Consider the following 55538-nt stretch of genomic DNA (forward strand, 5'->3'; position numbering starts at 1 on the left):
AAGCCCTCCTGCGCGTCGGCCTCGGAGAGACGGTCGCGGACCATGGCGATGGTGACCTCGTCGGGTACGAGGTCGCCACGGTCCATGTACTCCTTGGCAAGCTTGCCGAGTTCCGTACCGCCCGAGACATTGGCACGGAAAATGTCCCCTGTCGAGATCTTCGGGATGGACAGGTTCGATGCGATGTACTGGGCCTGTGTCCCCTTGCCCGCTCCGGGGGGCCCGACCAGGACGACGCGCACTACTTGAGGAAGCCCTCGTAGTTCCGCTGCTGCAGCTGGCTCTCGATCTGCTTCACGGTGTCCAGCCCAACACCAACCATGATCAGAATGCTCGTGCCTCCGAACGGGAAGTTCTGGCTCGCACCTGCCACCGCCAGCGCGATGATCGGCACCATGGAGATCAGGCCCAGATACAACGAGCCGGGGGCGGTCAACCGCGTGAGCACGTAGTTGAGGTACTCAGCGGTAGGCCGGCCCGGGCGGATGCCCGGGATGAATCCACCGTACTTCTTCATGTTGTCGGCGACTTCAACGGGGTTGAAGGTGATGGACACGTAGAAGTAGGTGAAGAAGATGATCAGCACGAAGAACGTGATCATGTAGACCGGGTGGTCACCCCGGACGAAGTTCTGCGCGAGCCACTGGACGATCGGGCCGGGGTTCTCCTTGTTGCCGAACAGCGACACGAACAGCTGCGGCAGGTACAGCAGCGAGGAGGCGAAGATGACCGGGATGATGCCGGCCTGGTTCACCTTCAGAGGAATGTAGGTGGAGGTTCCGCCGTACATGCGGCGGCCCACCATGCGCTTGGCGTACTGCACGGGGATGCGGCGCTGGGCCTGCTCGACGAACACCACCGCAGCGATCATGAACACCCCGACGACCATCACCACGACGAAGGTGAAGGCGTTCTGGCGGAAGATGTTCATCAGCTCGGCGGGGAAGACCGCGATGACCTGGGTGAAGATCAGGATCGACATGCCGTTGCCGACCCCGCGGTCGGTGACGAGCTCGCCGAGCCACATGATCACCGAGGTGCCGGCCGTCATGCAGATCACCATCGTGACGATGGTGAAGGCGTCGTTGTTGATGAGGAGCGGCTGACGGCAGTTCGGGAACAGCTGCCCGGTGCGCGCCAGCGCCACGAAGGCGGTCGACTGCAGGACGCCGAGGCCGATGGTCAGATATCGCGTGTACTGCGTGATCTTCGCATTACCCGCCTGGCCTTCCTTCTTCAAGGCCTCGAGGCGAGGAATGACCACCGTGAGCAGCTGAAGGATGATGCTCGAGGTGATGTACGGCATGATGCCGAGTGCGAAGACGGACAGCTTGAGCAGCGCGCCACCACTGAACAGCTGCACCATGCCATAGATGTTGGCGGCGTCGCCCGCCTGTGCCTCGTCCAGACACCGCTGGACGTTGGCCGTGTTCACACCCGGGGTCGGCAGCACCGATCCGAGCCGGAACAGCACGATGATGCCCAGCGTGAACAGCAGCTTCTTGCGCAGGTCGGGCGCACGGAACGCCCGGGTAATCGCGGTCAGCACGGTCCCTCCTGCGCGCCTGTTAGGCGGTATCGGTCAGCGAAGGTCTGGGAGTGGTCCATCGGCACATCTCTGATCAACGAGCCCTGGACAGCCTTCTGTCCAGCGCACTCTAACGCACTACGGGCGCGGAGGCTCCATGTGAGCCCCCGCGCCTCGTATTGCCTGTCTACAGCTCGGTGACGGAGCCACCCGCCGCAGCGATCTTCTCCTTCGCGGAGGCGGAGAAGGCGTGCGCCTGCACGTTCAACGCCACCGAGATCTCGCCGGTTCCCAGGATCTTCACCGGCTGGTTCTTGCGGACCGCGCCCCGCTCGACCAGCGTCTCCACGGAGACGTCGCCGCCCTCCGGGAAGAGCTCGCCGAGCCTGTCCAGGTTGACGACCTGGTAGGTCGTCTTGAACAGGGCGTTGGAGAAGCCCTTGCGCTTCGGGAGCCGCCGCTGGAGCGGCACCTGGCCACCCTCGAAGCCGAGGGGGACGTTGGTGCGGGAGTGCGTGCCCTTGGTACCACGACCGGCGGTCTTGCCCTTGGACGCCTCACCACGACCCTTGCGGATCTTGGCCTTGTTGGCGCCGGGGGCCGGACGCAGGTGGTGGACGCGCAGCGGCGCGCCGTTGTTCTCGTTAGCCATGACTAGTCGACCTCTTCCACCTCGACGAGGTGCGTCACCACGGCGACCATGCCCCGGATCTCCGGGCGGTCCTCCTTGACGACGACGTCGCCGATTCGCTTCAGGCCCAGCGAGCGCAGCGAGTCACGCTGGTTCTGCTTGCCACCGATCTTCGATCGGACCTGAGTGATCTTGAGACGAGCCATCGGCTAGCTCACCGCCTTCGCCGCCGCGGCGGCCTCGGCGATGCCCTCGGCGCGAGCCTTGAGCATGCGAACCGGAGCGACGTGCTCGATCGGGAGCCCACGGCGGGCGGCGATCTCCTCGGGCCGGCTGAGGCCCTTCAGTGCCGCGACGGTCGCGTGGACGATGTTGATCGGGTTGTCCGAGCCGAGCGACTTGGACAGCACGTCGTGGATGCCGGCGCACTCCAGGACGGCGCGCACCGGACCACCCGCGATGACACCGGTACCGGGCGAGGCCGGACGCAGGAGGACGACGCCGGCGGCGTCCTCACCCTGCACGGTGTGCGGGATGGTCCCCTGGATGCGCGGCACCTTGAAGAAGTGCTTCTTGGCCTCCTCGACACCCTTGGCGATCGCCGCGGGCACCTCCTTGGCCTTGCCGTAACCCACACCGACCAGGCCGTTGCCGTCACCGACGACAACCAGGGCGGTGAAGCTGAAGCGCCGACCACCCTTGACGACCTTGGCCACTCGATTGATCTTCACGACGCGCTCGATGTACGAGACGCCCTTCTCGGCAGCGCCGCCGCGGCGATCGTCGCGACGGTCTCGCCGCTCACCACCGCCGCCGGCACCGCGACGCGGAGCTGCAGCCATCAGTGGTTCCTCTCCTCGTTGCTCTTGATTGCGATCCTGGCCGGAGACATCAGAACTCCAGCCCGCCTTCACGGGCGCTGTCCGCCAGAGCCGCGATGCGGCCCGCGTAGCGGTTGCCACCGCGGTCGAACACGACAGCGGTGATCCCGGCGGCCTTGGCCCGCTGAGCGACGAGCTCGCCGACCTTCTTCGCCTTGTCCGTCTTGGTGCCCTCGGCGTCCCGCAGCGAGACGTCCAGCGTGGACGCGCTCACCAGGGTGTGGCCGGCGATGTCGTCCACGACCTGCACGAAGATGTGACGCGCCGACCGGTTGACGACGAGACGCGGGCGGGCCGGAGAGCCGACGACCTTCTTGCGGACACGACGGTGACGACGCGAGCGCGACAGGGCGCGCGCGGCCGTGTGCTTTGCAACCTTGGTGAAGGCCATGACTACTTACCAGCCTTTCCGACCTTGCGGCGGATGACTTCGCCCTGGTACCGCACACCCTTGCCCTTGTAGGGGTCGGGCTTGCGCAGCTTGCGGATGTTCGCGGCGACCTCTCCGACCTTCTGCTTGTCGATGCCGTCCACGTGGAACAGGGTCGGCTTCTCGACGCGGAAGGAGACGCCCTCAGGAGCGTCGACGATCACCGGGTGGCTGAAGCCCAGCGAGAACTCCAGCTGCGTCGGGCCCTTGGCCTGGACGCGGTAACCGACGCCGACGATCTCCAGCGTCTTGCTGTAGCCCTTGGTCACGCCGTCGACCATGTTCGAGATCAGCGTGCGGGACAGCCCGTGCAGGGCGCGAACCCTGTTTTCGTCGTTCGGACGGGTGACGGTGATGGTGCCGTCCTCCCCGCGCGCGACGTCGATCGGCTCAGCGACCGTGTGAGAAAGCGTGCCCTTGGGGCCCTTGACCGTGACATCCCGGCCGTCGATGGTGATGTCGACACCACTCGGTACGGGGATGGGCAGCCGTCCAATTCGCGACATGCTGTATTTCCTCCCCTCGTTACCAGACGTAGGCGAGGACTTCCCCGCCCACACCACGCTTGCCGGCCTGCTTGTCCGTCATGAGGCCACCGGACGTCGAGATGATCGCGACGCCCAGGCCGCCCAGGACCTTGGGCAGGTTGTCCTTCTTTGCATAGACCCGCAGACCGGGCTTGGAAACCCGGCGCAGGCCCGCGATAGACCGTTCACGCGTGGGCCCGAACTTGAGCTCCACCACGAGGTTCTTTCCAACCTTGGCGTCCTCGACGGACCAGGACTGGATGTAGCCCTCCTGCTGGAGGATCTCGGCGATGTGCGCCTTGATCTTCGAGTACGGCATCGACACAGTGTCGTGGTATGCCGAGTTCGCGTTACGCAGACGTGTCAACATGTCTGCGATCGGGTCGGTCATCGTCATGGCCGGTGGCCCTCCTCACCGCGGTTTCCCTTGCGTCAGGGACCTACGGTGTGGTCGTGGGCGCCTTTATCTCAGGCACCCGGTTGATATGACTTGTCTGTACGGGCGGCGCCGAGCGGGCCTCGCTACGGCGAACGTCGCGGAGGCCCGCCTGCGGCTACCAGCTCGACTTGGTGATGCCGGGCAGCTCGCCGCGGTGCGCCATCTCGCGGAAGCACACACGGCAGAGGCCGAACTTGCGGTAGACGGCGCGGGGCCGGCCACAGCGCGAGCATCGAGTGTACGCCCGCACGCCGAACTTCGGCTTCCGCGCGGCCTTGGCGATCAAAGACTTCTTGGCCATCACGCCTCCTTGAAGGGGAAGCCGAGAAGCTTGAGCAGCGCCCGGCCCTGGTCGTCGTTCGTGGCGGTGGTCACGACCGTGATGTCCATGCCCCGCTGACGGTCGACCTTGTCGGGGTCCACCTCGTGGAACATGACCTGCTCGGTCAGACCGAAGGTGTAGTTCCCGTTGCCGTCGAACTGCTTCGGCGACAGGCCGCGGAAGTCCCGGATACGCGGAAGCGCGAGGGAGAGCAGCCGGTCGAGGAACTCCCACATGCGGTCGCCACGCAGGGTCACGTGCGCGCCGATCGGCATGCCCTCACGCAGCTTGAACTGCGCGATGGACTTGCGTGCGTGGGCGACGGCCGGCTTCTGGCCGGTGATGGCGGTGAGATCGCGCACCGCGCCCTCGATGAGCTTGCTGTCACGAGCGGCCTCGCCGACACCCATGTTCACCTTGATCTTGGTGAGCTTCGGGATCTGCATGGCGTTCTCGATGCCGAACTGCTCACGCAGCTTGTCCGCGATCTCCTCGCGGTACCGCTGCTTGAGGCGCGGCACGGGGCGCTCGGTCTCAGTTGTGGTGGCGGTCATCAGTTGTCCTCACCCGATTCGTCGGCCTTCTCGGCCTTCTTGGCGGGCTTGTCGTCCTTCTTCGCCTCATCCTTGAGCTTCTTCACGTTGCTCACGTGGATGGGGGCCTCCATGGTCTGCACGCCGCCTTCCTTGGCGCCACGCGGACCCTGGTGGGTGACCTTGGAGTGCTTCTTGATCAGGTTGACACCCTCGACGACCACGCGCTCCTCGCGCGGGATGGCGAGGATGACACGGCCCTTGGCACCCTTGTCCTTACCGGCGATGACCTGGACGAGGTCACCCTTCTTCACATGCAGCTTCGGCATTACAACACCTCCGGCGCGAGCGAGATGATGCGCATGAACTTCTTCTCGCGCAGCTCGCGACCCACCGGACCGAAGATACGCGTGCCCCGAGGGTCACCGCTGTCCTTGATGATGACCGCGGCGTTCTCGTCGAAGCGGATGTAGGAGCCGTCGGGGCGGCGGCGCTCCTTAGTGGTGCGCACCACGACAGCCTTGACCACATCACCCTTTTTGACACCCGCGCCGGGAAGGGCGTCCTTCACCGTCGCGACGATGATGTCGCCGATACCCGCGTAGCGCCGACCCGAGCCGCCGAGCACACGGATGCAAAGGATCTCCTTGGCACCCGTGTTGTCGGCGACCTTGAGCCGCGACTCCTGCTGGATCACGTCAACTCCCGTGTGTCACGCCGGTTCTCATTCTCTGAGCCTGGCGGAACTAGATTTGGTCAAATGCGCCCTGGGCGGCAGCAGTTGGACCACCCAGGGGGGACGCCTGCGCGGGAGACCCCTTCAGGGGCCTCCCGCCGGGCGACTTACTTGGCCCGCTCGAGGATCTCCACGACCCGCCACCGCTTGGTGGCGGACAGCGGCCGGGTCTCCATCAGGAGGACACGGTCGCCGACGCCGCAGGAGTTCTGCTCGTCGTGAGCCTTGTACTTGGTCGTACGGCGGATGACCTTGCCGTACAGCGGGTGCTTGACGCGGTCCTCGACGGCGACGACGACGGTCTTGTCCATCTTGTCGCTGACGACCAGACCCTCACGGGTCTTGCGGTAGTTCCGCGCCTGCTTCTCGGTGCTCTCAGTTGTCTCAGCCATCGCTCGGCTCCTTCTCGACCGTGATGATGCCAAGCTCACGCTCGCGCATCACGGTGTAGATACGGGCGATCTCGCGGCGGACGGCGCGCAGCCGCCCGTGGCTTTCCAACTGACCGGTCGCCGCCTGGAAGCGGAGGTTGAACAGCTCCTCCTTGGCTTCCTTCAGCTTCTGGACCAGCTCTTCCTGGTCCGAAGTCCGCAGCTCACCGGCGGTCAGGCCCTTAGCCATCACGCCTCACCCACTTCACGCTTAACAAACCGGCACTTCATCGGGAGCTTGTGCATCGCTCGCCTGAGGGCCTCGCGGGCCACGGGCTCGGCGACACCGGACAGCTCGAACATGACGCGACCGGGCTTGACGTTGGCGATCCACCACTCCGGCGAACCCTTACCGGAACCCATGCGGGTCTCGGCCGGCTTCTTCGTCAGGGGACGGTCGGGGTAGATGTTGATCCACACCTTGCCGCCACGGCGGATGTGCCGGGTCATGGCGATACGAGCGGCCTCGATCTGGCGGTTGGTCACATAGTGGTGCTCAAGCGCCTGGATGCCGTACTCGCCGAACACGACCTTGGTGCCGCCCTTGGCGGCTCCGCTGCGGTCAGGCCGGTGCTGCTTGCGGTGCTTGACCCTGCGCGGGATCAGCATGGTCAGCTCCCTTCAGCACCCGGCTGCTCCGCCGGGCCGGACTCGGGCGCCCCAGCGGGCGCGGTGGATTCGGTCTTGGGGCCACGGCCACCGCCACGGGGGCCGCCGTCACGGCCACGACCGCCGCCCGCGCCGCGGCCGCGCTGCGGCCGGTCGGTGCGGTCACGACGCTGGCCGGCACGAGCACCGGCGGCGGCCGCCTCGCGCTCGGCGCGGCTGGTCGGGGCCTCGCCCTTGTAGATCCAGACCTTCACGCCGATGCGGCCGAAGGTGGTGCGGGCCTCGTAGAAGCCGTAGTCGATGTCCGCGCGGAGGGTGTGCAGCGGCACGCGACCCTCGCGGTAGAACTCCGACCGCGACATCTCGGCGCCGCCGAGACGGCCGGCGCACTGGACACGGATGCCCTTGGCGCCGCTCTTCATCGCCGACTGCATGGCCTTGCGCATGGCCCGCCGGAACGAAACCCGGCTGGACAGCTGCTCGGCCACGCCCTGGGCGACGAGCTGAGCGTCGACCTCGGGGTTCTTGACCTCGAGGATGTTCAGCTGGACCTGCTTCTTGGTCAGCTTCTCGAGGTCGCCACGGATGCGGTCCGCCTCGGCGCCACGGCGGCCGATGACGATGCCCGGCCGGGCCGTGTGGATGTCGACCTGGACGCGGTCGGTGGTGCGCTCGATCTCGACCTTGGAGATGCCCGCCCGCTCCATGCCCTTCTGCAGCATGCGGCGGATCGCGACGTCCTCGGCGACGTACGACTTGTACAGCTTGTCGGCGTACCACCGGCTCTTGAAGTCGGTCGTGATGCCGAGGCGGAACCCGTGCGGGTTAACCTTCTGGCCCACTAGCGGGTCCTTCCCTTCGGCCTGCCCTGGCCCTCAGGCCGGGACTCGACGATCACAGTGATGTGGCTCGTCCGCTTGTTGATCCGATAGGCACGGCCCTGCGCACGGGGACGGAACCTCTTCAGCGTCGGGCCCTCGTCGACCCACGCCCGGCTCACGACCAGCGTCTCGCGGTCGAGCTTGAAGTTGTGCTCCGCGTTCGCCATGGCGCTCGACAGCACCTTGAAGATCGGCTCGCTCGCCGCCTGAGGGGCGAACTGCAGCACGGCCTGCGCCTCCGAAGCGGGCAGCCCGCGAATGAGGTCCACCACGCGGCGGGCCTTCTGGGGCGTGACGCGGACGAACCGCGCCTGAGCCCTGGCTTCCATCGCTTACTCCTCGTTTCCTAAGGCGCTTACCGCCGGCTACGCCGGTCTTCCTTGACGTGGCTGCGGAAGGTCCGCGTCGGCGCGAACTCACCCAGCTTGTGACCGATCATCGACTCGGTGACGAACACCGGGACGTGCTTGCGCCCGTCGTGGACGGCGATCGTGTGGCCGAGCATGTCGGGCACGATCATGGAGCGCCGCGACCACGTCTTGATGACGTTCTTGGTGCCCTTCTCGTTCTGGACGTCCACCTTCTTCATCAGGTGGTCGTCCACGAAGGGACCCTTCTTAAGGCTACGTGGCATTTAGGCTGCTCCTACCGCTTCTTCCTCTTGCTCCGCCGACGAATGATCAGTCGGTCGCTGGCCTTGTTGGCCTGGCGGGTACGACCCTCGGGCTTGCCCTTGGGGTTCACCGGGTGGCGACCGCCGGAGGTCTTACCCTCACCACCACCGTGCGGGTGGTCGACCGGGTTCATCGCGACACCGCGGACGGTCGGGCGCTTGCCCTTCCAGCGGTTACGACCGGCCTTACCGATGTTGATGTTGGCCTGCTCGGCGTTGCCGACCTGGCCGACCGAGGCGCGGCAGCGCACGTCCACCTGGCGCATTTCGCCGGAGGGCATACGCAGGGTGGCGTACTGCCCTTCCTTGGCCAGCAGCTGGATCTGGGCGCCGGCGGACCGGCCCAGCTTCGCGCCGCCACCGGGCTTCAGCTCCACGGCGTGGATGAAGGTACCGGTCGGAATGTTGCGCAGCGGCAGGCAGTTGCCCGGCTTGATGTCGGCCGCGGGGCCGTTCTCGATGCGGTCGCCCTGCTTGATCCCCGTGGGGGCAAGGATGTAGCGCTTCTCGCCGTCGGCGTAGTGCAGCAGCGCGATGCGCGAGGTGCGGTTCGGGTCGTACTCGATGTGAGCGACCTTGGCCGGAATGCCGTCCTTGTCGTGGCGCCGGAAGTCGATGATCCGGTACGCGCGCTTGTGCCCGCCGCCCTGGTGACGCGCGGTCACCCGGCCGTGGACGTTACGCCCACCCTTGCTGTGCAGGGGGGCAAGCAGCGACTTCTCCGGAGTGCTGCGCGTGATCTCGGCGAAGTCCGAGACGCTCGCGCCGCGACGACCCGGAGTCGTCGGCTTGTATTTACGGATGCCCATCTTTTTCGTTCATCCCTCGTCGGTGTTGCTTGGCAGTGCAGCGGTCAGCGACGATCAGCTGATCTGACCGAAGATGTCGATCCGGTCGCCTTCCACCAGGCTCACGATCGCCCGCTTGGTGCTGGCCCGCTGGCCGAAGCCGAAACGGGTGCGCTTGCGCTTGCCCTGACGGTTGATCGTGTTCACGCTGGTGACCTTGACGCCGAAGATCTGCTCGATCGCGATCTTCACCTGGGTCTTGTTGGCCGTCTTGCGCACCAAGAACGTGTACTTGTTGTGCTCATCGATCAGGCCGTAGCTCTTCTCAGAGACGATCGGCTTGATGATGATGTCGCGCGGGTCGGCGATCTTCTGCATCAGGCGTCTTCCTTCCCGCTGTTGCCCAGCCGCGCCACGACCTGGTCGTACGCCTCACGCGTGAAGACCACGTCGTCGTAGCAGAGCACGTCATACGTGTTGAGCTGGCCGGCGTCCAGGAGGTGGACCTCCGGCGCGTTGCGCAGGCTCAGCCAGGTGAGCTCGTCACCCTCGTCGACCACGACGAGGACGCTGCGAGCCTTGGTGATGTTGCGCAGCGCCTCAAGCGCGACCTTGGTCTTCGGGGTCTCCCCGGTGACCAGGGCGTCCACGATGTGCACGCGGCCGCCGTTCGCCCGGTCGCTGAGGGCGCCACGCAGGGCGGCGGCCTTCATCTTCTTGGGCGTCTTCTGCTCGTAGCCACGCGGCTGCGGGCCGTGGACGGTGCCACCGCCGGTGAACTGCGGCGCGCGGGTCGAGCCCTGACGGGCCCGGCCGGTGCCCTTCTGGCGGTACGGCTTCTTGCCGCCACCGCTGACCTCACCACGGGTCTTCGTCTTGTGGGTGCCCTGCCGGCGCGCGGCGAGCTGGGCGACGACGACCTGGTGGATCAGAGGAATGTTGACCTTGGCGCCGAAGATGGCCTCCGGCAGGTCGACGCTGCCGGTCTTCGCGCCGGCCGCGTCGAGGACGTCGATAGTGGTGCTCACTTGGCAGCCCCCTTCTTGGCAGCGGTGCGAATGAGGACCAGGCTGCCGTTGGCGCCGGGGACCGCACCCTTGATCAGGATGAGACCCTTCTCGGCGTCCACGGCGTGAACCTTGAGGTTCTGGACGGTGGTACGGACGTTGCCCATCCGGCCCGCCATGCGCAGACCCTTGAACACGCGACCGGGGGTGGCGCAGCCGCCGATGGAGCCGGGCGAACGGTGCTTGCGCTGGGTACCGTGCGAGGCGCCCAGACCGCGGAAGCCGTGACGCTTCATGACACCCGCGTAGCCCTTACCCTTGCTCTTGCCGGTCACGTCGATGAACTGCCCGGCCTCGAACGTGTCGGCCGTGATCTCCTGGCCGATGGTGTACTCGGAAGCGTCTTCGGTCCGCAGCTCGACGAAGTAGCGGCGCGGGGTGATGTCGTGCTTGCGCAGATAGTCACCCAGCGGCTTGTTCACCTTGCGCGGGTCCACCTGCCCGTATCCGAGCTGAACAGCGGAGTAGCCGTCCTTGTCCTCAGAGCGGACGCGGGTCACCACGCACGGACCGGCCTCGACGACGGTGACCGGGACGATCCGGTTGCCCTCGTCGAAGACCTGGGTCATGCCGAGCTTCTTGCCCAGGACGCCCTTGATCTGCTTAGCCATGTCAGTGCGTTCCCTCAGAGCTTGATCGAGATGTCGACGCCGGCCGGAAGGTCGAGACGCATGAGCGAGTCGACGGTCTTCGGCGTCGGATCGATGATGTCAATCAGCCGCTTGTGCGTGCGCATTTCGAAGTGCTCACGGCTGTCCTTGTACTTGTGCGGCGAGCGGATGACGCAGTACACGTTCTTCTCGGTCGGCAACGGCACCGGGCCCGCGACCTTCGCGCCAGTCCGCGTGACCGTCTCGACGATCTTCTTGGCCGAGCTGTCGATGACCTCGTGGTCATAGGCCTTAAGCCGGATGCGGATCTTCTGTCCCGCCATAGTGGCCTCGGTGTCCTTCGCTGTCGTCCTGCAAAAGTTTCGTGCGGCCTTTTGCCGCTATGGGGTGTCCCACGTGGCTGCGTCCGCCGCCCGTCACTTCTCCGTGATCTTGCAGTCGACTCGGTCGTACGACCGAGACGGCTGCGAGATCACGGCCCTGGATGGGCTCGGAGCTCCCTGTGGGCTCCGGGGCCGAGGTGACTCGGCCCCTTCGTGGTTCGGCGGTCGGTCCCGGAGAACCGGGCCCGACCGCCGACCCGCGGTCCAGCTACTTGATGATCTTCGTGACGCGACCGGCACCGACGGTGCGGCCACCCTCACGGATCGCGAACTTGAGGCCTTCCTCCATCGCGATCGGCTGGATGAGCTGGACGGACATCTCGGTGTTGTCACCGGGCATGACCATCTCGGTGCCCTCGGGCAGGGTCACGACGCCCGTCACGTCCGTGGTACGGAAGTAGAACTGCGGGCGGTAGTTGTTGAAGAACGGCGTGTGGCGGCCGCCCTCGTCCTTGGACAGGATGTAGACCTGCGCCTCGAACTCGGTGTGCGGGGTGGTCGTGCCCGGCTTGATGATGCACTGGCCGCGCTCGACGTCCTCGCGCTTGATGCCACGCAGGAGCAGACCGACGTTGTCACCGGCCCGACCCTCGTCGAGGAGCTTGCGGAACATCTCCACACCGGTGACGGTGGTGGTGGTGCTCTTCTCCTTGATGCCGATGATGTCGACGGTCTCGTTGACCTTGACGACACCGCGCTCGATACGACCGGTGACGACGGTGCCGCGACCGGTGATCGAGAAGACGTCCTCGATCGGCATGAGGAACGGCTTGTCGGTGTCACGCTGGGGCTCGGGAACGTTGTCGTCGACAGCGTTCATGAGCTCGATGATCGAGTCGCCCCACTTCTCGTCGCCCTCGAGCGCCTTCAGCGCCGAGACACGAACGACCGGCAGGTCGTCGCCCGGGAACTCCTGGGCGGAGAGCAGCTCGCGGACCTCGAGCTCGACGAGCTCCAGGATCTCCTCGTCGTCCACCATGTCGGCCTTGTTCAGGGCGACGACGATGTAGGGGACGCCGACCTGGCGGGCCAGGAGGACGTGCTCCTTGGTCTGCGGCATCGGACCGTCGGTGGCGGCGACCACGAGGATCGCGCCGTCCATCTGGGCCGCACCGGTGATCATGTTCTTGACGTAGTCGGCGTGACCCGGGCAGTCCACGTGAGCGTAGTGACGCTTCTCGGTCTGGTACTCAACGTGGGCGATGGAGATGGTGATGCCGCGGGCCTTCTCCTCGGGCGCCTTGTCGATCTTGTCGAACGGGGTCGCCTCGTTGAGGTGCGGGAAACGGTCGTGAAGCACCTTGGTGATCGCCGCGGTCAGAGTGGTCTTGCCGTGGTCGATGTGCCCAATGGTGCCGATGTTCACGTGCGGCTTGGTCCGCTCGAACTTGGCCTTGGCCACTGCTCTGTCTCCTTAGAGATTCTGACGTGACTTGCTAGTCTCACTCGGGCTCGGAGCCCGATCCCCGGGTGGCGATCGCTCGCCACCCGAGCTGGTCGGGGTCTTGGGACCTGTCAGGCCCGAGTCCCCTGGCCGAAGGCGGCGCCTTCGGCCTTCAGGGTTTCGGAACTACTCGCCCCGAGCCTTCGCGACGATCTCCTTGGCGATGCCCGGGGGCACCTCCGAGTAGGAGTTGAACTGCATGCTGTAGACAGCCCGGCCCTGGGTCTTGCTGCGCAGGTCACCCACGTAGCCGAACATCTCTGACAGCGGAACCAGGGCGCGGATGACCTTCGCCCCGGTACGGTCTTCCATCGCCTCGATCTGTCCGCGACGACCGTTGAGGTCGCCGATGACGTCACCCATGTAGTCCTCGGGCGTGGTGACCTCGACGGCCATCATCGGCTCAAGGATTACGGCGTCCGCACGGCGCGCGGCCTCCTTGAAGGCCATCGAACCGGCGATCTTGAAAGCCATTTCGGACGAGTCGACCTCGTGGTAGGCACCGTCCTGGAGGGTGACCTTGACACCCACCATCGGGTAGCCGGCCAGCACGCCGAACTCGGCGGCCTCCTGGGCGCCCGCGTCCACCGAGGGGATGTACTCCCTGGGGATACGGCCACCGGTGACCTTGTTCTCGAACTCGTAGCCGTCGTTGCCCTCGCCGAGGGGCTCGATGTCGATGATCACGCGCGCGAACTGGCCGGAACCACCGGTCTGCTTCTTGTGCGTGTACTCGACCTTCTCGACCTTGCGGCGGATGGTCTCGCGGTAGGCGACCTGCGGGCGGCCGACGTTGGCCTCGACCTTGAACTCGCGGCGCATACGGTCGACGAGGATCTCCAGGTGGAGCTCGCCCATACCCCAGATGACCGTCTGACCGGTCTCCTCGTCGCGGCGGACCTGGAAGGACGGGTCCTCCTCGGCCAGACGCTGGATGGCGGTGCTGAGCTTCTCCTGGTCGCCCTTGGTCTTGGGCTCGATGGCCACGTTGATGACCGGCGCCGGGAAGGTCATGGACTCGAGGACCACCGGGTTGGCCGGGTCACACAGGGTGTCACCGGTCGTGGTGTCCTTCAGGCCCATGACGGCCACGATCTGCCCCGCGTGCGCCGACGCGCGCTCTTCGCGCTTGTTGGCGTGCATCTGGTAGATCTTGCCGATCCGCTCCTTCTTCCCCTTGACGGAGTTGACGACGGAGGTGCCGGCCTCGAGCGAGCCCGAGTAGATGCGGATGTAGGTGAGCTTGCCCAGGTGCTGGTCGCTCATGATCTTGAACGCCAGGGCCGAGAACGGCTCGGTCGGGTCCGCGTGACGCTCGACGACCTCGTCCTCCTTGCCGACCGCGTGGCCCTTGAAGGCCGGGATGTCGGTCGGGGCGGGGAGGTAGGCGACGATCGCGTCGAGCAGGGGCTGCACGCCCTTGTTCTTGAACGCGGTGCCGCACAGGACCGGGTTGAGCGCGCTGGCCAGCGTCGCGCGCCGGATGGCGGCGACCAGCTGCTCCTCGGTGGGCTCGACACCCTCGAGGAAGAGCTCCATGAGCTCGTCGTCGTTCTCGGCGACGGTCTCGATGAGCTTGTCGCGCCACTCACGAACGACATCGGCGTGGTCGGCCGGGATGTCGACGGTGTCGTACATCTCGCCCTTGGCCGCCTCGGCGCTCCAGAGGAGGCCCTTCATCTTCACGAGGTCGATGACGCCCTTGAAGTCGGCCTCGACGCCCCAGGGGAGCTGGATGACCAGCGGAGTCGCACCGAGGCGCGACACGATCATGTCGACGCAGCGGTGGAACTCGGCGCCGACCCGGTCCATCTTGTTGACGAAGCAGATGCGCGGAACGCCGTAACGGTCCGCCTGCCGCCACACCGTCTCCGACTGCGGCTCGACGCCGGCCACGGCGTCGAAGACCGCCACCGCACCGTCGAGAACGCGCAGCGAGCGCTCCACCTCGACCGTGAAGTCGACGTGGCCGGGCGTGTCGATGATGTTGATCGTGTGATCAAGCCACTCGCAGGTGGTCGCGGCGGAGGTGATGGTGATGCCGCGCTCCTGCTCCTGCTCCATCCAGTCCATCGTGGCAGCGCCCTCGTGGACTTCACCGATCTTGTAGTTGATACCGGTGTAGAACAGGATGCGCTCGGTAGTGGTGGTCTTGCCCGCGTCGATGTGGGCCATGATCCCAATGTTGCGGACCTTGGCCAGGTCAAGAGCGGTCGTTGGAGCCACTTCTCTCGCGTCCTCGTCGTCTCGTCGTCGTCGCCGGTCTTACCAGCGGTAGTGGGCGAAGGCCTTGTTGGACTCGGCCATCTTGTGCGTGTCCTCGCGCCGCTTCACGCTGGCGCCGAGGCCGTTGCTCGCGTCGAGCAGCTCGTTCATCAGCCGCTCGGTCATCGTCTTCTCGCGGCGGGCGCGGGAGTACTGCACCAGCCAGCGGAGGGCCAGCGTGGTGCTGCGCGCCGCGCGCACCTCGACCGGCACCTGGTAGGTCGCGCCACCGACACGGCGGCTGCGGACCTCGAGGGTGGGCTTGACGTTGTCGAGCGCGCGCTTGAGCGTGACCACCGGGTCGTTGCCCGACTTGTCGCGGCAGCCCTCGAGGGCGTCGTAAACGATCTTCTGGGCGAGCGACCGCTTGCCGTTCAGAAGAACCTTGTTGATGAGCGCGGTGACCAGCGGCGAGTTGTACACCGGGTCGGCGATCAGCTGTCGGCGCCCAGCGGGACCCTTGCGCGGCATGTCAGCTCTTCTCCTTCTTCGCGCCGTAGCGGCTGCGGGCCTGCTTGCGGTTCCGGACGCCCTGGGTGTCCAGAGAACCGCGGATGATCTTGTAGCGAACACCCGGCAGGTCCTTCACACGGCCGCCACGCACGAGCACGATGGAGTGCTCCTGGAGGTTGTGACCCACACCAGGGATGTAGGCCGTGACCTCGATGCCGTTGGTGAGCCGGACACGCGCCACCTTGCGAAGGGCGGAGTTCGGCTTCTTGGGAGTGGTCGTGTAAACGCGCGTGCAGACGCCGCGCCGCTGGGGGCTCCCATTGAGCGCCGGTGTCTTGGTCTTACTGACCTTGTCCTGGCGGCCCTTGCGGACCAGCTGCTGAATCGTGGGCACCGCGTCTCCGTTCGTGCTTGGCCGGTGATTCGAAAAGTCGTGCGTTTCGCAGGTACTGCCGGTGTCATGACCTGCTGGTTTTCCCTCGGCTCCGACCCACGCGCTCGGGCGTGTCGCGATCTTTGCCGCAGTACGCCCGGCAGAGCCGGACCAGGAGAGAGGTCATGCGCGGTCAAATCGCCTCTACAGAGGCCTCTGAGCGCACGCATGCGAGCCCATGAACCCACGGGCACGAAGGGCAAGACTACCCAGCCCATCGCAACACGTCAAAACGGCTGCGCCGAGCCGCTCATGTAGTCGGCTTCCCGGTCGTCTCGTGGTCCCTGCGGCCGGTATCCGGCCGACCGCTGTCAGGCTCTGGTCAAGCTTACCCGCACCCGGGGACTTCTCTCGCCGATTTCCCCGTGTTGCCGGGCGATCCCTCACGCCCGTACTGAACAGCGGTTACGGGACGCGGAACATTCCCGGAACACCGGAAATCGCCCACACGAAAAGACGCCCGCTCCCTCCGAGAAGGGAACGGGCGTCCTCGTCCGCCTGGGGCGACGACCGGCCGGCTGTCACGCCGGCCGAACGTCAGCGGTTGTACTGACCGAAGTCGTACTCCTCCAGCGGGACGGCCTCGCCGCTGCCCGTGCCGAAGGTGTAGTCGGTCGCGGAGCCGTCGTAGCCACCGACGGTGTACATCGCCGCCTTGGCCTCCTCGGTCGGCTCGACCCGGATGTTGCGGTACTGGGACATGCCCGTACCGGCCGGGATGAGCTTACCGATGATGACGTTCTCCTTGAGGCCGAGCAGGGAGTCGGACTTGGCGTGGATCGCCGCGTCGGTGAGCACCCTGGTGGTCTCCTGGAAGGACGCCGCCGACAGCCACGACTCGGTGGCCAGCGACGCCTTGGTGATGCCCATGAGGACCGGACGGCCGGAAGCGGGGGTGCCACCCTCGGCGACGACCTCGCGGTTCACCATCTCGAACCTGGGGCGCTCGACGAGCTCGCCGGGCAGCAGGTCGGTGTCACCGGACTCCAGCACGTTCACGCGCTTGAGCATCTGCCGCACGATGATCTCGATGTGCTTGTCGTGGATCGACACACCCTGCGAGCGGTACACCTGCTGGACCTCGGCCACCAGGTGGAGCTGCACGGCCCGGGGGCCGAGGATGCGCAGCACCTCGTTCGGGTTGACCGCACCGGCGATCAGCTGCTGGCCCACCGACACGCGCTGGCCCTCGCTGACCAGCAGGCGCGACCGCATCGACACCGGGTAGGCGATCTCGTCGGACCCGTCGTCGGGCACGATGACGATCTTGCGGGTCTTGTCGGTCTCGTCGATGCGCACCCGGCCGTCGGCCTCGCTGATCGGGGCGACACCCTTGGGAACGCGCGCCTCGAACAGCTCCTGGACACGGGGCAGACCGTGGGTGATGTCGGCACCCGCCACACCACCGGTGTGGAAGGTACGCATCGTCAGCTGCGTGCCGGGCTCACCGATCGACTGGGCGGCGATGATGCCGACCGCCTCGCCGACGTCCACCAGCTTGCCGGTCGCCAGGGAGCGGCCGTAGCAGGTGGCGCAGACGCCGATCTTGGCCTCGCAGACCAGGGCGCTGCGGGTGCGGACCGTCTCGATGCCGGCGTCGACCAGCGCGGTGACGATGGCGTCGTTGATGTCGGCCCCGGCCGCCGCGACGACCTTGCCGTCGACCTCGACGTCCTCGGCCAGGATGCGGCCGTGGACGTTGCTCTCGGCGTTCTCGGCCTTGGCGAGGTTGCCCGCCGCGTCGCGCTCGCCGACGTGCAGGGGAACGCTGCGGTCGGTGCCGCAGTCGATCTCACGCACGATGACGTCCTGCGCGACGTCGACCAGACGACGGGTCAGGTAACCGGAGTCGGCGGTACGCAGAGCGGTGTCCGCCAGACCCTTCCGCTGACCGTGGGTGGAGATGAAGTACTCCAGCACCGACAGGCCCTCACGGAAGGAGGACTTGATCGGCCGCGGGATGGTCTCACCCTTGGTGTTGGACACCAGGCCGCGGATGCCGGCGATCTGACGCACCTGCATCTTGTTACCGCGGGCGCCGGAGTTGACCATCATCCAGACGGAGTTGGTCGCCGGGAAGGCGTTCACCATGTCGGTCTCGACGTCCGCCGTGGCGTGCGTCCAGATCTCGATGAGCTCCTGGCGGCGCTCCTCGTCGGTGATCAGACCGCGCTCGTACTCACGCTGGACCTTGTCGGCCCGGCGCTCGTACGACTCCATGATCGCGGCCTTGTTCGGCGGCGCGACGACGTCGTCGATGGAGATCGTGACGCCGGAACGGGTCGCCCAGTGGAAACCGGCGTCCTTCAGGGCGTCAAGCGCCGCCGCGACCTCGACCTTCGGGTACTTCTCGGCCAGCTCGTTGACGATCGTCGAGAGCTGCTTCTTGCCGATCTGCGCGTTCACGAAGGGGTAGTTCTCGGGCAGCGTCTGGTTGAACAGGGCGCGTCCGAGAGTGGTCTCCAGACGGTACGACTCACCGGCCTCCCAGCCCTCCGGGGCGGCCCAGCCGCGCGGCGGCGGGACGTCCTTCAGACGGATCTGGATCTTGGCCTGGATGTCGAGCTCGCGCCGGTCGAAGGCCATCAGCGCCTCGGAGATCGAGGCGAAGACACGGCCCTCGCCCTTGGCCTCGTCGCGCTGGGTCGTCAGCCAGTACAGACCGATGATCATGTCCTGGGTGGGCATGGTCACCGGCTTGCCGTCGGCCGGCTTGAGGATGTTGTTGGTCGAGAGCATCAGGATGCGTGCCTCGGCCTGGGCCTCAGCCGACAGCGGCAGGTGGACCGCCATCTGGTCGCCGTCGAAGTCGGCGTTGAACGCCGTGCAGACGAGCGGGTGGATCTGGATGGCCTTGCCCTCGACCAGCTGCGGCTCGAAGGCCTGGATGCCGAGGCGGTGCAGGGTCGGCGCGCGGTTGAGCAGCACCGGGTGCTCGGTGATGACCTCTTCGAGCACGTCCCACACGACCGGGCGGGCACGCTCGACCATGCGCTTGGCCGACTTGATGTTCTGCGCGTGGTTCAGGTCGACCAGGCGCTTCATCACGAACGGCTTGAACAGCTCCAGCGCCATCTGCTTGGGCAGACCGCACTGGTGCAGCTTCAGCTGCGGGCCGACGACGATGACCGAACGGCCGGAGTAGTCGACTCGCTTGCCGAGCAGGTTCTGACGGAAACGACCCTGCTTACCCTTGAGCATGTCGGACAGCGACTTCAGCGGACGGTTGCCCGGCCCGGTGACCGGACGGCCGCGGCGGCCGTTGTCGAACAGCGCGTCGACGGCCTCCTGGAGCATCCGCTTCTCGTTGTTGACGATGATCTCGGGCGCGCCGAGGTCGAGCAGCCTCTTGAGGCGGTTGTTCCGGTTGATCACCCGGCGGTACAGGTCGTTCAGGTCGGAGGTCGCGAAGCGGCCACCGTCGAGCTGGACCATCGGGCGAAGGTCCGGCGGGATCACCGGGATGCAGTCGAGCACCATGCCGTTCGGGGAGTTCCTCGTGGTGAGGAACGCCGAGACGACCTTGAGCCGCTTGAGCGCGCGGGCCTTCTTCTGACCCTTGCCGCTGCGGATGGTCTCGCGCAGCGACTCGGCCTCGGCGGCCAGGTCGAAGGTGTTCAGGCGCTCCTGGATGGCCTGGGCGCCCATGCCGCCGCGGAAGTAGCGGCCAAAGCGGTCGCGCATCTCGCGGTAGAGCAGCTCGTCGCCCTCGAGGTCCTGGACCTTGAGGTTCTTGAAGCGGTTCCAGACCTCCTCGAGGCGGTCGAGCTCGCGCTGGGTGCGGTCGCGGAGCTGACGCATCTCGCGGTCGGCGCCCTCGCGGACCTTGCGGCGCTGGTCGCCCTTGGCGCCGGCGGCCTCGAGCTCGGCCAGGTCGGCCTCGAGCTTCTTCTGCCGGGCCTCGATGTCGGCGTCACGGCGCTGCTCGATGTGCTGCCGCTCGACGGAGATCTTGGCCTCCAGCGACGACAGGTCGCGAGCGCGCATGTCGGTGTCGACATACGTGATCATGTAGGCCGCGAAGTAGATGACCTTCTCGAGGTCCTTCGGGGCCAGGTCGAGCAGGTACCCAAGGCGCGACGGAACGCCCTTGAAGTACCAGATGTGGGTGACCGGCGCGGCCAGCTCGATGTGGCCCATCCGCTCACGGCGCACCTTGGCGCGAGTCACCTCGACGCCACAGCGCTCACAGATGATGCCCTTGAAACGGACGCGCTTGTACTTCCCGCAGTAGCACTCCCAGTCGCGGGTCGGACCGAAGATCTTCTCGCAGAAGAGCCCGTCCTTTTCCGGCTTGAGGGTGCGGTAGTTGATGGTCTCTGGCTTCTTTACCTCGCCGTGCGACCACTGACGGATATCGTCGGCCGTGGCGAGACCGATTCGCAGCTCGTCGAAGAAGTTGACGTCGAGCACTTCTTATCCCCTCGCTTGAAAATCAGACCTCTTCGACACTGCTCGGCTCGCGCCGGGACAGGTCGATGCCGAGCTCCTCCGCCGCGCGGAAGACGTCCTCGTCGGTGTCGCGCATCTCGATGGACATGCCGTCGCTGGAGAGCACCTCGACGTTGAGGCAGAGCGACTGCATTTCCTTGATGAGGACCTTGAAGGACTCAGGGATGCCCGGCTCGGGGATGTTCTCGCCCTTGACGATGGCCTCGTAGACCTTCACGCGACCGAGAACGTCGTCGGACTTGATGGTCAGCAGCTCCTGCAGGGCGTACGCCGCGCCGTAGGCCTCGAGGGCCCACACCTCCATCTCACCGAAGCGCTGGCCACCGAACTGGGCCTTACCGCCGAGCGGCTGCTGGGTGATCATGGAGTACGGGCCGGTCGAACGCGCGTGGATCTTGTCGTCGACCAGGTGGAGCAGCTTGAGGATGTAGATGTAGCCGACCGAGATCGGGTACGGGAACGGCTCGCCGGAGCGGCCGTCGAACAGCCGGGCCTTGCCGTCGACGCCGACCATGCGCTCGCCGTCGCGGTTGGCCAGGGTGTTCTCGAGCAGGCCGGTGAGCTCCTCCTCGTGGGCACCGTCGAACACCGGGGTGGCGACGTTGGTTCGCGGCTCGACCTGGCCGAAGCCCTTGTCGCGCAGCCGCTCGGCCCACGCCTCCTGGACGCCCGTGATGTCCCATCCTCTGGCGGCGATCCACCCTAGGTGGGTCTCGAGCACCTGGCCGACGTTCATACGGCCGGGCACACCCAGCGGGTTGAGGATGATGTCGACCGGCGTGCCGTCCTCGAGGAACGGCATGTCCTCCACGGGCAGGATCTTGGAGATGACGCCCTTGTTACCGTGGCGGCCGGCCAGCTTGTCGCCGTCGGTGATCTTACGCTTCTGGGCGACGTAGACCCGGACCAGCTCGTTCACGCCGGGCGGGAGCTCGTCGCCGTCCTCGCGGCTGAACACGCGGACGCCGATGACCTTGCCCATCTCGCCGTGCGGCACCTTCAGGGAGGTGTCACGGACCTCGCGGGCCTTCTCACCGAAGATCGCGCGCAGCAGGCGCTCCTCGGGGGTCAGCTCGGTCTCACCCTTGGGAGTGACCTTGCCGACCAGGATGTCGCCGGGGACGACCTCGGCGCCGATGCGGATGATGCCGCGCTCGTCGAGGTCGGCCAGGACCTCCTCGGAGACGTTCGGGATGTCCCGGGTGATCTCCTCGGGGCCCAGCTTGGTGTCGCGGGCGTCGACCTCGTGCTCCTCGATGTGGATCGAGGACAGGACGTCGTCCTGGACCAGCCGCTGGGACAGGATGATGGCGTCCTCGTAGTTGTGGCCCTCCCACGGCATGAACGCCACCAGCAGGTTCTTGCCGAGCGCCATCTCACCGTCGTCGGTGCAGGGACCGTCGGCGATGACCTGGTTGACCTCGACCCGGTCGCCCTCGTGGACGATGGGCTTCTGGTTGAAGCAGGTGCCCTGGTTGGAGCGCTTGAACTTCGCCACCCGGTAGGTCGTGCGGGTGCCGTCGTCGTTCATGACCGTGACGTAGTCGGCCGAGACCTCTTCGACGACGCCCGCCTTCTCGGCGGTGATGACGTCGCCGGCGTCGGTCGCGGCACGGTACTCCATGCCGGTGCCGACCAGCGGCGCCTCGCTCTTGAGCAGCGGCACCGACTGGCGCTGCATGTTCGAGCCCATGAGCGCGCGGTTGGCGTCGTCGTGCTCGAGGAACGGGATCATCGCGGTCGCGACGGACACCATCTGGCGAGGCGAGACGTCCATGTAGTCGACCTCGCTGGGCCGGATGAACTCCATCTCGCCGCCCTTACGGCGGACCAGGACGCGGTCCTCGGCGAAGTGGCCGTCGGCCGTCAGCAGGGTGTTCGCCTGCGCGATGACGTGCCTGTCCTCCACGTCGGCGGTGAGGTACTCGATCTCGTCGGTGACCCGGCCGTCGACGACCTTGCGGTACGGCGTCTCGATGAAGCCGAAGAAGTTGACGCGGCCGAAGGACGACAGCGAGCCGATCAGACCGATGTTCGGGCCTTCCGGCGTCTCGATCGGGCACATCCGGCCGTAGTGGGACGGGTGCACGTCGCGGACCTCGAAGCCGGCGCGCTCACGGGACAGACCACCGGGACCCAGCGCGTTCAGGCGGCGCTTGTGCGTCAGCCCGGCCAGCGGGTTGGTCTGGTCCATGAACTGCGACAGCTGCGAAGTTCCGAAGAACTCCTTGATCGACGCCACGACCGGCCGGATGTTGATCAGGGTCTGCGGCGTGATCGCCTCGACGTCCTGGGTGGTCATCCGCTCGCGGACGACCCGCTCCATCCGGGCCAGGCCCAGGCGGACCTGGTTCTGGATCAGCTCGCCGACCGTGCGGATGCGGCGGTTGCCGAAGTGGTCGATGTCGTCGGTCTCGACGACGATCTCACCGTTGGCGCCGGGCATCGAGACCTCGCCGGCGTGCAGCCGGACGATGTACTCGATGGTGGCGACGATGTCCTCTTCGGTCAGCGTGCCCTGGTTGATGTCGGCGTCGACACCGAGCTTCTTGTTGATCTTGTACCGGCCGACCTTGGCGAGGTCGTAACGCTTCGGGTTGAAGTAGAGGTTCTCCAGAAGCGTCTGCGCGGACTCCTTCGTCGGAGGCTCGCCCGGGCGCAGCTTGCGGTAGATGTCGAGCAGCGCGTCGTCCTGGCCGGAGGTGTGGTCCTTCTCCAGGGTCGCGCGCATCGACTCGTACTGCCCGAAGCGCTCGAGGATCTGGTCGTTGGTCCAGCCGAGCGCCTTCAGCAGCACCGTGACGGCCTGCTTGCGCTTGCGGTCGATGCGGACGCCGACGCTGTCGCGCTTGTCGATCTCGAACTCGAGCCACGCACCGCGCGAGGGGATCACCTTGCAGCCGTACAGGTCCTTGTCGGAGGTCTTGTCGACCGACCGGTCGAAGTAGACGCCCGGGGACCGCACCAGCTGGGAGACCACGACACGCTCGGTGCCGTTGATGATGAAGGTGCCCTTCGAGGTCATGAGCGGGAAGTCGCCCATGAACACCGTCTGGCTCTTGATCTCACCGGTGGTGTTATTGATGAACTCCGCCGTGACGAACATCGGGGCGGAGAAGGTCATGTCCTTGTCTTTGCACTCGTCAACCGAGTACTTGGGCGGCTCGAAGCGGTGATCACGGAACGACAAGGACATCGTTCCGGAGAAGTCCTCGATGGGACTGATCTCTTCGAAGATCTCTTCGAGACCGGACTGGGCCGGAACGTCCTTGCGACCGGCCTGGCGAGCCGCTTCGACCCGTGACCGCCATTTCTCGTTGCCCAGCAGCCAGTCGAAGGACTCGGTCTGAAGGGCGAGGAGGTCGGGAACTTCGAGCGGCTCCTGAATGCGCGCGAAAGAAACGCGGCGGGGACCAGCGGGTACGGCGAAGGCGTTGCGCGAGGCTGCCAACAGATGTCCTTCCGAGGGCTCGCGGACTGACTACACGCACGCCAGACGACCATGCATCAAAGTTACCTAGAGAAGCGGGTCGTCAAAGGGCAGCGCAAAGGGGCAGTGTAGCCGATGGGCATACACCTGTCCACTCAGTCTCGCTCTGCGCACCCACGTTGCACGCAGCATCGCCCGTCAGCGCCGAAACGTCAAGCCCGGGAGGCCTGATTCGCACGAAGCGATGGCCGCCACGCTGGGTTTTCTTCCCTCGGGAGACCGAGCGGCCGGCCGGATCCAGACGATACCCGCGAGGAGGATCGGCTAACGCTCAGTCACACGGAGGGTCGAAGGGTTGCCCACGATCGACGCTGTCGTGCCCTTGGGCATGCCCTCCCACACACTCTTCAAACCTAAGCTTTACTAACAATTTGATAACCGCGCCACGCCGAGCCGTCCGAGACGGTCTGAGCTGGGCATTTTCAACTACCCGGAGCATTGCCGATCAACGTCGACAACTCGGACACCAGCCAGTGACCCTCGCTTCTGACCAACACGAACCGGGCGCGGTTCTGGACGACCTGTTTCTGGGGTTCTTTCTCGCCCGGCAACACCTTGGTGGTTCCCATGTTCATGAACAGCAACACCTGGACACGGTCGGGAGTAGCGGATTCCACGGCCGCCGCGGCCACCACCGCCTGCTGCACGGTCTGCTGCCGCTTCACCGTGGGCGCCAGAGCCCGGGCCAGCTCGCGGTAGTGGCCGGCGAGCTCCCCCGTGGCGTACCCCCGCGCCCTGGCGAGGTCGGCGTCGATCGTGCGGTAGTCGTAGGACAGCATGTCGGGCGCGTACGTGCGCGCGGCGGCGAGCGCCTCCGCGGCGGCCGCCTCGCCGTCGCGCAGCTCGCGGAGGCGGAAATAGGTGACGGCCACCAGAGCCGCCAGAACGGCCGCCAGGAGGGCCAGGACCGCGACCGCGGCAACATAGGCCGCCCGGCCGCCGCGTCGCTCCGGGGCGGGCTCCAGGGACGCCGGGCCCCCTTCGCGGCTCACGCGACCTGCTCCAGCTTCGACACCCACCACGCTCCGCGCACCTTGGTGACCTCGACGCTCCAGCGGTAGAAACGCTCCTGCGGGGCGGTCTTCGCGCCCTCCCAGCGGATCACCGAGTCGGCGACCACCAGCACCCTGGCCCCGCTCCTTCCGGGGTTCATGGTCACCAGCCCCGCCGCCCGCACCACACCCGTCTGGGTCACCTTGTTCCGCAGGGTGGCCGCCTTCAGATTGCCCGCCTGCTGGGCGTACTCGTCCTTGGCGGCGCCCGTGGAGCTGTCGAGCACCCGCTGGACGTCACGGTCGACCGTCCGGTAGTCGACGGCCAGCAGGGTCAGGGCATAGCGCTCGGCCGCCCGCACGGCGGCCTCCCGGTCGCGGGCCGCCGACCGCGCCTCGTCGAGGTCGCCGCCGATGCGCACCCAGGCGACGCCGAGACCGGCGACGAGCACGAGCAGGGCCGCGATCACCAGCAGACGTGTCCTGCGAGGGGACCGCGCCGCGTGAAGCGCCACCTGTTGCCTCCCATCGCCCTGCCGCCGGGCGGGGTCACGGCGCCGAGGACGCGCCCGAGGCGGCCGGCCAGCCCGCCGGTCGCCGGATCATAACCCGGTACGGCGGCCGGCGGGCCCGGTTGTGAGCTCGGGAGGCCGGGGGTGAGCCCAGCGGGCCCGGTTGTGAGCTCAGCGGCCCGCCTCGGCGTCCGCGGCGAGAAGGCGGGGGTACTCCTCCCGCCAGTCGCGGCCCTGTTCGTCGACGAAGGACCCCGGCGGCGCCGTCACGCCGTTCTCCGCCAGCCAGACGCCGGGAGGGCGCTGCGCGCGCCGCACGGCCGTGCCGGACGGCATCAGCTGAGGCGGGATCGGCGGCAGCCGCCCCGGCTCACGGCCCAGCCGCGCCTCGGCCTCCAGCTCGGCGACGTCCTTCTCCTCGGACATCCCGATCGGCCCGTGCCGGCGGGCGTTGAGGAACTGCCGTACGACCGGTTCCTCGCTGGACAACAGCATCTCGCGCGGGCCGAACATCACCAGCTCGCGCCGGAACAGCAGCCCGATGTCGTCGGGCACCGTCCGGGCGGTCGTGATGTCGTGGGTCACGATCAGGAACGTCGCGTCCGTCTCGGCGTTGAGATCGACGATCAGCTGGTTGAGGTAGGCGGTGCGGACCGGGTCCAGGCCGGAGTCGGGCTCGTCGAACAGGATGATCTCGGGGTCGAGCACCAGCGCCCTCGCCAGGCCCGCCCGCTTGCGCATGCCTCCGGAGACCTCGCCGGGAAACTTCCCCTCCGCGCCCACCAGGCCCACCAGCTCCATCTTCTCCATGACGATCCGGCGGATCTGGCTCTCGCTCCTGCGGGTGTGCTCCCGAAGCGGGAAGGCGACGTTGTCGTACAGGTTGAGCGAGCCGAACAGCGCGCCGTCCTGGAACAGCACCCCGAACAGGCGGCGCAGCTCGTACAGCCGCTTCTCACGGCAGCCGGCGAGATCGTGGCCGTTGATCCAGATGTGCCCCCTGTCGGGGCGCAGCAGGCCGACCAGCGTCTTGAGGAACACCGACTTGCCGGTGCCCGAAGGGCCGAGCAGGACGCAGATGTGGCCGGCCGGGAGCGTCAAGGTGACGTCCTCCCAGACGACCTGCCTGCCGAAGGACTTGGTCAGCCCCTCGACCACGACTTCGACGCCCACAGGCCCCCCTCGAGGTCCGCTCGCCCGCCAGGGGATTCATCTTCGGATCGCGCCGATGCGGGGGCAAGCGAAAAGCGGGAAAACGCGGGCCTGAAACGAGATCGCAGGGCCCGGAAATCACTACCGAGCACCCCAAATCCGGGCAAAGCAAAAGGGGCGGGCCACCCGGCACCTGGGTGGACCGCCCCTTTTGTATGGAGCTTCAGACGCGAAAGGTCACTTGACGGTGACGGTGGCGCCGGCGCCCTCGAGGGCGGCCTTGGCCTTGTCCGCGGTCTCCTTGTTGACCTTCTCGAGCAGCGGCTTGGGAGCCCCGTCGACGAGGTCCTTGGCCTCCTTGAGGCCGAGGCTCGTGAGCGCGCGGACCTCCTTGATGACCTGGATCTTCTTGTCGCCGGCGGCCTCGAGGATGACGTCGAACTCGTCCTGCTCCTCGGCGGCCTCCTCGGCGGCGGCAGCGCCACCCGCGACCGGGCCGGCGGCGACCGCGACCGGAGCGGCGGCCTTGACGTCGAAGGTGTCCTCGAACAGCTTCACGAAGTCGGACAGCTCAAGAAGGGTCATCTCCTTGAACGCGTCGAGCAGCTCGTCGGTGCTGAGCTTCGCCATGGTGGTGGTTCCTCCGTATGAATTGCAAAACTTGGAAACGGACCGCAGTATGCGCCTGAATCCCCTGCGTTGAACGCTTTCGCGTCCGACCTACTCGGCCGCGTCCTGCGGCTGCTCCGCCCCGCCGGTCTCCTCGCGCTTGGCGCGCAGAGCCTCGACGAGCCGGGCCATGTTCGTGGGCAGCGCGTTGAACGTGGCGGCGGCCTGAGACTGCTTCGCCTTCAGGGCACCGGCCAGCTTCGCGAGCAGGACCTCGCGCGACTCGAGGTCGGCGAGAGTGGTGATCTCGGACGGGGACATCGACTTGCCGTCGACGACACCACCCTTGATGACCAGGAGGGGATTGGCCTTGGCGAAGTCACGCAGACCCTTGGCCGCCTCGACCACGTCGCCGGTGACGAACGCGATCGCGGTCGGGCCCTGGAACAGGTCGTCCAGAGAGGTGACCCCGGCCTCGTTGGCCGCGATCTTCGACAGCGTGTTCTTCGCCACGGCGAACTTCGCATTCTCACCGAGCGAAATGCGCAGCTGCTTCAGCTGCGCGACGGTGAGACCGCGGTACTCGGTCAGGACAGCGGCGTTCGAGCTCTCGAAGCGATCCTTGAGCTCGGCGACCGCGGTCACCTTTTCCGCCCTCGCCATGGGCCTCCTTCCAGATGTGCCGCCGGCGATGGGCCCAGGAGATCCCTCACGAGAAAACGAACAAGCCCCGGCGCAGGCGCACGGGGCTCACACACAGACCAACACGCGGATCAGAACGAACCGCGCGAGAACCATATGGAAACTCACATCACACCTACGCGGGTCGTCCACTGTCGTGGAACCTTGGGCCACTGAGCCATGGAACAGACTCAGCGACGACCGGCGGTCTTCGGCAACCAACACTGTACGCGGTGTTTCCGCACCACGCCAAATCAACCCCACAGGACGGCGATGCGCGGGGCCGGTACGCACGCGCCCCGCGACGGCGAGTCGCGGGGCGCGTCGAGTCGTCGATCCGGTGCGACGTCCGGGGCTCAGCTGGTGGTGCCGGTGCCCTCGGGGCTCTGCAGCCGGCCCATCTTGTCGGACAGGTCGCCCACCTGGTCGGCCGGCGGAGGGCTGACCTCGGCAGCCTCGTTGAACTGGCCGAACGTCGAGGTCATCCTGAAGGTGCCGTCGCCGGCCGCGCCGTTCATGTCGACCTTGCGCGGAAGGTTCTGGGCGTCGATCCAGGCGTCGAACTTCATGTCCTGGACGTGGGTCAGCTGGCCCTGCAGCTTCTGCTGGAGCTCGGGCGTCAGCTGCTTGACCGCGTCGGCGACCTTGAAGGTGCCCTTGTAGTGGGTGGTCTCGGCGCCGCCCACGGTCTCGGTGCCGACCTTGGAGACGTCCTTGGAGCTGGTGAGCATCTTCACGCTGCTCTGGAGGTCCATCTGCTGGGCCTGCGAGAGGAACTGGCCGAGGTCGACCCCGGCCGACTCGCTCGCCTTGGCCAGGTCGACCTTGATCCACGGCTTGCCGCCGCCCACGAGCTTGCTCAGCGCGTCGATCTTGAGGTAGGCGGTCTGGCCGATGAGGATCACCCGGACCCCGCCGGGGACGTTCTGCCCGGCGACGTCGATCTGGTCGAGGGTGACGTCGGTCGCGATCTGCGGCTTCTGGTGGTACACCATCGTGCCCTTGACCGTGCCGGCGCCCTGCTTGGCGGAGCTGAAGTCGACCGCGAGCTGCGCGGTGTACGACGTGACGCTCTCGCTGTTCTGCGCGCTCTTCTGCAGCGTTTCGGCCGCCGAGAGCCGAACGGCGCCGAGGGACTCGGCGGCCGGCTGCTGGGACTGGCCGCAAGCGGACACCGCGATGAGCATGGCCGAGCCCACGGCCGCCATCGCCGCTATCTTTCGCCGTTTCACTAGGTATCCCTTCGTTTCCCCCAGAGTGTTTTCGACCCTACGCGCCGGAACTACCCCGTGGGGCGTGTTGTGAGCACCGATTACGCGAAAGTCACCTCCGCGGCGGCCGCATATGCCGCCCCACCAGCGGAAAGTCATTCGGGAGAACGAAAAAGGGCCCCCGCCCGGAGGCGGAGGCCCTTTCGCGGTCCTGTGCCGCCGGGCGCGGACGAAATCCGTGCCCGGCCGTGCGGGAGACCGTCAGGCTTCGAGCTCGGCGGTGATGCCCCGCGTCACGTTCGGGTCGACCGGGATGCCCGGGCCCATGGACGTGGAGAAGGTCACCTTCTTGAGGTAACGGCCCTTGGCGGCGGCCGGCTTGAGACGGATGACCTCGTCGAGCGCGGCGGCGTAGTTCTCCAGGAGCTGACGCTCGGGGAACGACACCTTGCCGATGATGAAGTGGAGGTTCGCGTGCCGGTCGACACGGAACTCGATCTTGCCGCCCTTGATGTCGGTCACGGCCTTGCCCACGGCCGGCGTGACGGTGCCGGTCTTGGGGTTCGGCATGAGGCCACGGGGGCCGAGCACGCGGCCGAGGCGGCCGACCTTGCCCATGAGGTCGGGCGTGGCCACGACGGCGTCGAACTCGTTGAGGCGGTTACCCTTGGCGATCTCTTCGATCAGCTCGTCGGCGCCCACGATGTCGGCGCCCGCGGCGCGGGCCTCCTCGGCACGGTCACCGGTCGCGAAGACCAGGACCCGGGCGGTCTTGCCGGTGCCGTGCGGGAGGTTGACGGTGCCGCGGACCATCTGGTCGGCCTTGCGGGGGTCGACGCCCAGCCGCAGGGCCACCTCGACGGTGGCGTCGAACTTGGTGACCGAGGTGTCCTTGGCGAGCTTGGCGGCCTCGACCGGGCTGTACAGGTTGTCCCTGTCGACGCTCTCGAACGCCTTGCGGTAGGTCTTGCTGCGCTTCACTGCTTCTCCTTGAGGAGTCTGTGGTCGCGGGCCAGCGCCTGGCCCTCCCACGGGTGGTGGTGTGGTCAGTCGGCGATCGTGATGCCCATCGACCGGGCGGTGCCGGCGATGATCTTCTCGGCCGCCTCGATGTCGTTGGCGTTGAGGTCGGGCATCTTCGTCTCGGCGATCTGACGCAGCTGCTCCTTGGTGAGCTTGCCCACCTTGTCGCGCGCCGGGTTGGCGCTGGCCTTGTCGATGCCCGCGGCCTTCTTGATCAGCTCAGGCGCCGGCGGCGTCTTGGTGACGAAGGTGAAGCTGCGGTCTTCGAAGATGGTGATCTCGACGGGGATGATGTTGCCCCGCTGGGCCTCGGTCGCAGCGTTGTACTGCTTGACGAAGTCCATGATGTTGACGCCGTGGGGACCGAGGGCGGTACCGACCGGCGGCGCGGGGGTGGCCTGGCCAGCGGGAAGCTGGACCTTGACCAGCGCCGCGATCTTCTTCTTTGGAGGCATAGTCCTACTCCGGGTCCGTATCTCCTGTGATGCGACCCCGAGGCACACCTCGGCCGGGGGCCGGGTCTCCTCGGGATCAACCCCGCGGTGATTCGCTCGGTCCGCGGGGACGACTTATCAGTTTATGCGCGCCCTCAGATCACACGGGACCTGACGGGTGTCAGATCTTGGAGACCTGGTTGAACGACAGCTCGACCGGCGTCTCACGACCGAAGATCGAGACGAGCACCTTGAGCTTCTGCGACTCGGCGCTGATCTCGCTGACGGTGGCGGGAAGCGTGGCGAACGGGCCGTCCATGACGGTGACGGACTCGCCGACCTCGAAGTCGACGGTCGCGGCGGCGGCCTTGGCGGTGGTCGTCTTGGCCTGCTCGGTCGGCTCGGGCGCGAGCAGCTTGGCGACCTCGTCGAGGTTCAGCGGGCTCGGCCGGTTGGAGAGGCCCACGAACCCGGTCACACCGGGCGTGTTGCGCACCGCGGACCACGACTCGTCGGTGAGGTCCATGCGCACCAGGACGTAACCCGGGAGCACGCGCTCCTTGACCGGGGTGCGCTTGCCGCCCTTGATCTCGGTGACGGTGTGGACGGGCACCTCGACCTGGAAGATGTAATCTTCCATGTTCAGCGACTGGGTGCGCGTCTCGATGTTGGACTTCACGCGGTTCTCGTAACCGGCGTAGGAGTGGATGACGTACCACTCGCCGGGCAGGCCGCGCATCGACCGCTTGAACTCTTCGACCGGGTCGACGTCGGGGACCAGATCACCGTCTTCGTCAACGGCGCCGACCGGAGCCACGGCGTCGCCGGGCTCCTCGGCACCACCGGAGGCGCCGGCCTCGCCGGTCTCCTCGGTGATCTCGATCGCCTCGTCCGGCTCGCCCTCCCACTCGTCGTGGGGTGCGCCGGCCGACAGTGGGGACTCGGACACGGTGACTCTTTCTTCTCTCGTCGATGTTGCGATCTTCTACCGTTCCGCTGGGGAACGGCTGAACCGTCCATCAGTGGACGGCTGTCGCAGGGTCGCCGGATCAGGCTCCGCCGAAGATCGCCAGCACACCCTTCGTGAGCAAGGCGTCAATCCCGGCCACGAGCCCAACCATGATCAGAACGAAGACGAGGACCACCGTGGTGTAAGAGATCAGATCCTTGCGCGTAGGCCAGATCACCTTGCGAAGCTCGGCGACGACCTGACGGTAGAAAAGTGCAGGAGAGGTGCGCTTCTTAGCGGTCTGGCCTGACGACTTGCTCGGCCGGTCCGCGGCCTCGCCGCGTGTGTCGATCGCCACAGTCCTCACCTGATCCGTCGTTCCTACGCAACTTTCGGCGGCATACACGCCATCGGTGCGCGGACCGCACTCCGCAGGGCACGAGGGACTCGAACCCCCAACCGCCGGTTTTGGAGACCGGTGCGCTACCAATTGCGCTAGTGCCCTCTGCCGTGAACCACCTTACCCCGAGCAGCCGGGGGTGCGTCGCTCACTAGTTGCATGAGTGTACGGGGGAAAGGCGCTCACGTCGAACCAACTCGTCTGGCACGTCATGTGATTTTGCCGCTTGTCCGCATCCTGGATATGGGGCGGCACCCGCGCGGGGCGTCTGGAACGATGGGAGGCATGACCCGTCCTCGCATCTCAGCGCGCATTTCCGCGATCTCCGAGTCCGCCACGCTGGCCGTGGACGCCAAGGCCAAGGCGATGAAGGCGGCCGGCCGTCCGGTCATCGGTTTCGGCGCCGGCGAGCCCGACTTCCCGACGCCCGACTACATCGTCGAGGCCGCCGTCGAGGCGTGCCGGACCCCGAGGTTCCACAAGTACACGCCCGCCGGCGGGCTTCCGGAGCTCAAGCAGGCCATCGCCGACAAGACGCGGCGCGACTCCGGCTACGAGGTCGACGCGTCGCAGGTGCTGGTCACCAACGGCGGCAAGCAGGCCGTCTACGAGGCCTTCGCCACGCTCCTCGACCCGGGCGACGAGGTCCTGGTCGTGGCGCCCTACTGGACCACTTATCCCGAGGCCATCAAGCTCGCCGGCGGCGTCCAGGTCGACGTCGTGACCGACGAGACCACCGGCTACCTCGCCTCGGTCGAGCAGCTGGAGGCCGCGCGCACCGAGCGCACCAAGGCCCTGCTGTTCGTCTCGCCGTCCAACCCGACCGGCGCGGTGTACTCGCCCGAGCAGGTCGAGGCGATCGGCCGCTGGGCCGCCGAGCACGGCCTGTGGGTCGTGACCGACGAGATCTACGAGCACCTCGTCTACGGTGACGCCATCTTCACCAGCATCGCCACCGCTGTGCCGGAGCTGGGCGACCGGGTCGTCGTCCTGAACGGAGTCGCGAAGACCTACGCCATGACCGGCTGGCGCGTGGGCTGGCTGATCGGCCCCAAGGACGTCGTGAAGGCCGCGACGAACCTCCAGTCGCACGCCACCTCCAACGTCTCCAACGTCGCCCAGTGGGCTGCCCTGACGGCCGTCTCGGGCGACCTGTCGGCCGTGGCCCGCATGCGCGAGGCCTTCGACCGCCGCCGCCAGACGATCGTGCGGATGCTCAACGAGATCCCCGGCGTCGTCTGCCCCGAGCCGCTCGGCGCGTTCTACGCCTACCCCTCGGTCAAGCAAATTCTCGGCAAGGAGATCCGTGGCAAGCGGCCGCAGAGCTCCGCCGAGCTGGCCGAGCTGATCCTCGAGGAGGCCGAGGTCGCGCTCGTCCCGGGCGAGGCCTTCGGCACGCCGGGCTACTTCCGCCTGTCGTACGCCCTCGGTGACGACGACCTGGTCGAGGGCGTCAGCCGCCTGGCCAAGCTCCTCGCCGAAGCGCACTGACCCTTTCGGCAGAAGAAGGCCCGGGCCGTACGGCGCCCGGGCCTTCTTGGTCGTTCAGGGGGAAACGGTCACGTTCTTGATGATGACGGGCAGCTTGGGCGCGTTGGAGCCCTCGCCCCTGACGTCGTTCAGCGGGTCGCCGTCGAAGGGGATGATGCCGCCCTTGGCGATCTTGTCGACGACGTCCATGCCCTTCACCACGACGCCGAACGGTGTGTACGGCTCGCCCTGGGCGGCGAGCTGGGTGTTCTCGTCGGAGAACGAGATCCAGAACTGGCTGCCGTTGGAGTCGGCGTCCTCGCCGCCCTGGGCCATGGCGACGGTGCCCCGGGTGTAGGGGATGCCGTTGAGGTTCTCGTCGCCGAACAGGTAGCCCGGTCCGCCGGCGCCGTCCTTCTTGCTCTTGCCGTCGCCCTTGGCCAGCGGGTCGCCGCACTGCAGCATGCCGAGCCCGGTGGCCTCCGGGGTCGCCAGGCGGTGGCAGCGGGTGTTGTCGAAGTAGTTCTTCTTGGCGAGGAACTCGAACGAGTTGACCGTGCACGGCGCCTGCGCGGTCGCGAGCTTGATCACGATCTGTCCCCGGTTGGTGTCGAGCGTCATCGTCTTGGCCTTCATGTCCGGCTTCGACGGCGGCAGACCCACGTTCTTGGCCGGCATGCCGCTGGTGTCCTTCCTGTACACACAGCTCACCGCGGCCGATCCCGTCTGGGCGGGCCGGACGCTGATCGTTCCACCGGGAGCGCTCACCGGCGGCGCGTCCGGCCGGAGCGCCGTGACGACCGGGGACGCCGCGACGGCCGGGAACGCCGCCGCCACCACCGCGGTCAGGGCGGCGGCGCCGGCGACCCGGAACCGGGTGACGTGCGAACGGTGCCTGCGGCGCACCGTCTCCCCCGTCAGCGCGGTGGCGCGCACGCCGGCCACGTGCGCGGCCATTGCTTCCTTGAGTGCTTCCTCGACGTTCACACCAACGCTCCCTTCAGCTCACCGATGTGCGCCCGCATCCTCGCCAGCCCGCGGGCGGCCTGGCTCTTCACCGTTCCGAGGGAGCAGCCGAGCAGCGCGGCCGTCTCGGCCTCCGAGCAGTCCTCCCAGTAGCGCAGGACGACGACCGCGCGCATCCGTGCGGGGAGCCGCCACAGCTCACCGACGAGGGCGTCGCGCAGGTCGAGGTCCGACTGGGGGGCCGCGGTCTCCGGAGGGCGCGCGAAGGAGATCTCCTGGATCACCTTGCGGCGCCGGGCTCGGGAGATCGCGGCGTTGACCACGATCCGCCTCGCGTACGACTCGGGGTTGTCGTGCCGGATGCGCGGCCAGTGCCGGTACACCTTCTCCAGGGCCCCCTGGGCCAGGTCCTCCGCGTCGTGGACCGAGGCGCCGCACACGAGGATGGCCGTGCGCAGCAGGGCGGTACTTCGGGCGGCCAGGAACTCATCGAAGGCCGCTTCGTCTTCTTCCGTCATGGCGAGTCCCCTTTCGTCCTCCCCAACGCACCGGCCCCGCAGGAGGTTGAGAGGCGGTCCGGGACCGGCGCGGCGACGCGGTACGGCAAGATATGGAAATGGCACGCCCGCTCGACGAACTCCCCAAAGCCCATCTCCATCTGCACTTCACCGGCTCCATGAGGCACGCGACCCTTCTGGAGCTCGCACGCGAGCAAGGGGTGCATCTGCCCGACGCGCTGGTGCAGGAGTGGCCGCCCAAGCTCCGGGCCACCGACGAGCGCGGCTGGTTCCGGTTCCAGCGGTTGTACGACATCGCGCGTTCGGTGCTGCGCCGCGAGCAGGACGTCTACCGGCTGCTACGGGAGGCCGCCGAGGACGAGGCGGCCGAGGGGTCGCGGTGGCTGGAGATCCAGGTCGACCCATCGGGGTACGCCCAGCGCTTCGGGGGGCTCACCGAGACGCTGGAGCTGGTGCTCGACGCGGCCGGCCGGGCGGCCGACTCCACAGGGGTCGGCATCGGTGTGATCGTCGGAGCCAACCGCACACGGCATCCCCTCGACGCCAAGACGCTCGCCCGGCTCGCCACCCAGTACGCCGACAGGGGTGTGGTGGGGTTCGGCCTGTCCAACGACGAACGCCGCGGGCGGGCGCGCGACTTCGACGGCGCGTTCCGCATCGCCAAGCGGGGCGGCCTGCTGGCCGTCCCCCACGGCGGTGAGCTGTCGGGAGCGGCCAGCGTCGCCGAGTGCGTGGACGACCTGGACGCCGACCGCGTCGGCCACGGCATCCGGTCGGCCGAGTCCGAGCGCCTGATGGAACGTCTGGCCGACCGGCAGATCGCCTGCGAGGTGTGCCCGACGTCCAACGTCGGCCTGGGGGTGGCGCAGGAGGCCGGCGACGTGCCGGTGCGGCGGCTGTTCGAGGCGGGGGTGCCGATCGCGCTCGGCGCCGACGACCCGCTGCTGTTCGGCGCGCGGCTGCTGCCGCAGTACGAGCTGGCGCGCGAGGTGTACGGCTTCGCCGACGCCGAGATCGCGGAGCTGGCCCGGCAGTCCATCCGCTCGTCCGCGGCCCCGGAGTCGTACAAGAAGGAGCTGCTGAGCGGCGTCGACAGCTGGCTGGTCAACGAAGGCTGACCACCCCGAAGCAGGCTGCTGGTCCCCGCGAAGGGTCGTCGGGTCTCACACCGTACGACGGCGCCGGCTTCGCCGTACCACATCCCGCCGCCGCGGCGCCGGGAAGAAGACACCCGGTCAGCGGAGAGCACCCCGGCGGAGGTCCGGGGTGGACGGAATCCTGTCGGGTGGATTGTCGTTCTTATTCCCGGAAGCCGGTTTTATTCGTAAAGCGGCTGTTATAGCCGCTATGCGCTTCGAGCTACCGGACATCCCCTATTTCGGGGATGTCCGGTTATTTGGTCCTGCGACCGGTGTCACTGTGAGTGGATGTACACCTCGTCGAAGACCTCGGCGAGTTTGTTCAGGTCCTGGGTGACCCCGACCTCCGGGTCGCTGGCGTCGAAGGTGACGGCCATGCGTCCGAGACCCTTGCGAGCCTGCAGCGCCTTCCACAGGGTGTTGGTCTTCAGGCCCTCGTCGAGGATGCGCCAGGTGGCGCCGTCCCAGTTCTGGCGGTGCGTCCACAGCATGACCGTCTGGACGCCCGCCTGGAGCGGCAGGTCGACGCGCAGCTTGGCCGCGGCCTCCGCCTGCTCGGCGGTGAGCTTGTCGGCTCCGCTGTGGGCGAGGCCGACCTCCCTGGCGCCGATGTGGACACGCGTGTCCCAGCCGCGGGCCCGCACACCGATCCACTGGTTGCGCAGCGCCTTGTCCGGCGTGATCTTGTAGGCGGCGTACTCGCTGGCGAACAGGCCGCTGGAGACGTTGACGTGGTCCACGTCGCCGGTGAGGACGTACTTCTCGACGTTCGCCCTGGTGATCAGCGGGTACTTGGCGCGGAGCGCCGCCTGGCAGGGCTCGTTGGATCCGCAGCCCAGCTCAGGGACGACGACGTCGACGGCGAGCTGCTTGCCCGCGGGCAGGGCCGCGCGCAGGGCGGTGGAGGCGTCCCTGACGAACCTGCGGACGTCGTCGGCGGACTTGAAGCCCCAGTACCCCAGGTCCTGGGCGAACTTCACGCCCACGACGCCCGGCCGGCTCGCCTGGGCCGCCATGGAGGCGACGGCGGCGTTGAACTGGTCCTTGCCGGCGGTCCACGCGGGCGCCAGCTCGCTTTCGATCCAGACCCGCATGCCGAGCTTCACCGCGGCCGCGGCGGCCTTGCCCGTGGCGTCGTTCGGGGCGGCCAGCGTCTGCTTGGTCGAGGTCGGGGTCGCGCTCGGCTTCGGCTGCGAGGACGGCTCCGGCTCGGACGAAGGGAGCGCCTGGGTGCGGTCATCTCCGTTGCCGCCGTTGTCGCCGGACCGGCCGTCGGGCGTGGCGAGCTCCGTCGGAGGCGTGGAGCTCTCCACCAGCGGCGCCTGGCTCGAGTCGAGCGGAGCGGCGCTGGGGTCGCCCTGGGACTGCGAGGTGCCGTCGGGTGTCGGGGCCCCGGTGGAAGTGGTCTCACCCCGCGTGGAGGTGGACGAACCGCCGCCGTTCGAACAGTCGAACTCGCCGCCCTGGCAGGCCTTGGCCGGCGGGTTGGTGATGTTGCCGTCGGCGTCCTTGCAGACGTACTTGCCGGCGCCCTGGTCGTACTTGCACAGCACCTGCTGGTCCTCGGCGCATCCCTGCATGCCGGGACCCTTGTTGTTCTTGTCCTTGCAGAACAGGATCGGCCCGGGATAGGGCACCGCTTCCTTCAGCTTCTCGCCATCGTTGCGAGCCCAGAAGCGGACGACGTCGAGAGCGTCCTCGGGGGTCTTCGCCATCCACTGGCAGTACATGTACTCCGGCGTGCCGGTGCCCAGGATGTCGTCACACTGGTTGTTGGAGACGGTGTCGGTGTTGCCTGCGGCGAGCGCGATACCGGTCGGGATGCCGACGACGAGCGTGAGAAGCACCGCGACGAGGGCGATTATCCACTCGCGTTTGTGGAGTCGGGGCATACGCGGTCTCTCCTCGTGACTAGAGGGGTTTGGGGCACTGCTTCATGTAGGTGATCGTCACCCCGATGGTTCCGGAGCCTTTGGTGCCTTTGTTGTCTCCGGACCACGAGATCGACAGGCTGGTGGTGAGGGGCCTGTCGCAGTCGGAGGTGCTGCCGGTCCCTACGTGGAGGGAGAACCCGATCGTGTCGCTCCCGCCGTCGCTGACGCTTCCGCTGCCGGGCGAGACGCTCACGCTGCCGCCACTCGCCTGCCAGGTGATCGCGCCGGTGTCGGACCTGACCGACACCGATCCCTGACGGCCGTACCCCACGTCCACCGAGGAGGTGGACGCCGAGAACGCCGGCGGCGGCGGAGGGGGCGGCGGGGGCGCGCTGGTGGTCTGCTTGGCCTGCGGCTGTGAGCTCTGCTTGGGCGACGACTTCGGCTGGGAGGTCTTCGGCGGCGGCGGAGGGTCGTTCGGGCCGTTGTTCGCCGACGGAGGTCTGGTGGTGTGCTTGGGCTTGGCCGTCGGCGTCGAGGAGGGGTGCGAGCGGCTCGACGGGGGCGGCGGAACGCCGGGGCCCGACGTGATGGGACGTGCCCCCGCGGGGCTGGTGGCCCCGTGCCCGGGGACCACGGCGGTCACCGTGGTCCCCGGCGGGACGGGGGAGCTCTCACCGGACGGCGGCGGAGGCGGGGAGTCGACCAGGGGCGGCAGGGAGTCGCCGGGCGTCACCACGATCGTCCCGCCCGCGGCCTCGACGTCGACCGGATTGCTCCCCGCGCCCGGGTTGAACAGCAGCGACCAGATCACCGCCGTCGCGGCCACCGAGACCAGCGTCACCAGGATGACGCGTCCCCAGCGGATGCGGCTCTCGGGATCGTCGGCCTCGGGGTCGGGCTCCCAGAACTCGGCGGGCGGCTTGGCCCCCTCGGTACGCTCGGGCGTGAAGCCCTCCTCGACCGTCAGCGGGGCCTCCGGCGGAGGAGGATCCTCAAGCGCGTCGGGCTGCACGGGGAACCCGTCGGGGTGCCAGCTCTCGGTGCGTTTCTCGGCCGCCGTGTAGGAGGCGTCGGCGCCGGAGAAGAGCCGCTCGGACGGGGCGGGGCTCGCCAGGATCGGCATGCGCGTCATCAGGGCGCCGATGCCGACCCCGGATTTCACCGACTGGCAGTCCTTGCACGAACGGACATGGCGGCTGATGTGAGCGCGTAACAGCCGGGTCGGCGACTCCACCCACGACTTCACCAGTCCCGGCAGGACCGAGCACTTCGGGTCGGCGCCCCTGGCGTTCATGACGGCGGCCAGCCACTGCTCGGCGTGGCCCCTGCCGGCACGCGCCGCCGACTCGACGGCGTCGACCGAGATGTCGAGGACTCTCGCCACCTCGTCGGGCTTGAGGCCGTGGCGCAGGGTCAGATCGAGGATCTCCCGCTCGCGCGGCTCCAGGCAGGCCAGCACCTCGACGGCGAGCTCGGGGGCGCCGCCGCGGCCCTGACGGGCGTACGACCCGGTGTGCGCGACGCCCGCGAGCCTCGCCTGGCACTCGGCACGGGCGAGGGAGTAGATCCAGGCGCGCAGCCGGGTCGCGTCGTACAGCCGGTCGGTGTGGGCGACGGCTCCGTAGAGGGCTCCCACGGTGGCCGACAGGGCGTCGTCGTCGTCCAGAAGGGATCGGCAGTAGTCGTAGAGATGATCGCCGTACTCACGGCAGAGCCGCTCCAGCGCAGCGGGATCATCCCTCCTCAGCACGGGGATCAGCTCTCCTGACATAGTTGCAAATGATAAATGTGGTGCAGCAAAGCAGTCAGAAATATACGGGAGCCAGTCCCGATGTCTGATATCACTTTTATTACATAACAAACTTCTATACTCTGTTGACAGGCCAGTGGTGGTTGCTCCCAGATGAATGCACCTGTTGTGGCGGTGCCGCGATGTGCGTGAACTACCGGCCGACGTCGATCCCGCCCCCGGAGAGACCACTGTGCGAGACAACTCCGAAGACACTTCTTCACCGCGACGTCGCCCGCCGTATGCCGAAACTTCCACTGGAAGCGCCCCCCGGGCGGACCGGTGGCGCACCTGGGACGCCGCCGAGGAGATGGAGGCCGGACCCGGGCGCCGCCTGCCCGGCCTCGACCGCCTCGGCCCGATAGCCGTCTGCGTCGCCCTGCTGGGCGCCGCGGGCGCGGGCATCTGGTTCGCCTGGCCCGACTCGCCGTCCAAGCCGTCCGGAGGCTCGGGCCTCCCGGCCGCCGTCCAGAGCTCCCCGCCCCTGCCCGGTGCCACGTCCCCGGGCGTCCCGATGGGCGTGGAGTCCCCGCCGCCCCCGCCGTCGTCGGAGAAGACGCCCAAGCGCGTCCACAAGAGCACTCCCGCCGCGGGGACGCACCGCACGGCGGCGCCCACCGTGACCCGCCGGACCGCCCTTCCGCCACCCCCTCCGGCGTCCTCCACGGCACCCTCGAAGCGGCCCACCAAGACCTCCAAGCCGCACAGGAGCACCGTCCCCCAGTCGGGCCCCACGGCTCCCCCGCCCCCGCCCGCCAGTTCCAGGCCCACGTCCAAGCCGACCGGCACCAGGGCGCCCGACACGGGGCCCACGGCCCCTCCGCCGCCACCGGCGGGCTAGATCCACGGGTGCTTTCTCCGCCCGGCCGGAGCAATGCACGATAAAGCGCGATCAAGACGGTTTTGGGCCTCGCTCGCCGGGAAGTTGGAACCGCCGCGGATGATGACGGCTAGACTCGATGCCCATCCGTAGCCGTGGCCCCCACCGGGACCGCGGTTTTTGAGTGAGCGAAGCTGGGCGGGACGCATGTCTGGGTATGACCGCGTGGTGCAACCGGCGGCCGGTGACGAGGCCCTGGAGAACCATCTCGGTGGTGACGAGGGAAAGAACTACCGGCAGTACGAGTTCGACATGGTCGCCCCGCACGTCGGCACGTCGATGCTCGAGATCGGCTCAGGGCTCGGCCACTTCGCCGAGCAGTTCCTGCCCCACCTCGACAGGCTCGTGGTCAGCGACTTCGACCCCTACTGCGTCGAGCAGCTCAACAAGCGCTTCGACGGGCGCGACGACATCCAGGTGCTGCAGTTCGGGCTGCCCACCGACATCCCGCTCGACGACCCGGTCGACACCGTCGTCATGATGAACGTCCTGGAGCACATCGAGGAGGACGTCGAGGCGCTGCGCTCGCTGGCCAGGGTCACCAAGCCGGGCGGCCGCATCATCATCTGGGTGCCCGGCTACATGCAGCTGTACGGCGACTTCGACCGCAAGGTCGGCCACGTCACCCGCTACACCCCCGCCACCCTCGGCAAGACCGTCGCCGAGGCGGGGCTCCGGGCCGAGGTGCTCAAGCCGATCAACTTCCTTGGCGGCATCGCCTGGTGGGCCGCCGTCCGCCGCGGCGGCGTGGGTTACCCCGACCCCCGGCTGGTCAAGATCTACGACCGCACGGTGGTGCCGACGACCAGGTTCATCGAGCGCTTCTTCCGCCCGCCGTTCGGCCAGACGGTCTTCTGCGTCGCCCGCGTGCCCGGCTGACGTCTCGTACGGACCTCGCGTCGCCCGCCGCTCTGGCGGGCCCGCGTCCGGTTCTCCGGGATATCTCAGGAATTCCCCGGCCTTCTCCCACCCCCTGGCGATGCTCTGGAGAGCATGAGAAATCTCTCCAGAGCGTTGATCGCCGGCTCCGTGGCCGGAGCCCTCGCCGTCGGAGCCCTCGGCGGCGCAGCAGTGGCCCGCCAGGCGGGCCCCGCCGACACCGGCGCCTACGAGCTGCCGGCCGCCGCCTCCGACGTCTCCTCGGCCGACACCGTCGCCCTCAGGGCGGACGACCCCGGCCGCTCCCCGGCCGACCGCCCGAGACTGCGCCTCGCGCAGCGCCGGGGCCTCGCCGGCGTGCACGGCGAGGCGACCGTGCGCCAGCGGGACGGCGGCTTCGCCACCTACGGCTGGCAGCGCGGCGAGGTGACCGCCGCCTCCACCGGCTCGCTCACGGTCAAGAGCGCCGACGGCGTGAGCTGGACCTGGACGGTGACCTCCGACACCAGAGTCCGGAAGAATGGTGCCAAGTCCACCGCGTCGGCACTCGCCCAGGGCGACACCGTGTTCGTCCTCGGGCAACCCGGCGGCGCCGGCCGCACGGCACTCGGAGTGGTGGTCCCGAAACGCTCCAAGGAGTGAACAAAGGACGCATGAGCGACCAGACGTACAAGCCACGCGTCCTCGTCGTCGACGACGAGCGCAACATCCGCGACCTGGTGGGGGTCGCGCTGCGGTTCCACGGGTTCGAGGTGGTCAGCGCGGCGCGCGGCTACGAGGCGCTGGAGCTCGCCCGGTCAGGGACACCCGATCTCCTCGTCCTGGACATCATGCTCCCCGATCTGGACGGGTTCGAGCTGTGCCGGCGGCTGCGCGCGGAGGGGGACGACGTCCCCGTCATCTTCCTGACCGCCCGCGACGCCCCGGCCGACACCGTCCGCGGTCTCACGCTGGGCGGCGACGACTACGTCACCAAGCCGTTCTCCGTGGAGGCGCTGGTGGCGCGGGCGCGGGCGGTGCTGCGGCGCGGCACCCGCCGCTTTTCCTCCGGCGACCCGGCACCGGCGGGCGGCGACCAGGCCGTCCTCACGGTGGCCGACCTGGAGCTCGACGAGGCCCGATGGGAGGTAAGGCGGGGCGGCGTGCCGGTCGATCTGTCCCCCACCGAGTTCCGGCTCCTCTCCTTCCTCATGCGGCATCCCGGCCAGGTGCTGACCAAGGCGCAGTTGCTGGAGCACGTGTGGGGGTTCGGCACGCAGTCGCAGGTCGTGGAGACCTACATCTCCTACCTGCGGCGCAAGCTCGACCCCCTCGGCCCGCCGCTGATCCACACCCAGCGCGGGGTGGGCTACGCCCTGCGCCCGTCGTCGTCCGCATGACCCTCCGAGGGCGCCTGCTCGCCGGCCTGCTGTCCGTCACGGCCGTCGGTCTCGCCGTGCTGTCCGTCGTCAGCGTCCTGGTGCTGCGGGGGCACCTCATCGACCGTATGGACGCGACGCTCATCGGGTCGGCCAAGGTCGCGGCAGTGCGGCTGGTGCGGGCGTCGGGGGTCGCGCTCGTCAGCGCCAACGAGACGTACGCCATCGCGGTGCTCAACGTGACGACCGGACGGGGACGGCTGGTCTCCGGCGACGATCCCGAGGTGGGGCGCGTCCCGGCGAGGCTGGAGAGCCTGGGGGCCGCGCGGCTCGGCGCGCTGGCGGACAGCGGAAGACCCTTCCAGCTCACCGACCGCCTGCGGGCGGCGGCCGCGCGGATGACGGCGGGGAACCGCATCGCGGTCGTCGCCGTCCCGCTCGACGAGGTCAGGGATTCGATACGGCGCCTGGTGGTCACCGAGCTGGTCACCGGCGCCGTCCTGATGACCCTGCTCCTGCTGCTCGGCAGATCCCTCATCGGCAAGGGGCTCGCGCCGCTGGAGCGGATGGCGCGCACCGCCCAGCTCGTGGCCGAAGGCGGCGACCTGTCCAGCCGCATGCCCGAAGGCAGATCGGAGGCGGGACGCCTCGGCGTGACGATCAACCTCATGCTGGCGCGGATCCAGGACGCCTTCGCCGCGCGCTGGGCGTCGGAGGAGCGGGTACGCCGCTTCGCCGCCGACGCCTCCCACGAGCTGCGCAACCCGCTGACCACCATCCACGGGTACGCCGAGCTCTACCGGCAGGGGGCGATCCCGGACGAGGAGGTCCCGCAGGTGATGCGCCGCATCGAGGACGAGGCGGCGCGGATGGCCCGGCTGGTCTCCGAACTGCTCGAACTGGCCCGCCTCGACAAGGGCGCGCCGCTCGAGGTCGCCCCGGTGGACCTCACGGCGGTGGCCGTCGAGGTGACCGACGACTTCGCGGCGCTCAATCCCGACCATCCGGTGACCGTCGAGGCTCCGCCGTCGATGGTGGCCGTGGTCGACGAGGCGAGGATCCGGCAGGTGCTCGTCAACCTGCTCGCCAACGTCCGCGCGCACACCCCGCCCGGGACCAGGGCCACGGTACGGCTGACGCCGCCCGCCGTGCTGGAAGTGGCCGACGACGGGCCCGGCATGTCCCCGGAGAACGCCGCCCGCGCCTTCGACCGGTTCCACCACGCCTCCCCGGGAGACGGCAGCGGCCTCGGCCTCGCGATCGTCCAGGCCATCGCCACCGCCCACAACGGCCAGGCCACCCTCCGCTCCCTACCTGGCCAGGGCACCACCATCCGCGTGGACCTCCCAGCCGAGACGGCCCGCTGACGGCTTCGCCCCCTTGGGGTGGCGATAAATCAGTTGTGCCGAGGATGGGCGGCTCGTACCTTCTTGGTATGCGCATTTTTCCTTACTGACAGCGCCGATCGGTCCTCGGTGACCGATCCGCTGGCACTCAGCTCGTTTGTCCCGTCCATCTAGACGCGGCGGCTGAGGCTCCCGACCGGCATCACATCCCCTGCCGCGTCGTGCATCTGTAAGGAGACTCCATGCGTACTCGTACCACCCACAACAATGCCAAAAAAGGCAGGTCAGCGGGTTCCCCGCCGCCTGACAGGCGGCTCGTCCCGGCTCCACGCCGGATCTTGATGCCGCCTGCGCCCGTGCGGCGTGTGCCGCCGCCGCGGCGGCTGCCGAAGGGACGCTGACCGGCCCTCCCGAGGATTCCCGACCTTCGACGGGGGTCCACAAGAACGGCGGTGTCCCGCCCCTCCTTCCCAGGGGTGGGACACCGCCGTCTCGTTCTTACTCCGACTTACTCCGACGCCCGGCGACGGTCAGAGCCGTTCGATGATCGTGACGTTGGCCTGGCCGCCGCCCTCGCACATGGTCTGCAGGCCGTACCTGCCGCCCGTGCGCTCCAGCTCGTGGAGCAGCTTGGTCATCAGGATGGCGCCGGTGCCGCCGAGCGGGTGGCCGAGGGCGATGGCGCCGCCGTTCGGGTTGGTCTTCGCCGGGTCGGCGCCGATCTCCTTCAGCCAGGCCAGCGGCACGGGGGCGAACGCCTCGTTGATCTCGATCGCGTCGATGTCGTCGATCGAGAGCCCCGACCTCTTCAGCGCCTTCCGGGTTGCCGGGATCGGCGCGGTGAGCATGTAGACGGGGTCGTCGCCGGTCAGCGTGAGCGTGACGACGCGCGCCCGCGGGGTGAGACCGTGGTCCTTGACCGCCTGCTCGGAGGCGATCAGCACCGCGCCGGAGCCGTCGGAGATCTGCGAGGACGTCGCGGCCGTGATCTGGCCGCCGTCGCGCAGGGTCTTCAGCTCGGCCATCTTCTCCAGCGTGGTGTCCGGACGTGGGCCCTCGTCGTCCTCGACGCCGTTGATCGGGGCGATCTGGTCCTTGAAGTAGCCGTTGGCGACGGCCTTGGCGGCCCGCTGGTGGCTCTCGTAGGCGTACCGCTCCAGCTCGTCGCGCTTGAGGCCCCACTTCTCGCACATCAACTCCGCGCCGCGGAACTGTGAGATCTCCTGCTTGCCGTACCGCTCGACCCACTTGTCACCGAACGGGAAGGGCATCCCCTTCTCCAGGGCCGCCGTGATGCTCGACCCCATCGGGACGATGCTCATCGACTCGACGCCCGAGGCCACGACGAGGTCCTGCGTACCGGACATGACGCCCTGCGCGGCGAAGTGGATGGCCTGCTGGGACGAGCCGCACTGCCGGTCGATCGTGACGCCGGCGACGGTCTCGGGCAGGCCGGCGGACAGCCAGGCGTTGCGGGCGATGTCCATGCTCTGCGGGCCGAACTGCATGACGCAGCCCATGATGACGTCGTCGACCGCCGACGGGTCGACGCCCGTACGGTCGATCAGGGCCTTGAGGGTGTGAGCGGCCAGGTCTGTGGGGTGAACGGTGGACAGACCGCCCTTTTTCTTGCCGACCGGGGTACGGACCGCCCCGACGATGTACGCCTCTGCCACAGTGCCTCCTGGGTTCCGTCCCACATGAAACCGAGCATTGTTCGGTCTATACGAGGTTATAACAGAATAATCCTCCGTGGAGGTGAAGCCCCGTGGTGCGGGTGGGCGGTGGATCAGTTCTTCGCGGTGTTCTTCCGCGTACCCGTCATGCGGGCGTAGACGATCACGTTGTCGACGTAGTGGCCGGTCGTGCGGTTGTAGGTGCCGCCGCAGGTGATCAGGCGGAGCTCGGCCGCGTCCGCGTTGCCGTACACCCGGTTGGTCGGGAAGGTCTGCTTGGCCGCCTGCTCGACGCCGCCCACCGTGAAGATCGCCACGGTGCCGTCCATGCGGACGACCTCGATCGTGTCGCCGTACCGCAACTCGTGCAGGCGGGTGAAGACGGCGCTGCGCGAGGTGGTGTCCTTGTGGCCGAGCATCACCGCCGGCCCCGACTGCCCCGGGGTCGGGCCGTAGCGGTACCAGCCGACGAGGTTGGGGTTGTTGATCGGCGGGGTCTCGATGGCGCCCTGCTTGTCGGTGCCGACCGAGGTGATGGGGGCGTTGATGCCGAGCTTCTTCACGATCAGCCGCTTGGGGGTCGACGGCTGCATCGGCGGCGCGGGCGGGAGCGACGGCACGGGGGGCGGCGCGGTGGGGTCGGCCTGCGTCAGCGGCTGGCCGGGGCCGCCCGGGCCCACCGAGGGCGCGAAGGTCTGGCCCACGGGCGGCTGCGCCTGGAGCCGCAGCGGCGTACGACTGTCGGTCAGGCCGTACTCATCGGGCGAGCTCATCATGAGCAGCAGTCCGACGATCACCGTGACCACGCCGGCCACGGCGGCGAGGATGAGCACGGTGCGCATGACGCGCCCGCGATCGACCTCCGGCTCCGGCTCCTGCCACTGGCCTGCGGGGTGAGCATAGGAGTAGTAGACGGGCTGCACGTACGGCTGCCCGTGCACAGGCTGTGGATATCCGTCCGACGGCGGGTATTCGGGAGGCGATGTCACCCCGAGCCCCCGATCATCCCCGCTGCGGACGACGACGGCGCATCATCAAGCCGCCGACTCCGGCGCCGAAGACGAGGATCGTGCCGGCCATCACGAACATGCGCCCGTCAGGCCCCGCGTCCCCACCCCCACCGGTGGCCGCCCCACCATCCGGCTTCTTGGTCACCTGCTCAGCAGGCGACTTCTTCTTGGTCTTGCCGGCCTTCGGGGTGGAGGTGACGGTCTCGTAGACGGTGTGGGTCGGCTTGGGAGTCCTGGAGGTGGTCGTGGTCGGCGTCGGCGTGGACGAGGTGGTCGTCGAACTCGGTGACGCCACCACCACTGACAATGGCAGCGGGGTCGCACTGGCAGGGGTCGCCGTCACCGGCAGGGTGCAGGTGTAAGTCTGCTCGGCGGTAGCGGTTCCAGATCCAATTCGAAGGACGAACTGCCCGGGCTTCACAGAGAATGTCCCGACTGCGGTAGGCACCACGGTCGCCGTCATGGTCGGAAACGGGATCGGCGCGCCCGCCGATAGCGAGGCGAAGGGCGTATAGGTGGCAGCGGGCTTCAGAGTCGTCGGAGAGGTACCGACTGGGGTGCCACTAGCGACCAGATCACCTTCGATGACGATCGTGTTCGTCGTGGGAATCGCCGCTGGAGCGGTCATGGACGGCGATGTCGCCGGCTGAGCGATCACCCAGGTCAGCGGCACGGTCGCATTCGGGCTAGGCGTCGTGTAAGGACCGCTCAACTGCACTTGGAAATTGAACGCCGCGCCACCGGCAGTGGTAGGAGTGCAGGTGTATGTGACAGGGCTAGGCCCCACAGGGGCTCCTAGCGCAGGAATGGCCACCAAAAGAGCACCCGCACTGAAGGTCCCGGCGACGGCTGCCTTAGTGGCGATGCGACGGCGTGCTCGCGACTTCAGCACGTATCTCTCCATTTCAGCGGCGTTGACCGGTTTGCCAGGCGTATCAGGATCCCAGTCTGTGGTCACAGTTCAGTAGAGATCCTACGGACGGTTCGTCCCGCCTGGCTGTGATTTGCCCGCCCCCGACGCTATCTTCCGCCATAAACGCAGGTCAGCGGGTTACAACAGAACGAACTTAATTCGTCGATCCGCTCTGCGCAATGCCAAAGACCCCCAAACACCCATACGCACAGTCACCGCCCCCACACAACAAAGCTCAACCAAGTGGTTGAACTTCGACCCTGCCGAGGCGTACTCTCAACCACATGGTTGAGGATGGCCAGGGGCTGGACGCGGTCTTCCACGCTCTCGCCCATGACGCGCGACGCGACATGCTGCGGCGTCTGTCCGCCGGCGAACTGACCGTGGGCGAGCTGGCCGCGCCGCTGAGCATGTCGCTGGCCGCGGCGTCCAAGCACGTGAAGGTCCTCGAGCAGGCGGGGCTCGTGCACCGCACCGTCTCCGGCCGCCGCCATGTGTGCCGGTTGCGCGCCGAACGGCTTTCCGGTGCCGCCGCCTGGCTGCGGTTCTACGAGCAGTTCTGGGACGAACGGCTCGATGCCCTGCAAGACGTCCTCGCCCCCCACATTCCCGAACCACCTCACCCAACCCTCGTCCCCAAGGAGTCCTCATGACGTCCGCGCCGACCACCTTCTCTGCCGTGCGACGCGAGCGCACGTTCTCCGCCCCGCCGCACACGGTCTACCGCGCCTGGCTCGACCCCGGCACCCTGCGGCGCTGGCTCGCCCCCGGCTCGCTCGAGCTCGCCCGCGCCGAGGTGGACGAGCGCGTCGGCGGCCGCTACCGCATCTGGCAGACCGAAGGGGATCAGCCCGTGCGCGGCTTCGAGGCCGAGCTGCTGGAGCTGGTCCCGGACGAACGGATCGTCTTCCGCTGGGCCTTCGTCGGCCCCGACCGCGACGAGGCCCCCGCCTTCGACTCCCTGCTCACCGTCACCTTCGAGGAGGCTCCGGGCGGTGGGACGCACCTCGTCCTCCTGCACGAACGGCTCGACGCCCTGGCCGCGGCGATGCCGGAGGTGGCGCGGCAGGTGGGCGGCGGCTGGGACAACTGCCTCGACCAGCTCTCCACGGCGGTGAAGGCATGAGCTCCTCCCGGAGGCCCGCGGACGAACCGGGCAGCACGGCCGGCCTCGGGCCCGCGACCGCCGTCCTCGCCCGGATCGTGCAGGGCGTACGTGACGGCCAACTCGACGGGCCGACGCCATGTGGTGACATGACCGTGGGCGAACTGCTCGACCACATCGACAGCCTGTCCGTGGCCTTCGCCGCCGCCGCGACCAAGACCAGACGCGACGACGGCGGACGGGCGCCGGTGCCCGACGCGTCCAGGCTCGGGACCGACTGGCGGGAGCGCATACCGGATCGCCTCGCGGAGCTGGCGCGAGCATGGCGACCGGCGACGGCGTGGACCGGCACGACCCACATCGGCGGCAACGACATGCCGGCCGAGATCGCCGGTGCCGCCGCCTTCAACGAGGTCATCGTCCACGGCTGGGACCTCGCCACGGCGACCGGCCGGCTCTATCCGGGCGACGACCCGGCCCTGGGTGAGGCGCTGCGGACCGCGCTCTCCTGGGTCCGGTCGGTGGCCGAGCAGAACCCGGACGGCAGCCCGGGGCTGTTCGGACCCCCCGTCGCCGTACCGGACGACGCTCCCCTGCTCGACAGGCTCCTCGGGCTCACCGGGCGCCGTCCGTCCTGAGGAGCACCGGCCGAAAGGGTGAGCGGCCCTCAGCCGGTCGCCGTACCGGACGGCGTCAGGAGGTGGCCGTGCGCAGCAGCTTCATGAACTCGCGCATCCAGGCCGGGTGGTCGGGCCAGGCACGGCCGGTCACGAGGTTCTGGTCGACGTGGGCCGCGCTGTCGACCCAGGTCGCGCCCGCCACCTCGACGTCGGGCGCGCAGGCCGGGTACGCGCTGGTCTCCCGTCCCTTCAGCACGCCGGCCGCCGCCAGCACGAGCGGCCCGTGGCACAGGGCCGCGATCGGCTTGCCGCTGTCGGCGAAGTGCCTGACGATCTCCTGACAGTGGCGGTCGTTGCGGATGTATTCGGGAGCGCGCCCGCCCGGGACGACCAGGGCGGCGTACCCGGCCGGCTCGACGTCGGCGAAGGCGAGGTCGGCGGCCCAGGTGTGACCCGGCTTCTCGGTGTAGGTGTCGAAGCCCTCGACGAAGTCGTGCACCACGAACTGCAGCTTCTTGGCCCCGGGGGCCGCGATGTCGACCTCGTACCCCTCTTCCAGCAGCCGCTGGTAGGGGTACATCACCTCGAGGTCCTCCGCCGCGTCACCCGTTATGATCAGCACCTTTGCCATCGCGAAACCCTTCCGTGACGTAGTGTCACCTCCGATCCTGCCCACCGGCGGGGACTCGGTCAATGACCGGCGCCCTCCCGCAGGGCCGCCAGCACGGAGGGGAGCAGCCCGGGGAACCTCTTCTCCAGGTCGTCGTGGCGGAGCCGGACGATGCGAGTGCGTCCTTCGATGGTCGTCCTGGTCACGCCGGCCTCGCGCAGCACCCGGTAGTGGTGGGACATCGTGGATTTGTGCACGTCGATGCCGCAGCCGATGTCGCCGCAGTTCTCGCCGTCGCTGTCGACCAGCCGTGCCACGATCTCCAGGCGTACCGGATCGGACAACGCCTGCATGACGCTCGCGAGGCTGATGTCGTCGGTCGACGGGTGGAATGGCTCACGCATCAGGTCACCTGCACTCTCTCGCCTCGCCAGACTACCTCCGCGTTCCACGGTTGGGCGACGATGCAACCTTCGGTCCCGTCATACCGGGAAGCACGGCCCCGTCGGCGGAGTCGCGCTCCCCGATCTTCTGGTCACTCGAGGGACGCGTCCGCCGGGACGGGATCCGCCTGCCGTTCACTGGACGTCTTCGGCGTGCGCTCGAAGTGGCGGACGGCGACGAGCATGGCGACGATCCCGGCCGCGGCGACGAACACCGCCGTGCGGAGTCCGTCCGTCACGGCCGCGCGCAGCGCCTCCCCCGCGTACCCGTCCGTGCCGGCGTTGGAGACGGCGACCAGCACGGCGAGGCCGACGGCTCCGCCGATCTGCTGCCCGGAGGAGGCCATGCCGCTGGCGATCCCCTGGTCGTGCGCCGGCACCCCGGCCGCCGCCGCGGCGAACATCGTGGTGTAGACGAGCCCCTGGCCAAGGCTGAAGATCAACATGGCGGGGACCAGGGCGACGTATGAGGCGGTGGGAGACATCGCCAGGCCCAGCCACACCGCGCCCACGGCGCCGAGGCCGATCCCCGCGCGGAGCGTGGCCCGCATGCCGAACCTGGTGGCCAGACGGCTCCCGGAGTTCGAGCCGACGATCACGGCCGCCATCGGCACCAGATAGGCGATGCCCGTGAGCAGGGGGCTGTAGCCGTGGACGTTCTGGAAGTACGCCATCAGGAAGTACACGACGGTGCCGAAGGCCGCCATGAACAGGAACGTGGTCACGACGCCGGCGCTCAGGTCGCGGTCCCGGAACAGGCGCAGAGGCATCAGCGGATCGGCGCTGCGCCGCTCGATCATCACGAACGCCACCGTCAGCGCCACCCCGGCCACGGCCGCGGCGAGCACCGGGGGGCGCCGTCCAGCCCGACTCCGGCCCCTGCACCAGGGCGAACACGATCGAGGTCATTCCGACGGTCCCCGTCAGCGCTCCGGGCAGGTCGAACGAGCGGCCACCCCGCCGCGCGCCGTCCGGCGCGAGCAGGGGGAACGCCAGCGCCGCCGCGAGCGCGGCGAGCGGCACGTTGACGTAGAAGACCGCCGTCCAGCCGAACGCCTGCGTCAGCACGCCGCCGAGAAGCGAGCCGAGGATCATGCCGGACGCGCCGGCCGTTCCCCAGATCGCCAGCGCCCGGTTGCGCTCCCGGCCCGCCGCGAAGGTCGTGTTGACCAGCGAGAGGGTGGCGGGGAACAGGACCGCGCCGCCGAGGCCTTGCACCGCGCGGGCGGCGATCAGCGTGGCCTGGTTCCCGGCCAGCCCGCCGGCCAGCGACGACAGGGCGTACAGGGCGAGGCCGAGGAGGAACATCCGGCGGCGGCCGAACAGGTCGGACGCGCGTCCGCCGAGCAGCAGGAAACCGCCGTAGACCACGGTGTACGCGCTGATGACCCACTGCAGGGTCTGTGAGGTGAAGCCGAGCTCCCGCCCGATGTCGGGGAGCGCGATGTACACGATGTTGTAGTCGAGCGAGATGATGAGTTGCGCGAGCGCGAGCAACGCGAGAGTCAGATGCGCGGGCCGGTGCCGCGCCTGGTCACGAGAGCTCGAAGAAGACAAGACTGTACCTTTCCTCCGCCTGGGGATGCCGTCACGTCGTTCGCGTACGGCGGCGGAGGGCAGCGACCGGCACAGCCCCGCATCCCGGCGGGATGGGGAGAGCCGGCGCCCGTTCGCGGTGAACCCGGCATGTTCTCCCTTTCCTGTCGTCTTTGTCGATTCTCCCTTGTGGGAAAGGGCGGGGGATCAGGCTGGGGGGCCTGAGGGAGTGGGACCTTGGACCTAGGTCTTCGTATCGGCCATGCCTTCTGCGCATGTCAGCCATGCGAGACATTCGCTGGTGGCAGGGCTGGGGCCTGCGTAGGGTTGCGACTCGCGTGCGGCGACGCCCCGCGGAGGCGGGGCGGTACGGCAACGCCTCGCGCCACGCGGCCCTCCGGGCCACTCACAGCCCCTTGTATCGCAGGAGCCACCATGGACATGTCCCTCGACAACCCGGCGTCCGTCGCCGCGCCCTTCGGCGACCGTTTCGCGCATGTGGCCCGCCTGGACCTCGACGGCGGCGCGCTGCTCGTGCTCGCCGGGCAGGTGGGCGTGGACGACAACGGCAACGTGGTCGCCCCGGGTGACGTCACCGCGCAGTCGGAGCGCATTTTCGAGATCATCCAAGGGATCCTCGCCGCGCACGGCGCGACCTTCGCGGACGTCATGCACATCCGCACCTTCATGACGAGCCTGGACGACCTGCCCGGCTACGGCGCCGTACGCCGCAGGTACTTCCCGCAGACCCCGCCTCCCGCGAGCACCACGGTGGAGGTGAGCCGCCTCTTCCTCCCAGGCGCGGTGCTGGAGATCGAGATCACCGCCTTCGCCCGCAAGAGCGACGCCTGACCCACCGCCCCCGGGACCACCAGAGCCTGGGCGCCCGCAGCGGGACAACGGGCCTGGTGCGCGCCCGAGGGTGGCCCGGCGGGCCTTTGTCCGCCGTGGTGTCAGCCACCCTGCCCTAGTCGGCGGCGGGTCGCCTCCAGCTCCTGTTTCAGTGCCTTGACCTGTTGTTCCAGCTCCAAAATGCGGCGGATGGCGACCAGCGTCATCCCCTCGCCGGACAGTTCCACGACGTACTGCACACGGGTGATGTCGTCGCGGGAGTACCGGCGCTGACCGCCGGAGGACCGGTGCGGGCGGACGACGTCGAACTCGTCGAGGCGGCGGAGGAAGGCCTGCTGGACCTGGAGCATGTCGGCGACCTGCCCCAGGGAGTAGAGCGGCGCGCTGTGGTCGTCGATGGGAAGTCCGGTCACCGGGGGCCTTTCGCAAAAGTGGAATGGGCCGGCGCCCTCGGGCGGCGCCGGCCCATCGTCGTCGCGTGCGCGGGATCAGGCGCGGATCGCCTTGACGTCCCCGCGCTGGATCTCGACCTTGCGGGGCTTGGCCTTCTCGAGCACGGGGATGCGCACCTGCAGCACGCCGTTGTGGTAGGCGGCGTCGATGCGGTCGCTGTCGAGGTGCTCGGACAGGTAGACCCGACGGGTGAAGGTGCCCATGAGGCGTTCGCGCACGAACACCCGGTCGTCCTCGCCCAGCTCCTCCTCGCGGCGGGCGCTGACCGACAGCACGCCCCGGTCGACCGTCACCTCGATCGAGTCGGGGTCGATGCCGGGCAGATCGAAGCGGAGCACCACGTCGTCCTTGCGGCGGATGCCGTCGAGGGGCATGTGGCCATACCCGCTGCTTTCGCTCCGGCCGAGGGTGCCACGGGTCAGGCGATCGAACTGGCGCTCGATTTCCTGAACGAAGGGATCGATCGACGTCAACAGCATCTCCGGAACCTCCTCGCTTCTCGATGCCGGGAGACCTCCAAGTTCAGTTGCAGGTTACCTCTGCATGCGAATCAATGCAAGCTTCTCTTCGGCCTGGAAGTCGTGCACGCGCCGGCGCCAGAGGTCACCCCTGCGAGTTCTCGTCACGAGTGCTCCACGGATGAAGTCGCAGACGCGGGCGTTGCCGCGTGTGGCGTCGAGCGAACGCAGGCGCGCGTGGTACGGGCCGCAGATGTGCGAGGCGAGCAACCCGAGGAACAGGGCGAACAGGAGCGGGCAGCGGCGCCGTCGTACGGCGGTGGCCCGGTCACCTTGGAGGGAAAGCGCGCTAGCCTCGGCCGGATCCGGAGAGGGTCGCGTACACGATGATGTTGTCGGTGTAGCTGTGAGCGCGTGAGTTGAAGATCCCACCGCAGGTGATCAGGCGCAGGCTCGGCTTGTCGACATACCCGTAGACCCGCTTGGTGGGGAAACGGCTCTTGCTGGCCTGCTCGACACCGTCGACCGTGAAGACCGCCGTCGAGCCGTCGGCCCGTACGACCGTGACCTTGTCGCCGCGCTTCAGCTCGCGCAGCCTGCTGAAGACGGCGGGGCCGCGTTTGGTGTTCACGTGCCCGAGGATCACCGCCGGGCCCATCTCGCCGGGGGCGGGGCCCAGTTCGTACCAGCCCGCGAGCTGCGGCCGGCTCAGCGGCGGCACCTCGATCTCACCGTTCTTCTCCACGCCGACCGAGGTCAAGGCGGCGTCCACGCCGATCCCGGGGATGCGCACCCTCTTGGGCAGCGACTTGCCCAGAGGCGTCACCGAGACGGCCGCGGGTGAGGGCGGCGCGGCGGTGGGCGCGGCCTCGACCAGAGGGACGCCTGCTCCTCCGGGCCCGACCGTCGCCTCCCCTTGTACGGCCGGCTCGAGCGCTTGGGCGACCGGTGATCCGTTGCCGAGTTGTGCGGCCGCCGACGTGGGTTCCGTTCCGGCGACCGCGGCGGTCTCCTGGGTGGGAGACAGGTACATCAGCAGGCCCGCCATGACGGCACCGATCCCGGCCAGGGACCCCACCGTCAGCAGGACGGGGAGGAGCCCCACCTGCCACCGCTTCCGGCCGTCCTGCGCGGACGGACGGCCGGGCGGCCTCATGTCGCTCACCGAGGAGTCTCCGTCTCGCCGGGAGCATGTACGAGGTCGTGCGCGGCGCGACGGCGCCTGAGGACGAGATGACCCGCGAACCCGCCCAGGGCAAGCGCGGCGCCGTACCCCATCAGCAGCGGCCCGGTGGAATCGGGATCGGGGCGCTCACCCGTGTGAGCCCCGCCTACCGGCGTCACGCGGACCTGCGGGGTACGGCTGACTTTGGGGGTCTTGGAGGCTTTGGCAGTGCTGGTCGGCTTGGGGGTCACGGTAGTGGTCGCGGTCGCGGTGGCCGTAGGAGTCCCATGCCCCTGCCCACCTCCGGAAAGCACGACCACTCCCCGCACCGAATCATCCCCGTCACTGACCCGACCATCACCGTTGCTTCCACCGGCCCCGCCGTTGTTGCCGTTGCCGTTAGTGGAGGCGGGCAGCACGTCGACGTTGACGGTGGTCGGCACGCCCTTGTAGGAGCAGGTGGCTTTGAACATCGGAGGAGGCGCGGGAAGCGTACTAGTGATGA

General features: G+C 68.2%; 64 protein-coding genes, 1 tRNA gene and 1 pseudogene (2 of these 66 cut by a window edge). 11 read left to right on the forward strand and 55 right to left on the reverse strand.

The window, feature by feature from the left end; all coding sequences use genetic code 11:
- From KIK05_RS33765 to KIK05_RS33960, 40 genes are all read right to left on the reverse strand, one after another.
- Nucleotides 1-242, reverse strand: the start of a protein-coding gene (locus KIK05_RS33765) for an adenylate kinase (protein ID WP_214414904.1). The gene continues 412 nt to the left of window position 1, outside the view; 242 of the gene's 654 nt are visible here — the first part of the coding sequence; its start codon is at nt 240-242; its stop codon lies beyond the left edge, outside the window.
- Entirely contained in the window at nt 242-1549 is a 1308-nt protein-coding gene (gene secY / locus KIK05_RS33770) for a preprotein translocase subunit SecY (RefSeq protein WP_214414905.1), read from the reverse strand. Before secY ends, KIK05_RS33765 begins: the two co-directional genes overlap by 1 nt.
- 166 nt (nt 1550-1715) lie before the next feature.
- Nucleotides 1716-2180: a 50S ribosomal protein L15 gene (gene rplO / locus KIK05_RS33775; protein WP_214414906.1), complete on the reverse strand. Its 465-nt coding sequence runs from the start codon at nt 2178-2180 to the stop codon at nt 1716-1718.
- A 2-nt stretch (nt 2181-2182) separates the two neighbouring features.
- Nucleotides 2183-2365 carry a 50S ribosomal protein L30 gene (gene rpmD, locus KIK05_RS33780; RefSeq protein ID WP_020542293.1) on the reverse strand — a complete coding sequence of 61 codons (183 nt, stop codon included), beginning with the start codon at nt 2363-2365 and terminating at the stop codon, nt 2183-2185.
- 3 nt (nt 2366-2368) lie between these two features.
- Entirely contained in the window at nt 2369-3001 is a 633-nt protein-coding gene (gene rpsE / locus KIK05_RS33785; RefSeq protein ID WP_114032746.1) for a 30S ribosomal protein S5, read from the reverse strand.
- Nucleotides 3002-3050: 49 nt separating this feature from the next.
- A complete protein-coding gene (gene rplR, locus KIK05_RS33790; RefSeq protein WP_214414907.1) occupies nt 3051-3431 on the reverse strand; it encodes a 50S ribosomal protein L18 in 381 nt (126 codons plus the stop codon).
- A 2-nt stretch (nt 3432-3433) separates the two neighbouring features.
- Nucleotides 3434-3976: a 50S ribosomal protein L6 gene (rplF, locus tag KIK05_RS33795; protein ID WP_214414908.1), complete on the reverse strand. Its 543-nt coding sequence runs from the start codon at nt 3974-3976 to the stop codon at nt 3434-3436.
- 19 nt (nt 3977-3995) lie between these two features.
- Nucleotides 3996-4394, reverse strand: a complete 399-nt coding sequence (gene rpsH / locus KIK05_RS33800; RefSeq protein WP_214414909.1) for a 30S ribosomal protein S8 — start codon at nt 4392-4394, stop codon at nt 3996-3998.
- Between the two features lie 157 nt (nt 4395-4551).
- Complete coding sequence (locus KIK05_RS33805; RefSeq protein WP_184978978.1) at nt 4552-4737, reverse strand: type Z 30S ribosomal protein S14; 186 nt, start codon at nt 4735-4737, stop codon at nt 4552-4554.
- Nucleotides 4737-5312 (reverse strand): 50S ribosomal protein L5, encoded by a 576-nt coding sequence (rplE, locus tag KIK05_RS33810; RefSeq protein WP_214414910.1) that lies wholly within the window; start codon nt 5310-5312, stop codon nt 4737-4739. Before rplE ends, KIK05_RS33805 begins: the two co-directional genes overlap by 1 nt.
- Nucleotides 5312-5611 (reverse strand): 50S ribosomal protein L24, encoded by a 300-nt coding sequence (gene rplX / locus KIK05_RS33815; RefSeq protein WP_214414988.1) that lies wholly within the window; start codon nt 5609-5611, stop codon nt 5312-5314. Before rplX ends, rplE begins: the two co-directional genes overlap by 1 nt.
- A gap of 8 nt (nt 5612-5619) precedes the next feature.
- On the reverse strand, nt 5620-5988 hold the full coding sequence (gene rplN, locus KIK05_RS33820; protein ID WP_214414911.1) for a 50S ribosomal protein L14: 369 nt from the start codon (nt 5986-5988) through the stop codon (nt 5620-5622).
- A 146-nt stretch (nt 5989-6134) separates the two neighbouring features.
- Nucleotides 6135-6419, reverse strand: coding sequence for a 30S ribosomal protein S17 (gene rpsQ / locus KIK05_RS33825; RefSeq protein ID WP_214414912.1), 285 nt, complete (start codon nt 6417-6419; stop codon nt 6135-6137).
- On the reverse strand, nt 6412-6648 hold the full coding sequence (gene rpmC / locus KIK05_RS33830; protein WP_184608220.1) for a 50S ribosomal protein L29: 237 nt from the start codon (nt 6646-6648) through the stop codon (nt 6412-6414). The genes rpsQ and rpmC overlap by 8 nt, the downstream gene beginning before the upstream one ends.
- Nucleotides 6648-7067, reverse strand: coding sequence for a 50S ribosomal protein L16 (gene rplP / locus KIK05_RS33835; protein ID WP_189162758.1), 420 nt, complete (start codon nt 7065-7067; stop codon nt 6648-6650). The genes rpmC and rplP overlap by 1 nt, the downstream gene beginning before the upstream one ends.
- Before the next feature lie 2 nt (nt 7068-7069).
- Entirely contained in the window at nt 7070-7909 is an 840-nt protein-coding gene (gene rpsC, locus KIK05_RS33840) for a 30S ribosomal protein S3 (RefSeq protein WP_214414913.1), read from the reverse strand.
- Nucleotides 7909-8277 carry a 50S ribosomal protein L22 gene (gene rplV, locus KIK05_RS33845; protein WP_214414914.1) on the reverse strand — a complete coding sequence of 123 codons (369 nt, stop codon included), beginning with the start codon at nt 8275-8277 and terminating at the stop codon, nt 7909-7911. Before rplV ends, rpsC begins: the two co-directional genes overlap by 1 nt.
- Nucleotides 8278-8303: 26 nt before the next feature.
- Nucleotides 8304-8582 (reverse strand): 30S ribosomal protein S19, encoded by a 279-nt coding sequence (gene rpsS, locus KIK05_RS33850; RefSeq protein WP_203982323.1) that lies wholly within the window; start codon nt 8580-8582, stop codon nt 8304-8306.
- Between the two features lie 11 nt (nt 8583-8593).
- Nucleotides 8594-9430: a 50S ribosomal protein L2 gene (gene rplB / locus KIK05_RS33855; RefSeq protein ID WP_214414915.1), complete on the reverse strand. Its 837-nt coding sequence runs from the start codon at nt 9428-9430 to the stop codon at nt 8594-8596.
- Between the two features lie 54 nt (nt 9431-9484).
- Nucleotides 9485-9787: a 50S ribosomal protein L23 gene (gene rplW / locus KIK05_RS33860; RefSeq protein ID WP_214414916.1), complete on the reverse strand. Its 303-nt coding sequence runs from the start codon at nt 9785-9787 to the stop codon at nt 9485-9487.
- Complete coding sequence (gene rplD, locus KIK05_RS33865) at nt 9787-10437, reverse strand: 50S ribosomal protein L4 (RefSeq protein WP_214414917.1); 651 nt, start codon at nt 10435-10437, stop codon at nt 9787-9789. The genes rplW and rplD overlap by 1 nt, the downstream gene beginning before the upstream one ends.
- Entirely contained in the window at nt 10434-11087 is a 654-nt protein-coding gene (rplC, locus tag KIK05_RS33870; RefSeq protein ID WP_214414918.1) for a 50S ribosomal protein L3, read from the reverse strand. Before rplC ends, rplD begins: the two co-directional genes overlap by 4 nt.
- 14 nt (nt 11088-11101) lie before the next feature.
- Nucleotides 11102-11410: a 30S ribosomal protein S10 gene (gene rpsJ / locus KIK05_RS33875; RefSeq protein ID WP_012887830.1), complete on the reverse strand. Its 309-nt coding sequence runs from the start codon at nt 11408-11410 to the stop codon at nt 11102-11104.
- 268 nt (nt 11411-11678) lie between these two features.
- On the reverse strand, nt 11679-12872 hold the full coding sequence (gene tuf, locus KIK05_RS33880) for an elongation factor Tu (protein ID WP_214414919.1): 1194 nt from the start codon (nt 12870-12872) through the stop codon (nt 11679-11681).
- Nucleotides 12873-13040: 168 nt separating this feature from the next.
- Nucleotides 13041-15089 carry an elongation factor G gene (fusA, locus tag KIK05_RS33885; protein ID WP_250563904.1) on the reverse strand — a complete coding sequence of 683 codons (2049 nt, stop codon included), beginning with the start codon at nt 15087-15089 and terminating at the stop codon, nt 13041-13043.
- Between the two features lie 90 nt (nt 15090-15179).
- Nucleotides 15180-15650 carry a 30S ribosomal protein S7 gene (gene rpsG / locus KIK05_RS33890; RefSeq protein ID WP_214414921.1) on the reverse strand — a complete coding sequence of 157 codons (471 nt, stop codon included), beginning with the start codon at nt 15648-15650 and terminating at the stop codon, nt 15180-15182.
- 1 nt (nt 15651) lies between these two features.
- Nucleotides 15652-16026, reverse strand: coding sequence for a 30S ribosomal protein S12 (rpsL, locus tag KIK05_RS33895; protein ID WP_214414922.1), 375 nt, complete (start codon nt 16024-16026; stop codon nt 15652-15654).
- A gap of 576 nt (nt 16027-16602) precedes the next feature.
- Nucleotides 16603-20478 (reverse strand): DNA-directed RNA polymerase subunit beta', encoded by a 3876-nt coding sequence (locus tag KIK05_RS33900; protein WP_214414923.1) that lies wholly within the window; start codon nt 20476-20478, stop codon nt 16603-16605.
- 22 nt (nt 20479-20500) lie between these two features.
- Nucleotides 20501-23968, reverse strand: a complete 3468-nt coding sequence (rpoB, locus tag KIK05_RS33905; RefSeq protein ID WP_214414924.1) for a DNA-directed RNA polymerase subunit beta — start codon at nt 23966-23968, stop codon at nt 20501-20503.
- Between the two features lie 461 nt (nt 23969-24429).
- Nucleotides 24430-24999 carry an Rv1363c family protein gene (locus tag KIK05_RS33910; protein ID WP_308250213.1) on the reverse strand — a complete coding sequence of 190 codons (570 nt, stop codon included), beginning with the start codon at nt 24997-24999 and terminating at the stop codon, nt 24430-24432.
- The gene (locus tag KIK05_RS33915; protein ID WP_214414925.1) at nt 24996-25514 is read right to left on the reverse strand and encodes an Rv1363c family protein; all 519 of its coding nucleotides are present in this window, start codon (nt 25512-25514) and stop codon (nt 24996-24998) included. Before KIK05_RS33915 ends, KIK05_RS33910 begins: the two co-directional genes overlap by 4 nt.
- A 168-nt stretch (nt 25515-25682) precedes the next feature.
- Nucleotides 25683-26684 (reverse strand): ABC transporter ATP-binding protein, encoded by a 1002-nt coding sequence (locus tag KIK05_RS33920; protein WP_214414926.1) that lies wholly within the window; start codon nt 26682-26684, stop codon nt 25683-25685.
- Between the two features lie 216 nt (nt 26685-26900).
- Nucleotides 26901-27293, reverse strand: coding sequence for a 50S ribosomal protein L7/L12 (gene rplL / locus KIK05_RS33925; protein ID WP_214414927.1), 393 nt, complete (start codon nt 27291-27293; stop codon nt 26901-26903).
- Between the two features lie 90 nt (nt 27294-27383).
- On the reverse strand, nt 27384-27935 hold the full coding sequence (gene rplJ / locus KIK05_RS33930) for a 50S ribosomal protein L10 (RefSeq protein WP_214414928.1): 552 nt from the start codon (nt 27933-27935) through the stop codon (nt 27384-27386).
- 374 nt (nt 27936-28309) lie between these two features.
- Nucleotides 28310-29185, reverse strand: a complete 876-nt coding sequence (locus tag KIK05_RS33935; RefSeq protein WP_214414929.1) for an SCO4651 family lipoprotein — start codon at nt 29183-29185, stop codon at nt 28310-28312.
- 240 nt (nt 29186-29425) lie between these two features.
- Complete coding sequence (rplA, locus tag KIK05_RS33940; protein ID WP_214414930.1) at nt 29426-30145, reverse strand: 50S ribosomal protein L1; 720 nt, start codon at nt 30143-30145, stop codon at nt 29426-29428.
- 65 nt (nt 30146-30210) lie between these two features.
- Nucleotides 30211-30642, reverse strand: a complete 432-nt coding sequence (gene rplK / locus KIK05_RS33945) for a 50S ribosomal protein L11 (RefSeq protein ID WP_214414931.1) — start codon at nt 30640-30642, stop codon at nt 30211-30213.
- Nucleotides 30643-30802: 160 nt separating this feature from the next.
- Nucleotides 30803-31570: a transcription termination/antitermination protein NusG gene (gene nusG, locus KIK05_RS33950; RefSeq protein WP_214414932.1), complete on the reverse strand. Its 768-nt coding sequence runs from the start codon at nt 31568-31570 to the stop codon at nt 30803-30805.
- A gap of 100 nt (nt 31571-31670) precedes the next feature.
- The gene (gene secE, locus KIK05_RS49125; protein WP_214414933.1) at nt 31671-31928 is read right to left on the reverse strand and encodes a preprotein translocase subunit SecE; all 258 of its coding nucleotides are present in this window, start codon (nt 31926-31928) and stop codon (nt 31671-31673) included.
- Nucleotides 31929-32002: 74 nt separating this feature from the next.
- A tRNA-Trp gene (locus KIK05_RS33960) sits at nt 32003-32075 on the reverse strand.
- A 171-nt stretch (nt 32076-32246) separates the two neighbouring features.
- Here KIK05_RS33960 and KIK05_RS33965 point away from each other — a divergent pair.
- The gene (locus KIK05_RS33965; RefSeq protein WP_372455631.1) at nt 32247-33461 is read left to right on the forward strand and encodes a pyridoxal phosphate-dependent aminotransferase; all 1215 of its coding nucleotides are present in this window, start codon (nt 32247-32249) and stop codon (nt 33459-33461) included.
- Between the two features lie 54 nt (nt 33462-33515).
- Here the strand turns inward: KIK05_RS33965 and KIK05_RS33970 are convergent, their stop codons facing one another.
- Together KIK05_RS33970 and KIK05_RS33975 are read right to left on the reverse strand one after the other, a co-directional pair.
- On the reverse strand, nt 33516-34427 hold the full coding sequence (locus KIK05_RS33970) for a peptidylprolyl isomerase (protein WP_308250214.1): 912 nt from the start codon (nt 34425-34427) through the stop codon (nt 33516-33518).
- Entirely contained in the window at nt 34424-34924 is a 501-nt protein-coding gene (locus tag KIK05_RS33975; protein WP_214414935.1) for a SigE family RNA polymerase sigma factor, read from the reverse strand. The genes KIK05_RS33970 and KIK05_RS33975 overlap by 4 nt, the downstream gene beginning before the upstream one ends.
- Nucleotides 34925-35022: 98 nt before the next feature.
- Between KIK05_RS33975 and KIK05_RS33980 the strand changes: the two genes are divergently transcribed.
- Complete coding sequence (locus tag KIK05_RS33980; protein WP_214414936.1) at nt 35023-36042, forward strand: adenosine deaminase; 1020 nt, start codon at nt 35023-35025, stop codon at nt 36040-36042.
- Nucleotides 36043-36338: 296 nt separating this feature from the next.
- On the opposite strand, the gene KIK05_RS33985 is transcribed toward KIK05_RS33980, so the two are convergent.
- Both KIK05_RS33985 and KIK05_RS33990 read right to left on the reverse strand, forming a co-directional pair.
- Nucleotides 36339-37955, reverse strand: coding sequence for a hypothetical protein (locus KIK05_RS33985; protein ID WP_214414937.1), 1617 nt, complete (start codon nt 37953-37955; stop codon nt 36339-36341).
- A gap of 19 nt (nt 37956-37974) precedes the next feature.
- Nucleotides 37975-39711: an RNA polymerase sigma factor gene (locus KIK05_RS33990; RefSeq protein WP_214414938.1), complete on the reverse strand. Its 1737-nt coding sequence runs from the start codon at nt 39709-39711 to the stop codon at nt 37975-37977.
- A gap of 328 nt (nt 39712-40039) precedes the next feature.
- Here KIK05_RS33990 and KIK05_RS33995 point away from each other — a divergent pair, with 328 nt between their 5' ends.
- The 5 genes from KIK05_RS33995 to KIK05_RS34015 all read left to right on the forward strand — a co-directional run bounded on the left by KIK05_RS33995 (nt 40040) and on the right by KIK05_RS34015 (nt 44213).
- On the forward strand, nt 40040-40570 hold the full coding sequence (locus tag KIK05_RS33995; protein ID WP_214414939.1) for a hypothetical protein: 531 nt from the start codon (nt 40040-40042) through the stop codon (nt 40568-40570).
- Nucleotides 40571-40756: 186 nt separating this feature from the next.
- Nucleotides 40757-41488, forward strand: a complete 732-nt coding sequence (locus tag KIK05_RS34000; protein ID WP_214414940.1) for a class I SAM-dependent methyltransferase — start codon at nt 40757-40759, stop codon at nt 41486-41488.
- Nucleotides 41489-41602: 114 nt separating this feature from the next.
- Nucleotides 41603-42130 carry a DUF5666 domain-containing protein gene (locus KIK05_RS34005; RefSeq protein ID WP_214414941.1) on the forward strand — a complete coding sequence of 176 codons (528 nt, stop codon included), beginning with the start codon at nt 41603-41605 and terminating at the stop codon, nt 42128-42130.
- A gap of 11 nt (nt 42131-42141) precedes the next feature.
- On the forward strand, nt 42142-42867 hold the full coding sequence (locus KIK05_RS34010; RefSeq protein ID WP_214414942.1) for a response regulator transcription factor: 726 nt from the start codon (nt 42142-42144) through the stop codon (nt 42865-42867).
- Nucleotides 42864-44213 carry a sensor histidine kinase gene (locus KIK05_RS34015; RefSeq protein WP_214414943.1) on the forward strand — a complete coding sequence of 450 codons (1350 nt, stop codon included), beginning with the start codon at nt 42864-42866 and terminating at the stop codon, nt 44211-44213. Before KIK05_RS34010 ends, KIK05_RS34015 begins: the two co-directional genes overlap by 4 nt.
- A 509-nt stretch (nt 44214-44722) precedes the next feature.
- Here the strand turns inward: KIK05_RS34015 and KIK05_RS34020 are convergent.
- The 3 genes from KIK05_RS34020 to KIK05_RS34030 all read right to left on the reverse strand — a co-directional run bounded on the left by KIK05_RS34020 (nt 44723) and on the right by KIK05_RS34030 (nt 47551).
- Nucleotides 44723-45868, reverse strand: coding sequence for an acetyl-CoA C-acetyltransferase (locus tag KIK05_RS34020; RefSeq protein ID WP_214414944.1), 1146 nt, complete (start codon nt 45866-45868; stop codon nt 44723-44725).
- A gap of 113 nt (nt 45869-45981) precedes the next feature.
- On the reverse strand, nt 45982-46809 hold the full coding sequence (locus KIK05_RS49130) for a class F sortase (RefSeq protein WP_308250215.1): 828 nt from the start codon (nt 46807-46809) through the stop codon (nt 45982-45984).
- Nucleotides 46810-46870: 61 nt separating this feature from the next.
- Complete coding sequence (locus KIK05_RS34030) at nt 46871-47551, reverse strand: hypothetical protein (protein ID WP_214414945.1); 681 nt, start codon at nt 47549-47551, stop codon at nt 46871-46873.
- A gap of 524 nt (nt 47552-48075) precedes the next feature.
- Between KIK05_RS34030 and KIK05_RS34035 the strand changes: the two genes are divergently transcribed.
- The 3 genes from KIK05_RS34035 to KIK05_RS34045 are packed head-to-tail and all read left to right on the forward strand — an operon-like array spanning nt 48076 to nt 49534.
- Entirely contained in the window at nt 48076-48444 is a 369-nt protein-coding gene (locus KIK05_RS34035) for an ArsR/SmtB family transcription factor (protein WP_214414946.1), read from the forward strand.
- Nucleotides 48441-48917, forward strand: coding sequence for an SRPBCC family protein (locus KIK05_RS34040; RefSeq protein WP_214414947.1), 477 nt, complete (start codon nt 48441-48443; stop codon nt 48915-48917). Before KIK05_RS34035 ends, KIK05_RS34040 begins: the two co-directional genes overlap by 4 nt.
- Nucleotides 48914-49534, forward strand: a complete 621-nt coding sequence (locus KIK05_RS34045; RefSeq protein WP_214414948.1) for a TIGR03086 family metal-binding protein — start codon at nt 48914-48916, stop codon at nt 49532-49534. The genes KIK05_RS34040 and KIK05_RS34045 overlap by 4 nt, the downstream gene beginning before the upstream one ends.
- Before the next feature lie 55 nt (nt 49535-49589).
- Here the strand turns inward: KIK05_RS34045 and KIK05_RS34050 are convergent, their stop codons facing one another.
- From KIK05_RS34050 to KIK05_RS49515, 4 genes and pseudogenes are all read right to left on the reverse strand, one after another.
- Nucleotides 49590-50147, reverse strand: a complete 558-nt coding sequence (locus tag KIK05_RS34050; protein WP_214414949.1) for a DJ-1/PfpI family protein — start codon at nt 50145-50147, stop codon at nt 49590-49592.
- Nucleotides 50148-50206: 59 nt separating this feature from the next.
- On the reverse strand, nt 50207-50530 hold the full coding sequence (locus KIK05_RS34055; RefSeq protein ID WP_214414950.1) for an ArsR/SmtB family transcription factor: 324 nt from the start codon (nt 50528-50530) through the stop codon (nt 50207-50209).
- Nucleotides 50531-50661: 131 nt separating this feature from the next.
- A complete protein-coding gene (locus KIK05_RS34060; RefSeq protein ID WP_214414951.1) occupies nt 50662-51417 on the reverse strand; it encodes an MFS transporter in 756 nt (251 codons plus the stop codon).
- Between the two features lie 175 nt (nt 51418-51592).
- Nucleotides 51593-52021 (reverse strand): annotated as a pseudogene (locus KIK05_RS49515) (MFS transporter); the annotation flags it as partial.
- Nucleotides 52022-52540: 519 nt separating this feature from the next.
- On the opposite strand from KIK05_RS49515, the gene KIK05_RS34070 reads away from it, so the two are divergent.
- Complete coding sequence (locus KIK05_RS34070; RefSeq protein ID WP_214414952.1) at nt 52541-52957, forward strand: RidA family protein; 417 nt, start codon at nt 52541-52543, stop codon at nt 52955-52957.
- Between the two features lie 101 nt (nt 52958-53058).
- Here KIK05_RS34070 and KIK05_RS34075 read toward each other — a convergent pair whose 3' ends face one another.
- From KIK05_RS34075 to KIK05_RS34090, 4 genes are all read right to left on the reverse strand, one after another.
- A complete protein-coding gene (locus tag KIK05_RS34075; RefSeq protein ID WP_308250216.1) occupies nt 53059-53370 on the reverse strand; it encodes a MerR family transcriptional regulator in 312 nt (103 codons plus the stop codon).
- A 75-nt stretch (nt 53371-53445) separates the two neighbouring features.
- Nucleotides 53446-53889, reverse strand: a complete 444-nt coding sequence (locus tag KIK05_RS34080; protein WP_214414953.1) for an Hsp20/alpha crystallin family protein — start codon at nt 53887-53889, stop codon at nt 53446-53448.
- A 328-nt stretch (nt 53890-54217) separates the two neighbouring features.
- Nucleotides 54218-55024 (reverse strand): class F sortase, encoded by an 807-nt coding sequence (locus KIK05_RS34085; protein ID WP_250563931.1) that lies wholly within the window; start codon nt 55022-55024, stop codon nt 54218-54220.
- 5 nt (nt 55025-55029) lie between these two features.
- On the reverse strand, nt 55030-55538 hold the end of the coding sequence (locus KIK05_RS34090) for a hypothetical protein (RefSeq protein WP_214414955.1). Its footprint extends 913 nt past the window's final position; 509 of the gene's 1422 nt are visible here — the last part of the coding sequence; the start codon falls outside the window, past its right edge; the stop codon is at nt 55030-55032.

The sequence above is a fragment of the Sphaerisporangium fuscum genome (genome assembly GCF_018531465.1).
In the GTDB taxonomy this organism is placed as follows: Bacteria; Actinomycetota; Actinomycetes; order Streptosporangiales; family Streptosporangiaceae; genus Sphaerisporangium; species Sphaerisporangium fuscum.

Excerpts from the sequence above, each read along its gene's own strand:
- rplK (WP_214414931.1), bottom strand. The coding sequence starts at position 30,642 with ATGCCTCCAAAGAAGAAGATCGCGGCGCTGGTCAAGGTCCAGCTTCCC.
- KIK05_RS34045 (WP_214414948.1), top strand. The coding sequence starts at position 48,914 with ATGAGCTCCTCCCGGAGGCCCGCGGACGAACCGGGCAGCACGGCCGGC.
- KIK05_RS34040 (WP_214414947.1), top strand. The coding sequence starts at position 48,441 with ATGACGTCCGCGCCGACCACCTTCTCTGCCGTGCGACGCGAGCGCACG.
- rplL (WP_214414927.1), bottom strand. The coding sequence starts at position 27,293 with ATGGCGAAGCTCAGCACCGACGAGCTGCTCGACGCGTTCAAGGAGATG.
- KIK05_RS34000 (WP_214414940.1), top strand. The coding sequence starts at position 40,757 with ATGTCTGGGTATGACCGCGTGGTGCAACCGGCGGCCGGTGACGAGGCC.
- rpsG (WP_214414921.1), bottom strand. The coding sequence starts at position 15,650 with ATGCCGCGCAAGGGTCCCGCTGGGCGCCGACAGCTGATCGCCGACCCG.
- KIK05_RS33805 (WP_184978978.1), bottom strand. The coding sequence starts at position 4,737 with ATGGCCAAGAAGTCTTTGATCGCCAAGGCCGCGCGGAAGCCGAAGTTC.
- rplE (WP_214414910.1), bottom strand. The coding sequence starts at position 5,312 with ATGACCGCCACCACAACTGAGACCGAGCGCCCCGTGCCGCGCCTCAAG.
- rplF (WP_214414908.1), bottom strand. The coding sequence starts at position 3,976 with ATGTCGCGAATTGGACGGCTGCCCATCCCCGTACCGAGTGGTGTCGAC.
- rplR (WP_214414907.1), bottom strand. The coding sequence starts at position 3,431 with ATGGCCTTCACCAAGGTTGCAAAGCACACGGCCGCGCGCGCCCTGTCG.
- rpmD (WP_020542293.1), bottom strand. The coding sequence starts at position 2,365 with ATGGCTCGTCTCAAGATCACTCAGGTCCGATCGAAGATCGGTGGCAAG.
- KIK05_RS34015 (WP_214414943.1), top strand. The coding sequence starts at position 42,864 with ATGACCCTCCGAGGGCGCCTGCTCGCCGGCCTGCTGTCCGTCACGGCC.
- rpsS (WP_203982323.1), bottom strand. The coding sequence starts at position 8,582 with ATGCCACGTAGCCTTAAGAAGGGTCCCTTCGTGGACGACCACCTGATG.
- KIK05_RS34070 (WP_214414952.1), top strand. The coding sequence starts at position 52,541 with ATGGACATGTCCCTCGACAACCCGGCGTCCGTCGCCGCGCCCTTCGGC.
- KIK05_RS33975 (WP_214414935.1), bottom strand. The coding sequence starts at position 34,924 with ATGACGGAAGAAGACGAAGCGGCCTTCGATGAGTTCCTGGCCGCCCGA.
- rplB (WP_214414915.1), bottom strand. The coding sequence starts at position 9,430 with ATGGGCATCCGTAAATACAAGCCGACGACTCCGGGTCGTCGCGGCGCG.
- rplV (WP_214414914.1), bottom strand. The coding sequence starts at position 8,277 with ATGGAAGCCAGGGCTCAGGCGCGGTTCGTCCGCGTCACGCCCCAGAAG.
- KIK05_RS34085 (WP_250563931.1), bottom strand. The coding sequence starts at position 55,024 with ATGAGGCCGCCCGGCCGTCCGTCCGCGCAGGACGGCCGGAAGCGGTGG.
- KIK05_RS33990 (WP_214414938.1), bottom strand. The coding sequence starts at position 39,711 with ATGTCAGGAGAGCTGATCCCCGTGCTGAGGAGGGATGATCCCGCTGCG.
- KIK05_RS33995 (WP_214414939.1), top strand. The coding sequence starts at position 40,040 with ATGGAGGCCGGACCCGGGCGCCGCCTGCCCGGCCTCGACCGCCTCGGC.
- fusA (WP_250563904.1), bottom strand. The coding sequence starts at position 15,089 with ATGGCCCACATCGACGCGGGCAAGACCACCACTACCGAGCGCATCCTG.
- rplP (WP_189162758.1), bottom strand. The coding sequence starts at position 7,067 with ATGCTGATCCCGCGCAGGGTCAAGCACCGCAAGCAGCACCGGCCTGAC.
- rplC (WP_214414918.1), bottom strand. The coding sequence starts at position 11,087 with ATGGCTAAGCAGATCAAGGGCGTCCTGGGCAAGAAGCTCGGCATGACC.
- rplJ (WP_214414928.1), bottom strand. The coding sequence starts at position 27,935 with ATGGCGAGGGCGGAAAAGGTGACCGCGGTCGCCGAGCTCAAGGATCGC.
- rplO (WP_214414906.1), bottom strand. The coding sequence starts at position 2,180 with ATGGCTAACGAGAACAACGGCGCGCCGCTGCGCGTCCACCACCTGCGT.
- rpmC (WP_184608220.1), bottom strand. The coding sequence starts at position 6,648 with ATGGCTAAGGGCCTGACCGCCGGTGAGCTGCGGACTTCGGACCAGGAA.
- KIK05_RS34055 (WP_214414950.1), bottom strand. The coding sequence starts at position 50,530 with ATGCGTGAGCCATTCCACCCGTCGACCGACGACATCAGCCTCGCGAGC.
- KIK05_RS33985 (WP_214414937.1), bottom strand. The coding sequence starts at position 37,955 with ATGCCCCGACTCCACAAACGCGAGTGGATAATCGCCCTCGTCGCGGTG.
- KIK05_RS34005 (WP_214414941.1), top strand. The coding sequence starts at position 41,603 with ATGAGAAATCTCTCCAGAGCGTTGATCGCCGGCTCCGTGGCCGGAGCC.
- KIK05_RS34050 (WP_214414949.1), bottom strand. The coding sequence starts at position 50,147 with ATGGCAAAGGTGCTGATCATAACGGGTGACGCGGCGGAGGACCTCGAG.
- rpsH (WP_214414909.1), bottom strand. The coding sequence starts at position 4,394 with ATGACGATGACCGACCCGATCGCAGACATGTTGACACGTCTGCGTAAC.
- KIK05_RS34035 (WP_214414946.1), top strand. The coding sequence starts at position 48,076 with ATGGTTGAGGATGGCCAGGGGCTGGACGCGGTCTTCCACGCTCTCGCC.
- rpsQ (WP_214414912.1), bottom strand. The coding sequence starts at position 6,419 with ATGGCTGAGACAACTGAGAGCACCGAGAAGCAGGCGCGGAACTACCGC.
- KIK05_RS34080 (WP_214414953.1), bottom strand. The coding sequence starts at position 53,889 with ATGCTGTTGACGTCGATCGATCCCTTCGTTCAGGAAATCGAGCGCCAG.
- rpsJ (WP_012887830.1), bottom strand. The coding sequence starts at position 11,410 with ATGGCGGGACAGAAGATCCGCATCCGGCTTAAGGCCTATGACCACGAG.
- KIK05_RS33965 (WP_372455631.1), top strand. The coding sequence starts at position 32,247 with ATGGGAGGCATGACCCGTCCTCGCATCTCAGCGCGCATTTCCGCGATC.
- KIK05_RS33980 (WP_214414936.1), top strand. The coding sequence starts at position 35,023 with ATGGCACGCCCGCTCGACGAACTCCCCAAAGCCCATCTCCATCTGCAC.
- rplW (WP_214414916.1), bottom strand. The coding sequence starts at position 9,787 with ATGCAGAAGATCGCCGACCCGCGCGACATCATCATCAAGCCGATCGTC.
- KIK05_RS34010 (WP_214414942.1), top strand. The coding sequence starts at position 42,142 with ATGAGCGACCAGACGTACAAGCCACGCGTCCTCGTCGTCGACGACGAG.
- rpsE (WP_114032746.1), bottom strand. The coding sequence starts at position 3,001 with ATGGCTGCAGCTCCGCGTCGCGGTGCCGGCGGCGGTGGTGAGCGGCGA.